The organism is Bifidobacterium callitrichos, assembly GCF_008698085.1.
Taxonomy (GTDB): domain Bacteria; phylum Actinomycetota; class Actinomycetes; order Actinomycetales; family Bifidobacteriaceae; genus Bifidobacterium; species Bifidobacterium callitrichos.
The window spans coordinates 346,028-403,698 of sequence record NZ_RZJP01000004.1; the positions used below are offsets into that span (position 1 = coordinate 346,028).

General features: G+C 64.2%; 47 protein-coding genes, 2 tRNA genes and 3 pseudogenes (1 of these 52 cut by a window edge). 40 read left to right on the forward strand and 12 right to left on the reverse strand.

Translation table 11 applies throughout. From position 1 onward, the window contains the following. Window positions 1-68 precede the first annotated feature (68 nt). The 9 genes from EMB92_RS10160 to EMB92_RS10200 all read left to right on the forward strand — a co-directional run bounded on the left by EMB92_RS10160 (window position 69) and on the right by EMB92_RS10200 (window position 8,703). Window positions 69-1,106, forward strand: a complete 1,038-nt coding sequence (locus tag EMB92_RS10160) for a homoserine O-succinyltransferase (RefSeq protein WP_150394774.1) — start codon at window positions 69-71, stop codon at window positions 1,104-1,106. A 567-nt stretch (window positions 1,107-1,673) separates the two neighbouring features. After that, the gene (gene atpB, locus EMB92_RS10165; protein ID WP_150394775.1) at window positions 1,674-2,486 is read left to right on the forward strand and encodes a F0F1 ATP synthase subunit A; all 813 of its coding nucleotides are present in this window, start codon (window positions 1,674-1,676) and stop codon (window positions 2,484-2,486) included. Window positions 2,487-2,606: 120 nt separating this feature from the next. Beyond that, on the forward strand, window positions 2,607-2,837 hold the full coding sequence (atpE, locus tag EMB92_RS10170) for an ATP synthase F0 subunit C (protein WP_043165904.1): 231 nt from the start codon (window positions 2,607-2,609) through the stop codon (window positions 2,835-2,837). A 54-nt stretch (window positions 2,838-2,891) separates the two neighbouring features. Continuing rightward, window positions 2,892-3,413 (forward strand): F0F1 ATP synthase subunit B, encoded by a 522-nt coding sequence (locus tag EMB92_RS10175; RefSeq protein ID WP_107043793.1) that lies wholly within the window; start codon window positions 2,892-2,894, stop codon window positions 3,411-3,413. 47 nt (window positions 3,414-3,460) lie between these two features. Continuing rightward, complete coding sequence (locus EMB92_RS10180; protein WP_043165901.1) at window positions 3,461-4,288, forward strand: F0F1 ATP synthase subunit delta; 828 nt, start codon at window positions 3,461-3,463, stop codon at window positions 4,286-4,288. Between the two features lie 66 nt (window positions 4,289-4,354). Further along, entirely contained in the window at window positions 4,355-5,983 is a 1,629-nt protein-coding gene (gene atpA, locus EMB92_RS10185; RefSeq protein ID WP_150394776.1) for a F0F1 ATP synthase subunit alpha, read from the forward strand. 3 nt (window positions 5,984-5,986) lie between these two features. Beyond that, on the forward strand, window positions 5,987-6,907 hold the full coding sequence (locus EMB92_RS10190; protein ID WP_150394777.1) for a F0F1 ATP synthase subunit gamma: 921 nt from the start codon (window positions 5,987-5,989) through the stop codon (window positions 6,905-6,907). 9 nt (window positions 6,908-6,916) lie between these two features. Further along, entirely contained in the window at window positions 6,917-8,404 is a 1,488-nt protein-coding gene (atpD, locus tag EMB92_RS10195; RefSeq protein WP_140445211.1) for a F0F1 ATP synthase subunit beta, read from the forward strand. After that, window positions 8,404-8,703: a F0F1 ATP synthase subunit epsilon gene (locus tag EMB92_RS10200; RefSeq protein WP_043165894.1), complete on the forward strand. Its 300-nt coding sequence runs from the start codon at window positions 8,404-8,406 to the stop codon at window positions 8,701-8,703. Before atpD ends, EMB92_RS10200 begins: the two co-directional genes overlap by 1 nt. A 107-nt stretch (window positions 8,704-8,810) precedes the next feature. Here EMB92_RS10200 and nucS read toward each other — a convergent pair whose 3' ends face one another. Next, window positions 8,811-9,542 carry an endonuclease NucS gene (nucS, locus tag EMB92_RS10205; RefSeq protein WP_043165892.1) on the reverse strand — a complete coding sequence of 244 codons (732 nt, stop codon included), beginning with the start codon at window positions 9,540-9,542 and terminating at the stop codon, window positions 8,811-8,813. An 87-nt stretch (window positions 9,543-9,629) separates the two neighbouring features. Between nucS and EMB92_RS10210 the strand changes: the two genes are divergently transcribed. The 3 genes and pseudogenes from EMB92_RS10210 (at window position 9,630) to EMB92_RS10215 (ending at window position 12,571) form a co-directional block, all read left to right on the forward strand. Continuing rightward, on the forward strand, window positions 9,630-10,880 hold the full coding sequence (locus EMB92_RS10210) for a zinc ribbon domain-containing protein (RefSeq protein ID WP_190973652.1): 1,251 nt from the start codon (window positions 9,630-9,632) through the stop codon (window positions 10,878-10,880). A gap of 80 nt (window positions 10,881-10,960) precedes the next feature. Then, a pseudogene (locus EMB92_RS11955) lies at window positions 10,961-11,026 on the forward strand (zinc-ribbon domain-containing protein); the annotation flags it as partial. Window positions 11,027-11,038: 12 nt separating this feature from the next. After that, window positions 11,039-12,571 (forward strand): DUF6574 domain-containing protein, encoded by a 1,533-nt coding sequence (locus EMB92_RS10215; RefSeq protein WP_223847704.1) that lies wholly within the window; start codon window positions 11,039-11,041, stop codon window positions 12,569-12,571. A 47-nt stretch (window positions 12,572-12,618) separates the two neighbouring features. Here EMB92_RS10215 and EMB92_RS10220 read toward each other — a convergent pair whose 3' ends face one another. Next, entirely contained in the window at window positions 12,619-13,620 is a 1,002-nt protein-coding gene (locus EMB92_RS10220; protein ID WP_150394780.1) for an FKBP-type peptidyl-prolyl cis-trans isomerase, read from the reverse strand. Window positions 13,621-13,735: 115 nt separating this feature from the next. Here EMB92_RS10220 and EMB92_RS10225 point away from each other — a divergent pair, with 115 nt between their 5' ends. The 3 genes from EMB92_RS10225 (at window position 13,736) to EMB92_RS10235 (ending at window position 17,037) form a co-directional block, all read left to right on the forward strand. Then, a complete protein-coding gene (locus tag EMB92_RS10225) occupies window positions 13,736-14,896 on the forward strand; it encodes a hypothetical protein (RefSeq protein ID WP_223847694.1) in 1,161 nt (386 codons plus the stop codon). Window positions 14,897-14,922: 26 nt separating this feature from the next. Then, window positions 14,923-15,945, forward strand: coding sequence for a DUF8094 domain-containing protein (locus tag EMB92_RS10230; protein WP_150394845.1), 1,023 nt, complete (start codon window positions 14,923-14,925; stop codon window positions 15,943-15,945). Between the two features lie 108 nt (window positions 15,946-16,053). After that, a complete protein-coding gene (locus EMB92_RS10235) occupies window positions 16,054-17,037 on the forward strand; it encodes a tetratricopeptide repeat protein (RefSeq protein WP_150394781.1) in 984 nt (327 codons plus the stop codon). Window positions 17,038-17,108: 71 nt separating this feature from the next. Here EMB92_RS10235 and EMB92_RS10240 read toward each other — a convergent pair whose 3' ends face one another. Continuing rightward, on the reverse strand, window positions 17,109-17,738 hold the full coding sequence (locus EMB92_RS10240) for a CYTH domain-containing protein (protein WP_150394782.1): 630 nt from the start codon (window positions 17,736-17,738) through the stop codon (window positions 17,109-17,111). Window positions 17,739-18,094: 356 nt separating this feature from the next. Between EMB92_RS10240 and EMB92_RS10245 the strand changes: the two genes are divergently transcribed. The 3 genes from EMB92_RS10245 (at window position 18,095) to EMB92_RS10255 (ending at window position 19,219) form a co-directional block, all read left to right on the forward strand. Continuing rightward, a tRNA-Arg gene (locus tag EMB92_RS10245) sits at window positions 18,095-18,168 on the forward strand. A gap of 283 nt (window positions 18,169-18,451) precedes the next feature. Further along, a complete protein-coding gene (locus EMB92_RS10250; RefSeq protein WP_223847695.1) occupies window positions 18,452-18,886 on the forward strand; it encodes a LysM peptidoglycan-binding domain-containing protein in 435 nt (144 codons plus the stop codon). 87 nt (window positions 18,887-18,973) lie between these two features. Further along, entirely contained in the window at window positions 18,974-19,219 is a 246-nt protein-coding gene (locus EMB92_RS10255; protein WP_317908934.1) for a hypothetical protein, read from the forward strand. Between the two features lie 586 nt (window positions 19,220-19,805). Here the strand turns inward: EMB92_RS10255 and EMB92_RS11750 are convergent. Next, window positions 19,806-20,420 carry a trypsin-like serine peptidase gene (locus EMB92_RS11750; protein WP_223847696.1) on the reverse strand — a complete coding sequence of 205 codons (615 nt, stop codon included), beginning with the start codon at window positions 20,418-20,420 and terminating at the stop codon, window positions 19,806-19,808. Between the two features lie 525 nt (window positions 20,421-20,945). Between EMB92_RS11750 and EMB92_RS10270 the strand changes: the two genes are divergently transcribed. The 8 genes from EMB92_RS10270 to EMB92_RS10305 all read left to right on the forward strand — a co-directional run bounded on the left by EMB92_RS10270 (window position 20,946) and on the right by EMB92_RS10305 (window position 30,578). Then, entirely contained in the window at window positions 20,946-21,377 is a 432-nt protein-coding gene (locus EMB92_RS10270) for a PH domain-containing protein (RefSeq protein WP_150394783.1), read from the forward strand. Between the two features lie 176 nt (window positions 21,378-21,553). Beyond that, window positions 21,554-21,629, forward strand: a tRNA-Asn gene (locus EMB92_RS10275). Between the two features lie 277 nt (window positions 21,630-21,906). Further along, window positions 21,907-23,001 carry an aldose 1-epimerase family protein gene (locus tag EMB92_RS10280; protein WP_150394784.1) on the forward strand — a complete coding sequence of 365 codons (1,095 nt, stop codon included), beginning with the start codon at window positions 21,907-21,909 and terminating at the stop codon, window positions 22,999-23,001. A gap of 394 nt (window positions 23,002-23,395) precedes the next feature. Beyond that, entirely contained in the window at window positions 23,396-24,460 is a 1,065-nt protein-coding gene (locus tag EMB92_RS10285) for a glycerophosphodiester phosphodiesterase family protein (protein WP_150394785.1), read from the forward strand. A gap of 496 nt (window positions 24,461-24,956) precedes the next feature. After that, on the forward strand, window positions 24,957-25,346 hold the full coding sequence (locus EMB92_RS10290; RefSeq protein ID WP_150394786.1) for a Rid family detoxifying hydrolase: 390 nt from the start codon (window positions 24,957-24,959) through the stop codon (window positions 25,344-25,346). Window positions 25,347-25,608: 262 nt separating this feature from the next. Continuing rightward, window positions 25,609-27,042 (forward strand): amino acid permease, encoded by a 1,434-nt coding sequence (locus tag EMB92_RS10295; protein WP_150394847.1) that lies wholly within the window; start codon window positions 25,609-25,611, stop codon window positions 27,040-27,042. Between the two features lie 64 nt (window positions 27,043-27,106). Continuing rightward, a complete protein-coding gene (gene argS / locus EMB92_RS10300) occupies window positions 27,107-28,963 on the forward strand; it encodes an arginine--tRNA ligase (protein ID WP_150394787.1) in 1,857 nt (618 codons plus the stop codon). Window positions 28,964-28,982: 19 nt separating this feature from the next. Next, window positions 28,983-30,578, forward strand: a complete 1,596-nt coding sequence (locus tag EMB92_RS10305; protein WP_150394788.1) for a diaminopimelate decarboxylase family protein — start codon at window positions 28,983-28,985, stop codon at window positions 30,576-30,578. A gap of 129 nt (window positions 30,579-30,707) precedes the next feature. Here the strand turns inward: EMB92_RS10305 and EMB92_RS10310 are convergent, their stop codons facing one another. Further along, window positions 30,708-31,226, reverse strand: coding sequence for a PTS sugar transporter subunit IIA (locus EMB92_RS10310; RefSeq protein WP_150394789.1), 519 nt, complete (start codon window positions 31,224-31,226; stop codon window positions 30,708-30,710). Between the two features lie 43 nt (window positions 31,227-31,269). Further along, window positions 31,270-32,805, reverse strand: coding sequence for an N-acetylglucosamine-specific PTS transporter subunit IIBC (gene nagE, locus EMB92_RS10315; RefSeq protein ID WP_150394790.1), 1,536 nt, complete (start codon window positions 32,803-32,805; stop codon window positions 31,270-31,272). A gap of 429 nt (window positions 32,806-33,234) precedes the next feature. Here nagE and EMB92_RS10320 point away from each other — a divergent pair, with 429 nt between their 5' ends. From EMB92_RS10320 to EMB92_RS10330, 4 genes and pseudogenes are all read left to right on the forward strand, one after another. Continuing rightward, the gene (locus EMB92_RS10320; RefSeq protein WP_150394791.1) at window positions 33,235-34,551 is read left to right on the forward strand and encodes a homoserine dehydrogenase; all 1,317 of its coding nucleotides are present in this window, start codon (window positions 33,235-33,237) and stop codon (window positions 34,549-34,551) included. A 13-nt stretch (window positions 34,552-34,564) separates the two neighbouring features. Then, window positions 34,565-35,297 (forward strand): annotated as a pseudogene (locus EMB92_RS10325) (homoserine kinase); the annotation flags it as partial. An 80-nt stretch (window positions 35,298-35,377) separates the two neighbouring features. Beyond that, a pseudogene (locus EMB92_RS11980) lies at window positions 35,378-35,668 on the forward strand (homoserine kinase); the annotation flags it as partial. Window positions 35,669-35,733: 65 nt separating this feature from the next. Beyond that, window positions 35,734-37,200 carry a Maf family protein gene (locus EMB92_RS10330; protein WP_150394793.1) on the forward strand — a complete coding sequence of 489 codons (1,467 nt, stop codon included), beginning with the start codon at window positions 35,734-35,736 and terminating at the stop codon, window positions 37,198-37,200. Between the two features lie 25 nt (window positions 37,201-37,225). Here EMB92_RS10330 and EMB92_RS10335 read toward each other — a convergent pair whose 3' ends face one another. Continuing rightward, window positions 37,226-38,284, reverse strand: coding sequence for a LacI family DNA-binding transcriptional regulator (locus EMB92_RS10335; RefSeq protein WP_150394794.1), 1,059 nt, complete (start codon window positions 38,282-38,284; stop codon window positions 37,226-37,228). Window positions 38,285-38,564: 280 nt separating this feature from the next. Here EMB92_RS10335 and EMB92_RS10340 point away from each other — a divergent pair, with 280 nt between their 5' ends. The 5 genes from EMB92_RS10340 to EMB92_RS10360 all read left to right on the forward strand — a co-directional run bounded on the left by EMB92_RS10340 (window position 38,565) and on the right by EMB92_RS10360 (window position 44,082). Next, window positions 38,565-39,848 (forward strand): enolase C-terminal domain-like protein, encoded by a 1,284-nt coding sequence (locus EMB92_RS10340; protein ID WP_150394795.1) that lies wholly within the window; start codon window positions 38,565-38,567, stop codon window positions 39,846-39,848. 189 nt (window positions 39,849-40,037) lie between these two features. Beyond that, window positions 40,038-40,829 (forward strand): SDR family oxidoreductase, encoded by a 792-nt coding sequence (locus tag EMB92_RS10345; protein ID WP_150394796.1) that lies wholly within the window; start codon window positions 40,038-40,040, stop codon window positions 40,827-40,829. A gap of 130 nt (window positions 40,830-40,959) precedes the next feature. Beyond that, window positions 40,960-42,249 carry a sugar MFS transporter gene (locus EMB92_RS10350; RefSeq protein ID WP_150394797.1) on the forward strand — a complete coding sequence of 430 codons (1,290 nt, stop codon included), beginning with the start codon at window positions 40,960-40,962 and terminating at the stop codon, window positions 42,247-42,249. 44 nt (window positions 42,250-42,293) lie between these two features. After that, window positions 42,294-43,064 carry an amidohydrolase family protein gene (locus EMB92_RS10355; RefSeq protein ID WP_150394798.1) on the forward strand — a complete coding sequence of 257 codons (771 nt, stop codon included), beginning with the start codon at window positions 42,294-42,296 and terminating at the stop codon, window positions 43,062-43,064. 121 nt (window positions 43,065-43,185) lie between these two features. Beyond that, window positions 43,186-44,082: a dihydrodipicolinate synthase family protein gene (locus EMB92_RS10360; RefSeq protein WP_150394799.1), complete on the forward strand. Its 897-nt coding sequence runs from the start codon at window positions 43,186-43,188 to the stop codon at window positions 44,080-44,082. A 154-nt stretch (window positions 44,083-44,236) separates the two neighbouring features. On the opposite strand, the gene EMB92_RS10365 is transcribed toward EMB92_RS10360, so the two are convergent. The 4 genes from EMB92_RS10365 to EMB92_RS10380 form a co-directional block, all read right to left on the reverse strand. Next, window positions 44,237-44,683 carry an RbsD/FucU family protein gene (locus EMB92_RS10365; RefSeq protein ID WP_043165789.1) on the reverse strand — a complete coding sequence of 149 codons (447 nt, stop codon included), beginning with the start codon at window positions 44,681-44,683 and terminating at the stop codon, window positions 44,237-44,239. A 223-nt stretch (window positions 44,684-44,906) separates the two neighbouring features. Next, window positions 44,907-45,275, reverse strand: a complete 369-nt coding sequence (locus EMB92_RS10370; protein WP_150394800.1) for a hypothetical protein — start codon at window positions 45,273-45,275, stop codon at window positions 44,907-44,909. A 973-nt stretch (window positions 45,276-46,248) separates the two neighbouring features. Next, window positions 46,249-47,361, reverse strand: coding sequence for an ATP-binding protein (locus EMB92_RS10375; RefSeq protein ID WP_150394801.1), 1,113 nt, complete (start codon window positions 47,359-47,361; stop codon window positions 46,249-46,251). A 144-nt stretch (window positions 47,362-47,505) separates the two neighbouring features. Then, on the reverse strand, window positions 47,506-48,396 hold the full coding sequence (locus EMB92_RS10380; RefSeq protein WP_190973653.1) for an AraC family transcriptional regulator: 891 nt from the start codon (window positions 48,394-48,396) through the stop codon (window positions 47,506-47,508). A 202-nt stretch (window positions 48,397-48,598) separates the two neighbouring features. Between EMB92_RS10380 and EMB92_RS10385 the strand changes: the two genes are divergently transcribed. The 3 genes from EMB92_RS10385 to EMB92_RS10395 all read left to right on the forward strand — a co-directional run bounded on the left by EMB92_RS10385 (window position 48,599) and on the right by EMB92_RS10395 (window position 53,067). After that, complete coding sequence (locus EMB92_RS10385; protein WP_150394803.1) at window positions 48,599-51,976, forward strand: DUF5107 domain-containing protein; 3,378 nt, start codon at window positions 48,599-48,601, stop codon at window positions 51,974-51,976. 95 nt (window positions 51,977-52,071) lie between these two features. Beyond that, complete coding sequence (locus tag EMB92_RS10390; RefSeq protein WP_190973654.1) at window positions 52,072-52,266, forward strand: hypothetical protein; 195 nt, start codon at window positions 52,072-52,074, stop codon at window positions 52,264-52,266. A 54-nt stretch (window positions 52,267-52,320) separates the two neighbouring features. Beyond that, entirely contained in the window at window positions 52,321-53,067 is a 747-nt protein-coding gene (locus EMB92_RS10395; protein ID WP_190973655.1) for an HAD family hydrolase, read from the forward strand. Here the strand turns inward: EMB92_RS10395 and EMB92_RS10400 are convergent. After that, the gene (locus tag EMB92_RS10400; RefSeq protein WP_150394806.1) at window positions 53,036-53,977 is read right to left on the reverse strand and encodes an AEC family transporter; all 942 of its coding nucleotides are present in this window, start codon (window positions 53,975-53,977) and stop codon (window positions 53,036-53,038) included. The genes EMB92_RS10395 and EMB92_RS10400 overlap by 32 nt on opposite strands. A 307-nt stretch (window positions 53,978-54,284) precedes the next feature. On the opposite strand from EMB92_RS10400, the gene dapE reads away from it, so the two are divergent. Continuing rightward, complete coding sequence (dapE, locus tag EMB92_RS10405; RefSeq protein WP_150394807.1) at window positions 54,285-55,571, forward strand: succinyl-diaminopimelate desuccinylase; 1,287 nt, start codon at window positions 54,285-54,287, stop codon at window positions 55,569-55,571. A gap of 646 nt (window positions 55,572-56,217) precedes the next feature. Further along, window positions 56,218-57,671: the 5' portion of an Rne/Rng family ribonuclease gene (locus EMB92_RS10410; protein WP_150394808.1), read on the forward strand. Its footprint extends 1,480 nt past the window's final position; only the first 1,454 of its 2,934 coding nucleotides appear in the window; its start codon is at window positions 56,218-56,220; the stop codon falls past the right edge of the window.

Here is a 57,671-nt window from a genome sequence, read left to right on the forward strand (position 1 = left end):
AGTTGGCCATAAAAAAGAAGTATGAGGGTCGCCGCGCCGCATATCCGCGTGCATACCATAATGAAGACATGCCTATCAAGATTCCCAGTGGCCTTCCGGCCAGAGCCATCCTCGACTCGGAGCGCATCTTCGCGCTCGAGAAGCCCGAAGCGGAGCGTCAGCGCGTCCGTCCGCTCAAACTGGTGATCCTGAACCTCATGCCCAAGAAGATCGAGACGGAGACCCAGCTGCTGCGTCTCATCTCGAAGTCGCCGCTGCAGGTCGAGGTTGACTTCATGAAGACCTCGACGCACGAGTCGACGCACGTGTCGGCCGACCACCTGCTCAAGTTCTACGAGAACCTCGACGCGTTCCGCGACAACTATTATGACGGCTTCGTCGTCACCGGCGCGCCGGTCGAGCATCTGCCGTTCGATCAGGTCGACTACTGGGGGGAGTTCAAGGCGATCCTCGACTGGGCGTCGACGCACGTCTTCTCGACGATGTATCTGTGCTGGGGCGCGATGGGCGCACTCAACTACCGATACGGCGTGCGCAAGGTCGATTACCCCACCAAGATCTTCGGTGTCTTCCCGCAGTATCTGCAGGACGAGTACTGCTTCCTGACCAACGGCTTCGACGAGATCGACCTGCAGCCGCACTCGCGGCTCGCCGGCGTGAACGAGGACGACGTTCGGGCGAACCCCGATCTGCAGATCCTCACGTGGGGGCCGCAGTCGGGCCCGGGTCTCATCGCCACGCGCGACTTCTCCGAGGTGTTCGCGCTCGGGCACTGGGAGTACGGCAAGTACACGCTCAAGGAGGAGTACGAGCGTGACATGGCCAAGGGGCTCGACAACGTCCCGTTCCCGACCAACTACTTCCCGCATGACGATCCGAGTCTGGAGCCGCTGTTCGCCTGGCGCGCGCACGCCAATCTGCTGTGGCGAAACTGGCTCAACTGGGTGTATCAGACCACGCCGTACGACCTGACCGAGGTGCCGGAGCTCCGGGCCGAGAAGCGGCTCGGCACCGATCGCTCGATCCGTCACGAGCCGGGTGCTCCGCGTGAGGACGATTTCGCCCCGTTCCTTCATGACGGATACGGCGTGATCCGCGGGGAGTGACGATCCTTCCCCCTGTTGTCCATCCGCGATATCCGTCCGTGTTGTGGACCTGTGCATGTCAGGGAATGGACCATTTCCTGTCCGTATCGTGGACCGTCATGTTCAAGTAAAAGCGACACAATTGCTCGCTTGTGTGCGCAAATGTGCATTGCGACCGGCTCCATCGGGGCTGATCTGCACATATATCTGCATGTATATCACGCTCGAAAGATAGACAAATCGCCGCGAAACGCCCGGGAAACAGGCGGAAATCCGCGGTTTTACAGCAAAGACCCGAACAACTTCGAGAAAACCCCGGAACCGGCTTGCAATTGTCCGAACGAAGGCAAATAATTTGCATCAGTCATTCGGAGCCGAATGCCGTAAGGATGCGTTCGGCAGGACGCATATCCAACGGCATCCGGTGCCACGACCCGCACGGAACAGAGAAGAGGACGGTTCGCCGCCCGGCGCCTGAACTCCTGCATGCAGCCGCGAACCGACCGCATGCACGGTAACGTCTCGGACATATTCCCCGCCCCGTCGGGTATAGACTGACAGCTGATTTCAAGAAGCAGGAGGCGTGGAATGGTAGGAGAGTTCGCTTCGAGCGTGCTGCTGGCGGCAGCTGAGCCCGAACTGCCGAGCGTCAACGACTTTCTCCCCCCGGAGATCCTGTTCCAAGGGACTCCGTTCGCGATCAACCGCATCATCCTCATCCGTATCATCGCCACCGTCGTGCTCCTCGTGGTGCTTGGCCTGACCGCAAGCCGTGCCAAGCTGATCCCGGGCCGCTGGCAGGGCGTCGTCGAATACGGCATCGAGTTCGTTCGAGACAAGATCGTCTACGACGTGATGGGCGAGGTCCGCGGCAAGCGATACGTGCCGATGATCGCGACGTTGTTCTTCACGATCTTCGTATTCAATCTGTGCGGCATCATCCCGGGCATGAACATGGCGGCCACCGCCACGGTCGTGATGCCTCTGGTGTTCGCCGTCTGGACGCTGATCCAGTACTGGATCGCGGCCATCCGCGAGCAGGGCCTCGGCCACTACCTGCGCCACGAGCTGTTCACGCCGGGCGTGCCGTGGCCGGTCTACATCCTGCTCGCCCCGATCAACATCCTCGAGCTGCTCATCATCCGTCCGGCGTCCCTGACGATCCGTCTGTTCGCCAACATGGTCTCCGGCCACCTCATGGTCGCGACCTGCCTCGCGTTCGCGCAGTACTGGATGGTCGATGCGGTCAACAAGATGCAGGGCATCCCGGTCGGTGCCGTGTGGTTCCTCGGCGGCGCGGCGATGACCTGCTTCGAGGCGTTCGTCGCCTTCCTGCAGGCCTACGTGTTCGCCATCCTCTCGACCGTGTACATCAACCTGAGCTACCCGGAGGCCGACTGACCGGTCGCCCGGCTGATTCCTCCGGATCGCTAGCGTCGCGGCGGCATCGCCGACAGGCGCCCCACCCGGAGGAGAACCCAAGATTTATAACGTCTACCGAACGTTAGAAAGGATACAGAAATGGATATCATCACCCTCGCAGAGGTCACCGGCAGCCTGTCCGTCATCGGTTACGGCCTCGGCACCCTGGGCCCTGGCATCGGCCTCGGCATCCTCTTCGGCAAGGCCATGGAGTCCACCGCCCGTCAGCCTGAGATGTCCGGCAAGATCCAGACCATCATGTTCATCGGCCTGGCTCTGGTCGAGGTGCTGGCCCTCATCGGCTTCGTCGCCGCCCTGATCATCAAGTAAGCGATCAGACCCACAGACGAAAACCGATATGTCCATCACTGAAAGGAGGGCTTGATGACACTCGCGGCAGACGGAATCCAGCTGTTCATTCCGCAGGTCTACGACATCGTATGGTCTCTGATCATCCTCGTCATCGTTGCGGTGTTCTTCTACAAGTTCTTCATGCCGAAGTTCAACGCGATCTTCGACGAACGTGCGGCCAGGATCGAAGGCAACATCGCCAAGGCCGAGCAGGCCAAGAAGGACGCCGACGAGGCCAAGGCCAAGTATGAGGCGCAGCTGAGCACCGCTCGCGTCGAGGCGGCCAAGATCCGCGACGACGCCCGCGCCGAGGCATCGCACATCATCGCCGACGCACGTTCCCGCGCCGAATCCGACGCGGCGCAGATCACCGCCAACGCGCAGCGCTCCATCGAGTCGCAGCACCGTCAGGCGATGGTCAGCCTCAAGGGCGAAGTCGGCACGCTTGCCGCGGCCCTCGCCGGCAAGATCCTCGGCTCCAAGCTTGAGAACGCCGACGTGCAGTCGTCGATGATCGACCAGATGATCGACGATCTGGACAGCGACAAGAAGTGACTTCGTCAATAACGTCGTCAATGACGTCAAGGAAAGGGAGGTGACCAATGCGAGGAGAGGCATCGCGCATCGCTGATCGCGTCTCACGTGACTCGCTGGCACCCAAGCTGCGTGATGCGGGCGAGGAGAACTGGCGCATCGGGAACGAACTGTTCTCGCTGACCAGCGTGCTCGACCACAACATCCAGCTTGAACGCGCGCTCACCGACCCGTCGCGCCCGGTGGCCGACAAGGTCGCCGTGCTTGAGACGCTGGTCGGCGGCAAGGCCCATCCGCTGACGATGGAGATCATGACCGACCTGGTCTCGCGCCGGTGGAGCCGCGCCAAGGACATCGCCAACGCCGTCGAGGACTTCGGCGTCGACGCGATGATGTACTACGCGGACGCCACGGACGCCACCCTCAAGGTCTCCGTCGAACTGGCCGAGCTGCATTCGGCCCTGCTGGGACTGCCGGTCGTGCGCGCCAAGCTGTACGACGATCAGGCACCGAGCGAGGCCCGTGTGAAGCTGTTCCACGAGCTGTTCGACGACAAGCATCTCAACAAGGTCACGGAGCGTCTCGCCGAGCACGCCACCTGCAACCTGCGTCGCCGCCGCTATCTGGAGACCATCCAGTGGCTGATCAACAAGTTCTCCCGTCATATGGGCGAGTCGATGGTCACTGTGACCACCGCCTCACCGCTGACGAAGGAGCAGATCGCCCGACTGACCAAGGTGTATTCCGCCAAGGCCGGACGCGCGGTCCACATCAACTCGGTGGTCGATCCGTCCGTGCTGGGCGGCATGCGCATCCAGATCGGCGACGAGGTCACGGACAACACCGTGGTCGCGCAGCTCGAGAACCTGCGCCGCACCGTCAAGGCGGAGTCCTGACGCCGCCTGACATCCAAGTTTTTCAAGACTTGACCCGAATAATAGATAAGTAATGAAGGAGTGATCATGGCAGAACTGACCATCGATCCCGCCTCGATTCGCAAGGCCCTGGACGACTTCGTGTCGTCCTACAAGCCGAGCGACAATCCCACTCAGGAAGTGGGATATGTCGCCACGGCCGGTGACGGCATTGCGCACGTGACGGGATTGCCTGGTTGCATGGCCAATGAGCTGCTGACGTTCGAAGACGGCACGCTCGGCCTGGCGTTCAACCTTGACGCCCGTGAGATCGGCGTGGTTATCCTCGGCGATTTCGCTGGAATCGAGGAAGGCCAGGAAGTGCGCCGCACGGGCGAAGTGCTCTCCGTGCCGGTCGGCGACGGCTACCTCGGTCGTGTCGTCGATCCGCTGGGCAAGCCGATCGACGGCCTCGGCGAGATCAAGAGCGAGGGACGCCGCATCCTCGAGGCTCAGGCCCCGGACGTGATGCACCGTCACCCGGTCGACGAGCCGCTGTCCACCGGCCTCAAGGCCATCGACGCGATGACGCCGATCGGCCGCGGCCAGCGTCAGCTCATCATCGGCGACCGCCAGACGGGCAAGACCGCCATCGCGATCGATACGATCATCAACCAGAAAGCCAACTGGGAATCCGGTGATCCGAAGAAGCAGGTGCGCTGCATCTACGTGGGCGTCGGCCAAAAGGGCTCGACCATCGCTTCGGTCAAGCAGAGCCTCGAGGACGCGGGCGCCATGGAGTACACGACCATCGTCGCCTCCCCGGCCTCCGATTCCGCCGGCTTCAAGTACATCGCCCCGTACACCGGCTCGGCCATCGGCCAGCACTGGATGTACAACGGCAAGCACGTCCTCATCGTCTTCGACGACCTGTCGAAGCAGGCCGAGGCGTACCGCTCGATCTCGCTGCTGCTGCGCCGCCCGCCGGGGCGCGAGGCCTACCCGGGTGATGTCTTCTACCTGCACTCCCGTCTGCTCGAACGCTGCGCGAAGGTCTCCGCCGACCTCGGCGGCGGCTCGATGACGGGTCTGCCGATCGTCGAGACGAAGGCGAACGACGTGTCCGCCTACATCCCGACCAACGTGATCTCCATCACCGACGGCCAGATCTTCCTTCAGTCCGATCTGTTCAACGCCAACCAGCGTCCCGCCGTGGACGTCGGTATCTCCGTCTCTCGAGTCGGTGGCGCGGCCCAGACCAAGGCCCTGAAGAAGGTCTCCGGTACGCTGAAGATCTCCCTGGCGCAGTACCGTTCGCTGGAATCCTTCGCGATGTTCGCGTCCGATCTGGACGCCGCGTCCAAGGCCCAGCTGACCCGTGGCGCCCACCTGACCGAGCTGTTGAAGCAGCCGCAGTTCCACCCGTACTCGATGGAGCAGGAGGTCGTGTCCGTCTGGACCGGCACCCACGGCAAGCTCGATGACCTCGAGCTGTCCGATGTGCTCCCGTTCGAGCAGGGTCTGCTCGACTACCTCGACCACAACACCGATATCCTGAAGACCATCCGTGACACCGAGGACTTCACCGCCGACACCGAAAAGGCTCTTGCCAAGGCCGTCGACGAGTTCCGCGCCATCTTCGTCACCTCCGCTGGCAAGCCGCTGGTGGAGAAGAAGCCGAACGTGGCTCAGGCCACCCCGGTCGATCAGGAAAAGATCGTGGCGGGAGAGAAATAAGCCATGGGCTCGCAACTCGCATTGAAATCACGCATCCGCTCCACGGAGTCGTTGGAGAAGATCTTCAACGCCCAGGAGATGATCGCGTCTTCGCATATCGCCAAGGCCCGTGACGTGGCCCTGAACGCGAAGCCGTACACCGATGCGATTTTCGATGCCGTGCAAGCGTTGGTGGCGCATACCCATATCACGCATCCGATTGCGGTGAAGGACGAGAAGAACCCGCGCGTGGCTGTTCTCGCCCTCACCTCGGATCGTGGCATGGCCGGCCCGTACACCTCTTCGATCATCCGCGAGACCGAGTCGCTGCTGGCTCGTCTCGAGGGTGACGGCAAAAAGCCGGAGCTGTTCGTGTACGGGCGTCGCGGTTCGACGTACTACAAGTACCGCAACCGTGACGTCGTGGCCACATGGGAGGGCGACACCGACCAGCCCGGCGTGGAAATCGCCGAGACGATCTCCAACACGCTGCTGGACGCCTACATGAAGCCGGCGGATCAGGGCGGAGTCTCGGAACTCTACATCGTCTACACCGAGTTCATCAACATGGTGGTCCAGAAGGTCCGCGTGCTGCGCATGCTGCCGGTCGAGATCGTGGAGGCCCCCGCGGCCGCGCCCGAGGTCGGCGAGGAGCCGAACAAGGACAAGATGGCTCCGCTGTACGTCTTCGAGCCCAGCCTCGAGAAGGTGCTTGACGCGATTCTGCCGAAGTACATCCAGTCGCGTATCCACGAGTGCCTGCTGACCGCGGCCGCTTCGGAGACCGCCAGCCGTCAGAACGCCATGCACACGGCGACCGACAACGCACGCAATCTGATCGACTCCCTGACCCGCAAGCTCAACGCCTCGCGTCAGGCATCGATCACTCAGGAACTTACCGAGATCATCGGCAGCGCCGATGCTCTGAATACAAAGGAAGAGTAGGAACGCACTATGGCTGTAAAGCAGACCACTGCGCCTTCCGAGACCAACGGCGAACCGATCCACGGACGCGTCACCCGAGTCCAGGGTTCGGTCATCGACGTTGAATTCCCGGCGGGCCACATGCCTGACATCTACAACGCCCTGCACGTGACCATCGTCAACACGGGCGCCAAGGAGGAAGGCGAAGCCAAGGCTACCGAGATCACCCTTGAGGTGGAGCAGCACCTCGGCGACTCGACCGTGCGCTGCGTCGCCCTGAAGCCGACCGACGGCCTCGTGCGCGGCGCCGCCGTGTACGACACCGGCGCCTCGATCTCCGTGCCGGTCGGCAACGTGACCTTGGGCCACGTCTTCGACGTCTCCGGCAACATCCTCAACAAGAAGCCGGAAGAGCAGGTCACCGTCACCGAGCGCTGGCCTATCCACCGCAACCCGCCGGCATTCGACCAGCTGGAGTCCAAGACCCAGATGTTCGAGACCGGCATCAAGGTCATCGACCTGCTGACCCCGTACGTGCAGGGCGGCAAGATCGGTCTGTTCGGTGGTGCAGGCGTCGGCAAGACGGTCCTCATCCAGGAGATGATCCAGCGCGTGGCCCAGAACCACGGCGGCGTCTCCGTGTTCGCCGGCGTCGGCGAGCGCACCCGTGAGGGCAACGATCTGATCGGCGAGATGGACGAGGCCGGCGTTCTCGAGAAGACCGCCCTGGTCTTCGGCCAGATGGATGAGCAGCCGGGCACCCGTCTGCGCGTCCCGCTGACCGCTCTGACGATGGCCGAGTACTTCCGCGACGTGCAGAACCAGGACGTGCTGCTGTTCATCGACAACATCTTCCGCTTCACGCAGGCCGGTTCCGAGGTGTCCACGCTGCTGGGCCGTATGCCTTCCGCCGTGGGTTACCAGCCGAACCTGGCCGATGAGATGGGTGCTCTGCAGGAGCGCATCACCTCGACGCGTGGTCACTCCATCACCTCGCTGCAGGCCATCTACGTGCCGGCCGATGATTACACCGACCCGGCCCCGGCCACGACCTTCGCCCACCTCGACGCGACGACCGAGCTTTCCCGTGACATCGCGTCCAAGGGCATCTACCCGGCCGTGGACCCGCTGAGCTCGACCTCGCGAATCCTTGATCCGCGTTACGTCGGCCAGGCCCACTACGAGTGCGCGAACCGCGTCAAGGCGATTCTGCAGCGTAACAAGGAGCTGCAGGACATCATCGCCCTGATCGGTATCGACGAGCTGTCCGAAGAGGACAAGACCACTGTCAACCGCGCTCGCCGCATCGAGCAGTTCCTCGGCCAGAACTTCTACGTTGCCGAGAAGTTCACCGGTCGTCCGGGCTCCTACGTGCCGGCCGACGAGACCATCGAGGCCTTCACCCGCATCTGCGACGGCGTGTACGACGACGTCCCGGAGCAGGCGTTCTCCGGCATCGGCGGTATCGACGACCTCGAGAAGAAGTGGCACGACATGCAGAAGGAACTGGGTGCGTGATGGCTGGATCGGACAAGACCACGATGCAGGTCAACATCGTCGCGGCCGACCACCCCGTGTGGCACGGCGAGGCGAGGAGCGTGACCATCCCGGCCGCCGAGGGCGGCATGGGCATCCTGCCGGATCATGAGCCGGTGCTCACGATCATCAAGCAGGGCACGGTCACCGTGGTTGAACCCGACGAGGATCGCCACATGTTCGAAGTGACCGACGGATTCATCTCCTTCGATTCGAACAAGCTCACCGTGGCCGTCGAGCGCGGCCGCGACGTGCAGTACTCCACTACGGAGGAGCAGTGACCCGGTGGCGATCGGCTGACTGATCGCCTCGCATCGCGAACAACGACAAGCGCCTCGGCGCGTTCCGTCCCGAAAGGGAAGAACGCGCCGAGGCGCTTTGTCATACGTCAGAACAGCCGCAGCGACCCGTCCTCGGTGCCCTTCATGTCCTCGTAGTCGAGGATCAGGCAGCGGAAGCCGCGGTCCTCGGCCAGAACGCGCGCCTGCGGGGTGATGGTCTGCGCGGCGAAGATGCCGTGGACCGGGGCGAGCAGCGGGTCGCGGTTGAGCAGCTCGCAGTAGCGGGTGAGCTGCTCAACGCCGTCGATACCGCCGTGGCGTTTGATTTCGATCGCCACGTGCTCGCCGTCCGCGTTGACCGCCATGATGTCGACCGGCCCGATCGCGGTCGGATATTCGCGTCGCACGAGTTTCGCGCCTTCGCCGATGCGTTCGATCTGCGCGGCGAGATACTGCTGGAGATGGTCCTCGACGCCGTCCTTGACGAGGCCCGGATCTTGGCCGAGATCGAAGGACTGGTCGGAGTAGACGTGGTACAGCGTCACTTCGAGGATGTCGGAGCTCTTCGCGGCGCTCACGCGCAGGATCTTCTCGATCGGACTGTCGTCCGGAGTCACCTCCGGAGTTCCCTCCGGGGTCTCGTCAGGCTTCTCGTCAGGCTCGATCTCCCTGATCGTGCAGGGGGCGGCCATCCAGTTGAGCGGCTTGTACGAGCCCAGTTCGGAGAAGATGAGCAGGCTGTTGTCCGCCTTGATGAGCAGGACGCGTTTGGCGGGAGGAAGGGAGGCGTTGAGCCGCCCGGAGTAGATCGCGGAGCAATCGGCAACAAGGATTCGCATAAGGCCACACTCTAGCGCATGCGTGACAACCGGGCCTCCCGGGCCTACGATGGTATCAACCGGGTTTTGGGAAGAGAGAAGGTCCCTATGAACTGTCCGAACTGCGGCGCTGCATGTGATAATGGTGACCGATTCTGCAATAAGTGCGGCCATCCGCTGATCGAACCGATGCCGACGACCCCGCAGGTGACGAAACCGTCCCCGGTGTTCTGCCTGAACTGCGGTGCCGTCATCACCCCGGGCAACCGGTTCTGCGAACAGTGCGGCGTTCCCGTCGGGAACGATACGCAGCCCCGGACGGTCCCCGCTGCGCAGCCGACTCCCGTCGCCGGGCCGGAGTCCGTTGTCGAACCGGCTCCCGCGCCGCACGTCACCCCCGTCGTCACCGGCGCGGGGCGGACCGCCGGAAGATCCCTGTCCACGCCCGTGATCGCGGCGATCGTGGCGGCAGCGGTGGTCGTGGTCGCCGTCGCCGCGTTCCTGATCATCCGGTTCGTCGGCTCGCGCGACGCGGGCGCGACGGCACCGGGCGCGTCGAACGGTGCGACCAGCTCGCAAAGCGCCCCGAAGTCGAACGGCGCAGACAAGTCCGATGCGGCGAAGACGTGCACGAGCGCGCCCGAAGGCAAGGTGGACACCATCAAGTCGACCGGTGACGGCGTGATCGCCTCCGTGAAGTTCACGTCGGGATGCGACGCGGGCACGTTCTCATCCAAGGACGTGCGCGTCACCCTCACCGAGGACGGCGCGACGGTCGCCGACGCGATCTTCGACTTCACGAAGGAGCCGATCACGAGCGGCAGGTCTGGCAGGACCATCGAACTGTCCTACCCGTTCGGCAGCTACTGGCGTCCGGTGGACCACCTGACGTCGGCCTCGAGCGGCATCGACGTGAAGGTCGCGACCGGCGCGACGCCCGCGTCCGACTCCACGTTCGGCGTCGGATCGGCGCTCGCCGCCGCGCCGGTGCCCGACGCCGATGCGAACGGCGCGGCGCAGACGGCGATCCAATGGCAGATCGCCAACGATCGCAACGCGGCGAACGGGTTCATGACGACGATCACCACGCAGCTGTCCAGCAAGCGTGACGGTCTCGACGCCGAAGGCAAGACCTGGCACTATCAGGACATCTACGAACAGTACCTGACCACGAAGGCCAAGTATCCGAACACGCTGCTCGTCGATTCCTCCGACTGGCCCACCTACCGCAACACCGGCACTACCGGATGGTACGTGCTGCTGTCGGGCGAGCGTTTCCCGGACACCGGTTCGGCGAGCTCGTGGTGCGCGGCGCAGGGCATGTCGAAGGACGATTGCATCCCGGTCGATCTGCAGTGATCGAAGGAGATGGGACGACGGTGCAGTTGCGGCCCGGTCAGAGCAAATCGAATCACAACAACAGGAAATAAGGAGTGAAGATGAAGTACTGTTCACAATGCGGAGCGCAGAATCCCCAGACGGCGCGATTCTGCAGACAATGCGGGCATCAATTCAGCATGCAGCCGGCCGCGCCGGTTCCGCCTCCGGCCTCGCCCGCGGAGAAGACGACGGTGCTGCCGCATATGCCTGAGACCGGCATCGGCACGATGGCCACGCAGCCGATCGCACGTCCGAATGACCTGTTCGAGCAGCCGTCCTCGGATCTGTCCGAGCTGGCCGCACTGGTCAACCACTCGATGGACGCGGAACCGCCGGCCACACCTGCCGGACCGGCGAACGACTCGGGAAGCGTGAAGGACGACGCGACGAGTGCCGTGGAGGATGCGGCGGGTACGGATGCCGTCGAGTCGAAGACGAAGGCGTCCACCGAATCCGAGATGGAGGCCGTCACGTCCGAGCCGGTGGAACCGGTGGTGTCCGTTGAGCCGGTGGCGTCCGAGGAAACCAGGACGTTCGACGAGTCCGCAGCATCCGATGCGTCGAAATCCCATGATGAGCCGGTGCCTGATGCCGAGGCGAATCCGCCGATGCAGGAGACACAGGCCGCGCCGGTTCAGCCGATGACGGAACAGCCGTATCAGCAGCAGCCCTACGGCCAGCCCGCCCATCCGCAGCAGCCCGGATTCCAGCAGCCCACCTATCAGCAGCCCGCTGGCCAGCAGTACGAGCCGCAGTACGGATCTCAGCCCGGTCCGCAGCCGTTCGTCCAACCGAATGCCCAGCCTCAGCCCGGTCCGCAGTACGCATCGCAGTACGGTCCGCAGTCTGGCCCGCAGTACGGTTCCGATCAGCGGAATCCCTACGGTCAGCCCGGCTACCAGCCTCAGCCTGGTTTCACGCAACCGCAGCCGGGCTATCAGCAGCCGAACTACCAGCAGCAGCCGGGTCAGGGCCCCGCGGCGCAGCCCTCGCGATTCGAAGCCGAGGCGCGCACCTTCGGCACGTGGCTGAAGACCTTCTTCTCCAAGCCCACCGATGTGGGGAAGGGGCAACCGTGGTATGCGATCGTCGTGATCCTCGCCGTCGCGCTGATCTCGGCATGGAGCTGCCTGCTGGTCATCTCCCATGGAGGCTCGTCGATACTCAACGCGATCCCGGTGTCCTCGATCTCCTCGTCGATCGGCAACGAGGCGCAAAGCGCGGCCCTGCCGGTGTTCATGCTGCTATGGATCACGTTCGCCCTGTACGACTACGGTTCGCTCGCCGTCGCGTGGCTGATGCTGCGCATCGAAGGCGATCCGACGACGTTCGGTTCCTTCCACGACCGTGTGGCGCACGCCCTCGGCCCGTGGGCGGTGCTGAACATCGTCGCGTTCCTGCTCGCGCTCGTGCAGCTTGATCCGCTCGCGATGCTCATCTGGATGCTTGCGACGTCCACGCGTATCACGTGGATGACCTCGCTGGTATGGAACGGCGAGGTGCATCGCGGTCTCGATCCGCACTGGGTCCGATTCCTGTGCGTGCTGCTGCAGGGTGTGCTGATCGGCATCCTGCTGTTCATCCTAATGACGATCACCGGCGCGGTTCTCGGATCGATCGTCGCCTCGCACGCCAGCAACTACCTCCAGCAGTTCACCGGCGGCTACTGAGCGGTTCGGTTCGGACCTGACGGATCAGCCGGGTCCGAACCGTCTGATCAGTACGCGGCGAGGATGTCGATGACGAAGACCAGCGTCGAGTTCGCCGGGATCGAACCGCTCGCCTGATTGCCGTAGCCCTTGTCCGGCGGGATGATGAGGAGCACCTGCGAGCCGACCGTCTGGCCCTTGAGGCCCTCCTTCCAGCCGGTGATGATCCCGCCCGACTCGGACAGGTCGGCGTCGAACGTCGTGTTCTTGTCCCACGAGGAGTCGAACTGCGTGCCGTTGGTGAGCCATCCGGTGTACTTGACCACCGCGTGGCTCGAATCGGTCAGCTCCTGACCGTTGCCCTTGATCAGCGTCTGCGTGACCATCTGGTTCACCGAGCCCTGACCGTTCATGTCGATCGACGGCTTGCCGTCCTTCGCGCGCGTCACCTTCGGCAGGTTCGCCGGCACGTCCGTGACCGTCGTGCCCTCGGCCTTCGTCAGGTCCTTCGACTTGGAGATCAGCGTGTAGGCGAGGATGTACGACGTGCCGGAGCTGTTCGAATCGTTGATGCCGAACGCGATCGTCGAATTGAGCTTCAGTCCCACGATCTTCGTGTACGGCGGGATCTGCTCCAGGTTGCTGTCGGTCAGGGAGATCGAGCAGTCCGGGGTGTTCTTCTCCCACGAGCTCATCAGCTCGGAGCCGTCCTTCACGTTCATCGCGATGCCCTGGGCGCACACGCGGTCGCCCTTCTCGATCGTCGCGCCGTTGCCCTCCTGCAGCACGGCGTACGTGTTGTTCTGTACGGTCATCGGCGTCTTGAACTTGATTGACGGCTTCTTGCCGAGCTCGCCGGTGGCGGTGATGCCCGCGATCTGGTCCATCTTCGTCGAGGACGACGAGGACGAGTCGGAGGAGGACGACTTGGACGAATCGGAGGACGACTTCTTGGCGGAGGAGTCGGAGGAGTTCGAGCCTCCGCAGGCCGCCAGCGTCGCGCACATGGCCAGCGAGCACACGGCCGCCAGCACGGAACGAAGAGTGGGATGAATCATGGCTTTACGCATGGCTATCACCCTAGCCGAAAACCCTGATTTTCCGCCCGTGCGCGCGGACGCTCCTCCACGCCTCCTCCACGTTGGCCTCCCCGCGCTCGGCAAAGGATTGTAGAATGGCCCTATTATGAGACTTACCAAACGCAACAGGAAACCCGAAAACGCGCAGGAGGAGGCGCTTCGGGCGAAGCGCCACGCCATGATCATGCGAGGCGTCGTCACCCCGATTTTCGGTCTGCTCGCCGTCGCGGCGATCGCGTTGGGACTGCTCAACGCCACCGTCTGGCAGCCCAGCCGTACGATCACCGCCGATGCCAAGGTGACGGGCACCCGATACATCGTCACCGATCCGGACGTGCTGGGACTGGTCGACGACCGCGTGACGATCACTGCCGACGGCGGTTCCGGCACCGTGTGCGTCGCGATCGCCTCGTCCAAGGATGCCACCGGTTGGCTCGCCGGACACCCCTACACCCGACTGACCGGCCTGTCCGACTGGACCACGCTGTCGACCGAACGCGCCTCCGCCGGCACCGGCCAGTCCGGCAGCCAGTCCGATTCGGGTGATTCGGGTGATTCGGGCGATGAGGACGTCGCCTTCGCCGACTCCGACATGTGGCGCTCCGTGCAGTGCGGCGACGGCTCCACCGAAATCAAGGCGACCTCCTCGGCCGTCACCGACGTGGCGCTCGTCGACCTGGGCGAAGGGGGCGACTCGGCCGACGTCTCGTTCACGTGGACCCGCAAGACCCTGCCCGACTACTCCACGCCGATGTACTTCCTCGGCGGACTGCTGGTCGTCCTCGCGATCCTGACCGCATCGGTCTTCGCGATGCCGCCGCACAAGCGCCGCAAGCGCGTCGTCGAAAGCGACCCGATCCCCGCACGCGAGGAGGAGGTCTCCATCGCCGAGGCGTTCACCGGAAGCCTCAACGCGATCAAGCCGAGCTTCACGCCGAAGAGCAGCGGGCGACCGCGCCGTCGCCACGCGGTCGGATCGGACACCTCGTCGTCGATTCCGGTCGTCCGGATCGAGGGGGAGAGCGGAACCGGAACGCAGCCGGTGGTCGTCGACCCGTCGTCGCGCAACCTCGTCGCCGACGCCGGTGCGAGCGCGACGCCCGCGCCGACGACGCCCGAGCCGCAGCCGGAACCGGTCGACGACAGCGCCACGTCCGTCATCTCGCAGGACGAGCTGCAGGCGTACTTCGCCCGACTCGCGCGGGAGGTCGGCGAGGAATCGACCTCCGGCGACGATAACGGCGACGACGGCAAGGGAAAGGAGTGAGATCGCCGATGAGGAATACGAGGAACATGATGACACGCTTCGGCCGCACCGCCACGAAGGCGCTTGCGATCGCACTCTCGGCGGGACTGCTGGTCTCGCTCGCCGCCTGCGAGGGGCAGGTGCCGAAGGTCGCCTCGCCCGACTCGTCCACCCACGCCCCCGACCTGACCGTCAAGCAGGAGGAGCAGATCCGTACCAAGATCCTCGACACGCTCGCCGCCTCCGACAAGGCGGTGAGCGCCGACGGACTGGCCGCACGCGTCACCGGACCGGAGCTGGAGATCCGCACCAGCCAGCTCGCCGTCGCCAAGGCCACCGGATCGCTCGACAAGCTCGCCACCATCCCGCGCGGCATGACGCAGACCGTCATCCCGACCGACGACGGCTGGCCGCGCACCGTGTACACGATCACCACCACCACCGAGGACCAGCAGTCCAAGCGACTGCTCGTCTTCACGCAGGACTCCCCGCGCCAGAACTACAAGCTGTGGGGACTCGCCCGACTCTTCCAGGGCGCCGAACTGCCGAAGTTCGAAGTCCCCAAGCTCGGCACCGAAATGGGCACCGCGAACGACGCCAAGCTCGTCGCCACCCCGGCCAAGGCGGTCGAGATGTACGCGGACCTGCTCAACAAGGATGCGCAGAGCGAATACAACGCCAAGTTCAAGGACGATCTGCTCCGCCAGGAGCTGCGCACGCTCGACCAGACCGTCCAGCAGGGCATGGAGGCGAACAAGGGCACGCAGCAGCAGACGTTCACCGTGCCCAAGGACCAGCTCAAGGTCATGCGCTCCACCGACGGCGGCGACCTCGTCGTCGCGCGCATCGACTCGGTCTGGACGCGCCAGGCCGGAGAGGGACGCGAATCGCTGCCCGCCAACAACAACGAGAAGGCGCTGTTCGGCAACGGCAAGGCCACCAGCACGATGAAGGTCACCTACGTGAACGTGATCGCGCTGTACATCCCGCCGGCGGGCGGCTCCGGAGACGCGGCCAAGATCACCGCGGTCGGAGCCGAACGCTACGCCGTCAAGGTCGAAGCGCTGTAATCGCTTTCCGTTTTTCGTGGTCGGCGATATCGGTGCGGAAGTTTCGCTGCGTCACTAAGATGAGTGACGGCGTTATTGAGATTTCGTAAGTCACAGTGGAGGCGTGGTATGGCTGATCAGCCGAAGTTCAATCCCGGGGTTTCTCTGGCGGGGGCCGTCGATCTGGAGGCTCTGGCGCATCAGGTGAAGGCGGAGCCCGGTCAGGCCGGCGGAGCGCCCGCGGCCGGCGGCTACGTCATCGACACCACCGAGAACACGTTCCAGGCGATGGTGCAGACCTCCGCCACGTTCCCGATCCTGCTGTTCCTGTGGGTGCCGACCGACGATCGTCTCTTCCCGATGGCCCGCGCGCTCGCCGATGCGGTCAACGCGCTCAAGGGTCAGGTGCAGATGTCGCGTATCGACATCGCCTCCTATCCCTCGATCGCGCAGGCGCTGCAGGTGCAGGGCGCTCCGGCGCTGTTCGCGCTGATCGCCGGCCGTCCGATGCCGCTGCTGCAGGGCGTCGCCACGGATGACGAGCTGGCGCAGATCAAGGATCAGGTGCTGCCGAAGATCGTCGCGATGGCGCAGCAGTCCGGCGTCACCGGCACCGCGCCGTACTCGGGCGACCCGTCCGCCGATGGTGCCGATGGTACGGGTGACGGCTCGAGCGCGGCCGGCGCCGGCTCGAACGTCGTGCCGCCGGAGCATCAGGAGGCGTATCAGCTGGCGCAGGCCGGCGACTACGCGGGTGCCGCCGCGGCCTACGCGCAGGTGCTTGAATCCGATCCGGGTGACGTGGTCGCCGCGCGCGAACGTGCCAAGGCGCTGCTGCTGGCCCGCTCCGCCAACGCGGACGTGCGTGAGGTGCGTGCCGCCGCGGCCGCCGCTCCGGATGATGTCGAGGCGCAGCTTGCCGTGGCCGACGTGGACATGATCGGCGGCCAGATCCAGGACGCCTTCGACCGTCTGCTCGACTTCGTGGCCGCCGGTCACAAGGCCGACATCGAGCCGGTGCGCAAGCGCCTGCTCGAATACTTCGCCATCCCCGATGCGGCCGATGCGCGTCTTCGCGCCGCCCGCCGCCGCCTCGCCACCCTCATGTACTGAATCTCAGCCCCCTCTGACGAGGGGGCTGTCAGCGAAGCTGACTGGGGGAGAGAATAGGAGGAGTTATATACCTACTCCATCCTCCGATTCTTCCCGAAATACGGCTGGAAATGCGGTCCGTTGGCGGCGAGCTCCCGTTCGAACTCGTCCCGCCACTGGCTGAACGGCCTTCCGGCCAGTCCGTCGTTGTTGAATCGTGGCTGGTCGGTGATCTCGGTGATGCAGAACCTCGGGATCGTCAGGTTCGTGACCGGGGTGGCGCGTTCCGCCTCGGCCACGACCAGCGGCGCGTTCGTTCCTCCGAACACGTCGACGCTCCAACCGTCCTCCGCGATCCACACCGAATAGCGGTTCTTGATGATGAGCGCGCCGCCGCGCTGCACCAGTTCCGTGGCGATGCGGGTGTCGATCGCATGCTCCATCTCATAGCGTGTGCCGCCCACCGATGGGCCCTTGACCGTCACGTAGGCCGACGAGAAGTGGTCGCGGTAGCGTTCGAGGACGTCCATCGGGTCGAGGTCCGGGGTCATGTCGACGCGAATGTCGTGCGATTTGAGCCTGACGCGCAGCGCGTAGTTGTCGGCGTGCACGTAATAGCTTTGCAGGATCAGCGTGGGGGTGTCGCCGTCGTCATATTCGGCGGGCATCTCGCGGCAGAAGAACCGGCGCTCGTACTCGAAATCGTTCACAGGCTCGGACATACCTCAAGTGTAGCGTCTATGACCCGGGCATGTGGCGTCGGATGCGCAAGTGGTGTACAGTAGGGGAGTTGCGTCGCATGCGGAGCGTATCCGTATGCGACGCATGGGTCCGTAGCTCAGTGGATAGAGCGTCTGTCTCCGGAACAGAAGGTTCCGGTAGCACTTCCGCTGGGATGGGGGCTCAGCCTTACTCTCGCTTAGAGAGTGGGATAATTGAAGATTAGGCAAAAATCCCGCCAGACACGATTAGACACGATGGCGGAATTCCCTCGGACTTCCGGGTTCGTCTGCCTCTCAACCGTGAGGTTGGTGAAGGTGGATTCTCGGGTGGATGTGGTGGTATAATTTGCGCGCTTGGGTTCGTAGCTCAGCTGGATAGAGCGTTCGCCTCCGGAGCGAAAGGTCGAGAGTTCGAATCTCTTCGAGCCCACAAGTAAGCCCGCTTCCTAATTTGGGAGGCGGGCTTTTTCTTATTTCAATCCATATTTGGCACGTTGTTTGAGCAGAGGAATGATTGCGCTGAGAGGTATACGTCCATCCTCATTTGGATGAATGTGCCCCCGTTGGATCGATCCATGAGCGGATAGTGCTTGCCGGAATCCGTATTCCCGCTCTGGCGCATTCATTACTCAGTTCGGTCGGAGTGCCCTCCATCGTGGAGACGGATAGCTTGGCGAGTAGTCGGTCGGCCACCATACGCCGGCCCCTTGGACTTGAACTACTTCCGTGGCACCGCCGCCCAGTGGAACAAGTACGCCAATCCCGGCAACGTCAGCGTCCCCACGCCGGCACCTCAGCCCCAGACCGCACCCCAGCCGAGCAAGCCGAACGTAGGTAATGGCTATAGCGTGGTGGTGCGGTCCGGTGACACCATCAGTGGTATCGCCGTGCGAACCGGCTTGTGGCCCGTGACCGCGTGGAGCGTGCCCAGCGGCGACATCAACCGCATCTGGCCCGGCCAGACCGTCACCTACCAGGGCAACGGCACCGCTGTCAGCGCCAATGTGACCGGCACACGGATCCACGTCGTGAAGAGCGGTGAGACATTGAGCGGGATCTTCGGAGCTTCCGGCTGGCAGCGCGTCGCCCAGTTCAACTGGTTACGGAACCCGAACCTGATCTACCCCGGTCAGCAGCTGCGCTACTGAGCAGCCGCCGAACCTTCTGTGGCCTTCGGCCACCACGCTGGAGGCCGCCATTTCTACGTCCAGACCAATTAACTTGAGGAGAACCTTATGGATATTTCCGCAGCGACCACTCTCGCCGCCGGTATCGTCGCACTTATCGCACCGGCGTTGATTCAGGCGTTCAAGAAGTATATCCCCGCCGACTACGTAGGAATGACCAGCCTCGGCATGAGCATCCTGCTCGACGTGCTCGCCATCGTCGCCACCAGTGGATTACGGCTACGGGTGCCGGGGTCGTCGGAGTGGCGCAGGCCGTCTACACGTTCGTCAACCAAGCGTTCGACGGCAAGCTGAGCAAGGACAGCGCCGCAGCGTGATACCGATATTGCCGGCATCCGTCGCCTTTTATGGTGCCGGATGCCGGTTTTTATTCATAACTTCCACCCGGGAAGCGGTCGTTAGTTGCCAGAGACGACGGAGCGTGCTCCGACGGGATCACGCGTAGTGACGAGAAGGGATGCACTCGCCGCAAGAGTAGTGCATTCGGTTGGCGCGTCGGGTAGAGCCCCCTCATAAAGGGTGATTCGCACTGTAGTGGTGTCTTCGTCAATGGCCGCCCGTACGCCGTAGCACTGCGGGTCGCTCATGTAGAAGAACACACGTATCGAGTAGTCCGAGACCACTTCGTATCGGTTCCATGAGGATACGTGCTCGTTATGGAGGTCGGTGCGCTGTTGTATATCGTTCGTGGATTGTGTTGGCGGCTTCGCCTCGGGAGCGTATCCAGGATTTGTAGTGGCGGAGCTGGGAGGGGCTTCGCCACCGCCGGTGGTGCAGCCCGTCATGGCAATAACGGCCAAGACGGCTGCCACCAGTACTGCCGGGAGCCGGCATAGGCGAATCAGATTATGATTATCCACGGCTGCGTGTTCACCAGTCCTTAATCTGGCATGAATACCCAATTGCTGTGCCATTTGTTTCCCGGGTTACCATAGACGCAGTGGCCGGCAGTGACGACGAGACGCTTAGAATCGCTGTTTATGGAAGATCCGGAGCAGACGTAATCCTTACCATTGGTCTGATTGTGGTAGAAGACCTTCCCGTTGGTCTTCGAGAAGTTCGTGACCGGAGGCGCCGCCTGCGGCGTGATCGTGGTTGACGTCGCCGCGACAGGGGAGGAGCCGATGGTAAGGGGATCGTTTGCGGAGGCATGCTGTTCTAACTCCGTGACTTGTTTGTCTACTTCGGCCATGCTTGCCGGGGTATCGGCGGGGATGGCGTTCTTGAGACGCTCGGGAGTCCAATAGGCGGTGACCACAGGATCTCCGCCCTTCGCGTTGAGCTCAGCCCTGCTTTCGATGCTAGTGGGAGTGTAAGTATGACCCGTGTCGGGGTTCGTAACCGGTGCATGAACCGCTGTAGTAGCGGACGAAAGCGGCAGGCCGCTCGGGGTCGTCGGCGTGGCCGATGCTGGTGCCGTAGCCGAGACCAACAGGAAGGCTGTCGCGGCGAGAGTTGCGAGGGTGACAGGGAGGGTTGTTCGAAGTCTCTTCATGCTGATTCCTCTTGGACCGTAGCTTTTGGTGCGATAGGGGGCTGCGTCTGGCGAAACCGGCTCAACGGACGAAGCTGTGAGGCGTTCGAGTCATGTGGCTGAGGGGATGATGGCCACTCAAACCGCAGTAAAAATATAGCTCCTTTGACTTGTATTTGGAAGAGGTGCCTCGTCAGATTGCACTCACTCTTTCGGCGTGTCGGCTACGATCTCTGCGTAACAAGTAGACCGGCGGAATGCTTCCTCGGCCCCGTTTCCAGACATAATCCAGACACGATGACCTCTCGGAACCGCTTGAACGAGCCAAGCCAACCAAGAACAGCAAAGCCTGAAAACGTTGATTTTTCAACGGTTTTGAGGTGTACAAATCTGAGGCGTTTGAGTCAATTAACCCCCGTTCTCAACAGAAGGTCGAGGGTTCGATCCCCTTTGGGCCCGCCATGTCGGGCTGCATACGATGGCGAATGCTGGTAGTGGCGGCCGGTACGATGGAGGTGTACCGGCTCGCAACGAAAGGAACCTGCGATGTCCAACAGTATGGCCGATGGCGATATCATCTGGGCGCAGCGCAAACGCAACTGGTGTCGCACGCCGTTCACCTTCACCACGTACACGTTGACCAACGATGAGATCGCGGTCAAGTCGGGAATCCTTCGCGAGACCTACGATGTGACGAAGCTGTTCCGTGTCGTGGATCTGACGCTTACCCGCACGCTGCTGCAGCGTCTGTTCGGCCTGTCGACGATCACGCTGGAGACGCGAGACCAGTCGTCCGGCGGTCAGCTGGTTCTCAAGAACATCGTCCGGGGGTTCGATGTGCGCCGCGTCATCCAGCGCGCAGTGGACGAATCGCGCAACGTGAATCGCGTCAGCGCTCGCGAGTACATGGGCGACGGTTCGTACGAGGGTGGCTATGACGATGGCTACAACGGTGGCTATGACGATGGTGGAAGGTAAGCGGCTGCGTGCGGATGAGTGAGGCGGTTGCCTGACCGCTTGGTCGAATGGCGTGGTCGAATGGCGTGGATGACGGTTGCGACACGGCGATCGCGACACGCGATTTGCATTCTGCGAAAGTTCGTATATGCTATGTGACTTGTGCGCAAGAGCAATCTTGTTCACAGAAAACATATTCCTGCGTAGCTCAGTTGGCAGAGCATCCGACTGTTAATCGGACGGTCGCTGGTTCAAGCCCAGCCGCAGGAGCCATCTCGAACCCCGGGCTAGTCCCGGGGTTCTTTTGTTTGCCGGCGATTCCAGCGGCAGGCGAGTCTACGGGCGGGCTGATGCGATGCGCGCAGTGCGTCCTTAATCGTGGGCGACTAGCCTCGCGGGGCGAGTCTGGGGGTGGTTCGTTCAGTGCGCCTCCATCTTGCGGAAAGCGCTTACCAGACACATTCCGCATCAGGTACAATGGCGTCCGGCACATGCCGGCACATGCCGGCAGACAAACGGCGATCAGGCTGATCACAAGGAGGTACGAATCATGCTGATCCATCACGACAATCCGACCCGCGCCGACATGCTCGCCCACATGGGCAGCATCCAGCAGGCGGCCTACACGCGTCCGATCGAATATCAGGAGGGACGCTCCCATGGCCTCAAGGCGATCGAGGTGAAGAACGGCCCGCTGCGCTTCATGTCGATGGCCGATCGCGCGCTTGACATCGCGCAGATCGAATACCGCGGCGAGAACCTGACGTTCCTGTCCAAGCCGGGTCTCAACGGCCGCAACCAGTTCGACACGAACGGTCTCGAGGCGCAGCGCTCGATCATGGGCGGCCTATTCTTCACCTGCGGCTTCGAGAACATCTGCGCCCCCTACGTCACTTCGGCGGGCTCGAAGTATCCGGCCGGCAGCTTCCCGATGCACGGCCGTATCCGCACCACGCCCGCCGAGCACGTCAGCTCCGATGCCTACTGGGACGCCGACGGCCGCTACGTGCTCAAGGTCTCCGGCGAGATGCGCGAGGCCGAGCTGTTCGGCGAGAACATGGTCCTGCGTCGCACGATCACCTCCGTGTACGGCACCTCCACGATCACCGTCGAGGATGAGGTGACCAACGAGAGCTTCCGCGAGGAGCCGCTGATGTGGATGTACCACTGCAACGTCGGCTGGCCGCTGCTCGACGACGGCGCCGAGGTCGTCATCCCGAGCCGCAAGGCCACGCCGCGCGACGAGACGACCGCCGCCGACGACACTCCGTGGAACGAGATCGGCGAACCCGTCGCGAACAAGCCCGAAAGCGTGTATCTGCACGATCTGGCCGCCGATGCGGATGGTCGCAGCTTCGCCGGCGTCGTCAACCGCAGGCTCGGCCTCGGCTTGAAGATCGAATTCGACGCCGCCGACTTCCCGTACTTCATGGAATGGAAGTCGATGGGTTCGGGCGATTACGTGGTCGGCCTCGAACCGTCGAACTCCAGCGTGCTCGGCCGCGGCTGGCACGAGCAGCGCGGCGACCTGCACACCCTCGCCCCGCAGGCGAGCGAACGCAAGACCATCACGTTCACCGTCATCGAGGGCGATGCGGCGATCGACGAATTCACCGCCCGCCGCGACGCGCTGCTCGGCGCGTGACGTTCCGCACGCGTGATCGTCGCATGATGCGACGCTGGACGATGTGGCGCTGGATGTGACGCCGGCGCGAGGCCTCGGACGGATCCGTTTGGTTTTCCGTCCGGGGCCTTTGTCGTTCCGTCATCATCCTGCCATCGTCCTGCCATCGTCCACGAGGATGATTCTCCTGAGTAGGGGGTGTAGGGGGTTTCCGGGACGACCCTGAAAATACCCTGATTACCCCATGAACATGCCTTGAAAACCGTGGCGATCACCAGTGACGCATCCCATAATGAGCTACAGCAAAGCTACCGCTAGCTGAACGAATGGTGAACCTGCGGGGACGAGTCCCAGCGGATTTCCAGCCGGGAATCATGGACGTCATCGTTCGGCGGGGTTCATCAGGAGGTGTGTGATGACGAATGGAATGACGCGCGGAGACGGGATGAACACCCGTACCGGAGACGACGCCGTGGTGGAGAGCCCGTCGGTTGTTCCATCGACTGTCTCGTCTGACGGAACGGCCGTCACGGCGGCATCACGCGAAAAGGGTGATCGCTCCCGAACCCGCCGCAACTGCCTCATCCAGCTCATCGTGCTGCTGATCTCCCTGTCGCTCGTCGCCGGCATCGCATTGGCGGCGAACCTGCGCCGACGCGAGCACGGGGGGAGCGTCGTCTCGCCGTCATCCTCCGACTGGTTCGTGCGCCCGCTCGCGATCGTGCACCGCGGCGACGACTCCGCGCCCGAGAACTCGTTGCGCGCCATCGCCAATGCGGGCGCGCGCGGCGCCGACTACTCCGAGATCGACGTGCGACTCGACGCCGACGGCACGCCGGTCGTCTTCCACGACAGGAGGACCGGACGACTGTCCGCCGACCATGTCGATGTGCAGGTCAAGGACCTGACCACGCGCGAGCTGCAGCATATGCCGATGCGCCAGCACGGCGAGAACTACCACATCCCGACCCTCGCGCAGGCGATCGACACCGCGCAGCACGTCAACGATCACACCGGTCTCCTCCTGGATCTGAAGACCGACGACGCTCATGCGCCCGCCCTCACCGACGCCGTGATGGCGCAAGTCGAGGAGGCGGAGTTCGCCGATCGCACGATGCTCATGTCCACCTCCGACCGTGCGATCTCCCTGATCCACAAGCGTCACCCCGACTGGTCCGTCGGCAAATGCGTGAGCCCGGTGCCCGGTTCGACGATCGAATGGCCCAAGGACTCGAGCTTCGTCGTCATGCGCGGCGATCGCATCAACCTTGCGGTCCTCGCCCGTGCCCGCAGAGACAACATCCCCGTGTTCGCCGGTGTCAGTGATGACTACCGTCGAGGAAACTCGACCCTGAGTCTCGGCGCCGACGGCATCCTCGGTGGTAACGCCCGCAAGGTCGTCAGGACCGTCACCCGCCACGAGATCCGCGTCGACGACGAGGGCCTGAAGCACCTTACCGGTCTGGTATCAAGCAACTGACGCCCATTCTTCGGTTTGATCGCCCATCATCCATTCCGACGTCCCTCGTTCCCATCCGCCCATGATCGGGGGAGTACGTCTTCGGGGACTACGGAAGCCCTGATCTCGTGGAACGTACGCTGAACCGCGGTCAGCGTACGCGGAATGGGGGATTATCCCGATGATCCCATAAAAACGTACGCTGACCGCGGCTCAGCATACGTTTTCTTGGGGTATCGGTCGGATAGCCCCCGAGAGCGTACGCCTACAGCGACTGAGCGTACGGCGTCCGTGGTCTCCGGCCGGATAGTCCCCGGGAACGTACGCCGGATGGTGGGGCGGTCGATGATCGGCGTACGCAAAACGTGGTCATCGACCCATCCGCCGCAACGAACGTACGCTACGCTGACGGGTAACGTACGGTTCGTGTGGTCCGACCGTGGATAGTCCCGGGGAGCGTACGCCGCCATGGACGATAGGACGCCATGGTCGACCAATGATATGTGAAGGAGCTCATATGAGCGAGAAGATGGAAGCGGTCGCGACCTCCGAGGCGCCGGCCGCACTGGGTGCGTACAGCCAGGCGGTCAAGGCCAACGGATTCGTGTTCGTCTCCGGCCAGCTCGGCATCGACCCGGCCACCGGCGAACTGGCCGGAGACACCGCCGGCGAGCAGGCCGCGCAGGCCCTGAAGAACATCAAGTGCATCCTCGACACCGCCGGCACCGGCATCGAGCACGTCTGCCGCGCCACGATCTACCTGAAGAACGTCGAGGACTTCAAGGAGGTCGACGCCCGCTACGCCGATGTGTTCATCGGCTCCGTCAAGCCGGCCCGCGTCGCGATTGGCGGCAACGACATCCCCAAGGGCGCGCTCGTCGAGATCGACGCGATCGCCGTCCTGTGACGATATGACGTCGTGATGTGCGATCGGCGATGCGGTCATGGATGACCGTCATCACGGGTCGGACGATATGAGGGCCGACTGCCGGACAATCCCGGTGTCGGCCCTTTCCGTATCCCCCGTACTTCCGTTCCCGTGTGTTCCCCGTCATTCGCGCCGTTGCTATCATGACGTAGTCGTGTGAACAGGCGGACGAAGGAGCGAGATGGCCGATACCGAGACCGGCGGTGGAACGAACGAGAACAAGATGACAGATGCGGCGGATATGACGGATTCGGCCCGCGATCCGATCGCATCGGACGACGACGCCGGAACCGCCGCCCCCACCGGACTCGAGCGACGGATGGAGTCTCGCCACCTGACGATGATCTCCCTGGGCGGCGTCATCGGCACAGGACTGTTCGTCTCCTCCGGCTACACGATCCACCAGGCCGGCCCGCTCGGCGCGATCCTCGCCTACGCGGTCGGCTCGCTGCTCGTCTACTGCGTGATGGTCTCGCTCGGCGAGCTGTCCGTCGCGATGCCGTATGCCGGCAGCTTCCACATGTACGCGAAGCGGTTCATCGGTCCCGGCACCGCGTTCGTGATCGCGGTCCTCTACTGGCTCAACTGGGCGGTCGCGCTCGCCAGCGAGTTCACCGCCGCGGGACTTCTGATGCAGCGATGGTTCCCCGGTTCGCCCACATGGGTGTGGTCGGCCGTGTTCATCGCCGTCGTATTCGTGTTGAACATCCTGTCCGTGCGACTCTACGGCGAGGCGGAGTTCTGGTTCGCGTCGATCAAGGTGTTCGCGATCGTCGCGTTCATCGTCATCGGCCTGTTGGCGATCTTCGGCGCGATCCCGATCGCCGGCTACGATTCGGCGCCGTTGTTCGGCAACTTCGTGGCCGACGGCTGGTTCCCGAACGGCTTCGCGCCGGTCTTCTCCACGCTGCTGACGGTCGTGTTCGCGTTCTCCGGCACCGAGGTCGTCGGCGTCGCGGCCGGCGAGACGCGCGATCCGTCCAAGGCGATCCCGAAGGCCGTCCACACGACCGTATTGCGCCTCGCGATCTTCTTCATCGGTTCGATCGCCGTGATGGCCGCCCTGATCCCGTGGCACAAGTCGGGCGTCGACACCAGCCCGTTCGTGCTCGTCTTCCAGTCGATCGGCATGCCGTTCGCCGGCGACGTGATGAACTTCGTGGTGCTGACCGCGGTGCTCTCCGCCGCGAACTCCGGCCTGTACGTGTGCTCGCGCATGGTGTGGTCGCTCGCCAAGGAGCGGCTGATCCCGGCCCGGTTCGCCAGAACCAACTTCCACGGCGTGCCCGTGTGGGCCGTCCTCTTCTCGATGGCGGGGTCATTGCTCGCGCTTCTGTCGTCGGTCGTCGCCGCCTCGACCGTCTATCTGGTATTGGTCGCGGTCTCGGGACTGGCGACTCTGGTCGTGTGGTTCTCGGTGTGCGTGTGCCACATCCGTTTCCGCCGTGAATGGCGACTCTCCGGTCATACGGTCGATGAACTCGGCTACCGCGCCCCCGGATTCCCGGTGCTGCCGTGGCTCGCGATCGCGATGTGCATCGGCGCGCTGGTCCTCGTCGCCCTCGACGACACCCAGCGCACGACGCTGTACTATATGATCCCCTTCACCGCCCTGTGCTATCTCGGTTATCACCTCCTCAACCGCCATCGTCGCCCGGATCCCGGCGATCGGTGATGCTGTCTCCGGGGGATTTCCGGATGTCTCCGGGGCTGTCAGCGCGCCCGGTACCATGGTAAGAATGAATCCTGAAGCGTTGAGCGAACTCATTTCGCGTATTGCCCACGAGCTTGTCGTTGCCGGAAAGGCCGGACAGCTCACCGAAGATCTCATCCCCCCGGTCGCCAAATTCGCCGTGATGCGTCCGAAGGACCGCGCCCACGGCGATTGGGCGTCGAACGCCGCGATGCAGCTGGCCAAGAAGGCCGGCATGAAGCCGCGCGACTTCGCCGAGCTGTTCGCCGCCGAACTGACCGCCGCCGACGGCATCGCCAAGGTCGAGGTCGCTGGCCCCGGCTTCATCAACATCACCCTCGACTCCGCGTCCGCCGCGGCCGTCGTCGACCAGATCCTCGAAGCCCCGAAGGTCGATTCCACGGTCGGCGAGGCCGTCTCCTCGTTCGGCCGCAACACCCACCTCGGCGGCGAGACCCTGAACCTCGAGTTCGTCTCCGCCAACCCGACCGGCCCGATCCACATCGGCGGCACCCGCTGGGCCGCCACCGGCGACGCGATGGCCCGCGTGCTCGAGGCCAACGGCGCCAAGGTCGTGCGCGAATACTACTTCAACGATCACGGCGAGCAGATCAACCGCTTCGCCAAGTCCCTCGTCGCCGCGTGGGCGCACGACAACGACCTCGGTGACAAGGGCTACCAGACCGAGACTCCGTTCGACGGCTACAAGGGCGCGTACATCGACGAGATCGCCCGCCGCGTCGAGGCCGAGGCCAGGGAGGACGGCGTCGACCTGACCGCCCTCGACCACGAGGATCAGGGCCTCAACGCCGACGGTGAGCCGATCGGCGAGTCCGATTCCGCGTTGCGCGAGGAGTTCCGCAAGCGCGCCGTGCCGATGATGTTCGACGAGATCAGGAAGTCGATGAAGGACTTCCGCGTCCACTTCGACGTGTGGTTCCACGAGAACAGCCTCTACCAGGACGGCGAGGTCGACAAGGCCATCGCCGTGCTGCGCGATCGCGGCGACATCTACGAGAAGGACGGCGCCACCTGGTTCGCGTCCACGAACCACGGCGACGACAAGGACCGCGTGATCATCAAGTCGAACGGCGAGTTCGCGTACTTCGCCGCCGACATCGCGTACTACTGGAACAAGCGCCACCGCCCGGAGAACCCGGCCGACGTCGCGATCTACATGCTCGGCGCCGACCACCACGGCTACATCGGCCGCATGATGGCGATGTGCGAGGCGTTCGGCGACAAACCGGGCGAAAACATGCAGATCCTCATCGGCCAGCTCGTCAACGTGATGAAGGACGGCAAGGCCGTGCGCATGTCCAAGCGCGCCGGCAACGTCGTCACCATCGACGACCTCGTCGAGGCGATCGGCGTGGACGCCTCCCGCTACTCGCTCGCACGCACCGACTACAACTCGCCGGTCGACATCGACCTGAACCTGCTCGCCTCCCACTCCAACGACAACCCGGTGTACTACGTGCAGTACGCGCATGCGCGCTCCTGCAACGTGGACCGCAACGCCGAGGCCGCGGGCGTCACCTTCGAGGGCTCCGATCTCGGCCTGCTCGACACCGAGTCCGACGGCGAGGTGCTCGCCGCGCTCGCCCAGTGGCCGGCCGTCATCAGGGAGGCCGGCGACAAGCGCGCCCCGCACCGCATCGCCCGATACCTCGAGGACCTCGCCGCCGCATACCACAAGTGGTACAACGTCGAACGCGTCGTGCCGATGGAGCTGACCGACCTCGAATCGCGCGGCGACGAGGCCACCCGTGAGGCCCTGCGCATCGCCAAGGCGCCGGAACCGGCACGCGCCGCCGCCCGCCTGAAGCTCAACGACGCCGTGCGCGACGTGATCGCCTCCGGACTCGACCTGCTCGGCGTCACCGCGCCGGAGAAGATGTAAGGGTAAGGAGAATCGCATCATGCCCATCACCCCCATCTGGCCGGCCGCCTCGAGCGTCGACCCCGTGACCGGCGCCGCCCTGTTCCACGGGCGCACCGCCGAATCGCTGCTCGACGAATTCGGCTCGCCGCTCTACCTGATCGACACCGACGAGGTCGAGAACCGCGCGAAGACCTTCGTCAAGGCCGCCGCCGACGCGTTCACCACGTCCACCACGCATGTGAGCTTCGCCGGCAAGGCGTTCCTCTCCAAGGAGATCGTGCGCATCGTCACCTCCGCCGGCATGCTCGTCGACACCTGCTCGATGGGGGAGATGCGCATCGCCCTCGCCGCCGGCGCCCCCGGCCGCCGCCTCGTGCTGCACGGCAACAACAAGTCCGACGAGGAGATCGAACTCGCCATCGAGCAGGGCTTCGCGAAGATCGTCATCGACTCGCCCGACGAGCCGGAACGCATCGCCGCGATCGCCAAGCGACTCGGCAAGCGCGCCAAGGTGATGCTGCGCGTCACCTCCGGCATCCACGCGGGCGGCCACGAGTACATCTCCACCGCGCACGAGGACCAGAAGTTCGGCGTCCCGTTCCTGCCCGCCGGTGCGGACACGTCCGCGCTCGCCGTGCTCGACGATCTGGACGACGTGACTCCCGCCGCCACCAACGCGCGACTCGCCGAGACCGAGGAGACGGCCCCCGCCGGCCACGAGCGCCAGCTGCGCTACGACGTCAGGTACCCGTACGACCTGAGCCACGAGGAGGTCTCCGAGAAGGACCGGGCGCTCGCCGCCGCGATGAGCATCGTGGCCGACGGCCCCGCGCTCGCGGTCCTGAAGGACATCCTCGCCCATGACGACACGCTCGAACTGGTCGGCATCCACTCGCACATCGGCTCGAACATCCATGACGCCGACGCGTTCATCCAGGCCGCCAAGCGCATGATGCTCCTGCGCAAGACCTTCTACGCGACCGACGCCTACACGCTGCCCGAGGTCGATCTGGGCGGCGGCTACTCCGTCGCGTACACCGACGGCGAGGATTCGATGGACGTGCGCGTTGAGCTCAAGCGTCTCGCCGATGCGGTCGCGGCCGTCAACCGTGCGCTCGGCATGCCCGCGCCCGCGATCAGCTTCGAGCCGGGCCGCTGGATCGTCGCCCCAGCCGGCGTCACCCTGTACCGCGTCGGTACGGTCAAGCCCGTCACGCTGGGCGCGCATGACGGCAAGCAGCCGACCGACAGGGACGGCAATCCGATCTCGGAGCGCGTGTACGTCTCCGTCGACGGCGGCATGAGCGACAACATCCGCCCGGCCCTGTACGGCGCCGACTACACCGCCCGACTCGCGAACCGCCGCGGATCGGACGAGACGATGCTCGCCCGCGTGGTCGGCATGCACTGCGAGTCCGGCGACATCGTCGTGCATGAGGTGCGACTGCCCGCCGACACGCATCGCGGCGACATCCTCGCCGTGCCCGTCACCGGCGCGTACGGCCGCACGATGGCCAGCAACTACAATCAGGCGCTGATCCCCGCGGTCGTGGCCGTATGCGAGGACGGCGCGCATCTGATGCTGCGCCGCCAGAGCGTCGACGACCTCCTCGCCCTCGACGTGAGCGAGTGATGTCTGAGCGAGCCGACCACGCCGCGATATGACGAATCCGTCTCGCCGGGAAGCCTCCCAGCGAGACGGATTCGTCATATCAGGCCGGAAATCTCTCGCCTACGGGCGATTCCGTCCTTGCGGCGGCCCCTACTTCACCGTCATCGAGCCGACGGGCTGGCCGGCGGCTACGGTTTCGGGGGCGTCGAGGTCGAGCGAGGCGATCGCGGCCGGGTTGGTGAACACGACGATCACGTCGGTGGGCTTGCCCGCGTCCTTGACGGCCTGGAGGTCCACGCGCTCGATCGGCTTGCCGGTGGTGATGGTCTGGCCTGCGGCGACGAGCATGTCGAACGGCTCGCCGTTGAGCTGGACCGTGTCGACGCCGATGTGCACGAGCACCTCGACGCCACCCGGCGTGGTGATGCCGACCGCGTGCTTCGCGTTGGCGACGGTCGTCACCGTGCCGGAGACCGGCGCGACGATCGTGCCCGACGTGGGCGCCACGGCGAAGCCGTCGCCGAGGATCTTCGCGGCGAACGTGTCGTCCGGCACCTCCTCGACCGGCTTGTAGGTGCCGTCGGCCGGCGAGACGATGGCGAGCGTCTTCGACTCGGCGGGCTTGGATTCGGCTTCGTCCTTGTGGAACAGTCCAGAGAACAATCCCATGGTGATCCTCCTTGATATGGGTGCGTGATGTCTCGCGGCGGCGTCACGCCTTCCGGTGGATATCGGTCATAGCATCGCACACGGCCTGCACCTGCGTGCCGACGATGACCTGGATGTTCTTCTTGTCGAGCACCTTGACGCCCGGCACCAGCTTGCGGATCGCGTCCACGTCCACCTTGGAGGTGTCGTTGACGCCCATGCGCAGACGGGTGGTGCAGTTCTCGATGTCGACCACGTTGGCCTTGCCGCCGAGCAGCTCGTAGAGCTTCGCGGCGAGCACGGAGTCCTTGTCGCCCTTCACGGCACCGGCGGCAGCGGCACCCGGCGCATCGTCGAACGCGGCGGAGGAGATGGACTCGTCGTCATCGCCACGGCCCGGGGTCTTCAGGTTGAACTTCTTGATCATGAAGTCGAACACGAAGTAGTAGATGACCGCGAACACGAGACCCTGCACGATCAGCATGAACGGCATATGGGCCCTCGGCACGTTGAGCGAGAGGAACCAGTCGATGAAGCCGGCGGAGAAGTTGAAGCCGGCGATCCACTGGAACGCCGCCGCGATGAACACCGACAGGGCGGTCAGCAGCGCGTGCACCACGTACAGCGGGAACGCGGCGAACATGAAGGAGAACTCGAGCGGCTCGGTCACGCCGGTGAGGAACGCGGCGAGACCTCCGGCGAGCATCAGGGAGCCCACGGCCTTCCTGTTCTGCGGCTTGGCGTTGCGGTAGATCGCGAACGCGCCGGCCGGCAGACCGAACATCATGATCGGGAAGAAGCCGGCCTGGTACATGCCGGTGACGTACTGACCCCACGGGTGGAAGCCGCCGGTCGCCAGAACCGCGGCGGTCTTGCCGTCGAGGCCGCCGGTGCCGCTCCAGAACTTGGTGATGTCGTCGATGCCCGCGAGGTTGAACCAGAACACGTTGTTGAGCGCGTGATGCAGACCGGTCGGGATGAGCAGACGGTTGAAGAACGCGTAGATGCCGGCGCCGACCGCACCCATGCCCATGATGGCCTCACCGAAGGCGACCAGGCCGTTGTAGATGAGCGGCCAGATGAACAGCAGCAGCAGCGAGATGACCGACATCAGGGCCGCGGTCAGAATCGGCACGCAGCGGCGGCCGGAGAAGAACGCCAGGAAGTCGGGCAGCTTGGTCTTGTGGAACTTGTTGTACAGCGAGCCGGCCACGCAGCCGACCATGATGCCGAAGAACACGTTCTTGTTGCCGATGGCGCCCGCGGCGAAGGCCGCCGGCGGGTTCTCGCCGTCGAAGCCGAGGAACATCGAGGCCGATCCCATGATCGTCGTGACGGTCATGAAGCCGACAAGACCGGAGAGGGCCGAGGCGCCGTCGCGCTCGCGGGCCATGCCGACGGCCACGCCGACCGCGAAGAGCAGACCGAGGTTGTCGAGGATCGCCGAGCCGGTCTTGCACAGGTACGCGGAGACGACGTTGTTGCCGCCCCATCCGCTCGGGTCGATCCAGTATCCGATGCCCAGGAAGAGCGCTGCCGCAGGCAGACACGCGACGGGCAGCATAAGCGCGCGGCCGAGCCGCTGAACGTATGCCTTCATTTTTCCTTATACCTCCCTCTTGAGGGTTTCGAGCGATGTGGTACTTCCTTCTGCGTCATCGCTCGCCGCGCACGTACCGTCGTTGGTCCGGCGCTGCGTTAAGTTACCGCAGCATCGCTTCAGCGACCATCGTACGCTATGCGCAACATACGTCGCAACTATTTCGTTAAGAGACTATGCGTTAATCTGCCCGAAATCCGCGATGCATACGTCTGCCTGAAATCCCGCACGGCTACGGCCGTCTCGATTCCGCTTCGCGCTCGTTCGGACGCGACCGACGGCTATATTCGTTAAGGAAGTTGTCAATCGGCGTGTCGGAAAGATTCCGTAGGATGGAGTCATCCGACATCGCCGTGATGTGAATGCGATACTGGTGTTGGTCCTGTGTCCCATGGGGCCAATTGCAGATTTTTCAGGAGGATTCGTACAGTGGCTTTCGATAACGCAACCCCCATCCGCGTCGGCCTGCTGGGCGCCGGCACCGTGGGCTCCCAGACCGCCCGCCTCATCGTCGAGCAGAAGGACGAGCTCGCCGCCCGCATCGGCCGTCCGATCGAGCTGACGGGCGTGGCCTGCCTCGATCCGAAGGAGACCGAGAGGTTCCCGTGGATCGACCAGTCGATCGTCACCACGGACACGATGGGTGTGGCCACGAGCTCCGACATCGTCATCGAGCTGATCGGCGGCACCACCGTGGCCCGCACGTTCGTGCTCGCCGCGATCGAATCCGGCGCCTCCGTCGTCACCGCGAACAAGGCCCTGCTGGCCAAGTACGGCCCGGAGATCTACGCGGCGGCCGAGGCCAAGGGCGTCGACATCTACTTCGAAGCGGCCGTGGGCGGCGCGATCCCGTTCCTGCGCCCGCTTCGCGAATCCCTCGTCGGCGACAAGGTGACGAGCATGCTCGGCATCGTCAACGGCACCACCAACTACATCCTCGACGAGATGACCACCAAGGGCCTCCAGTTCGACGACGTCCTGAAGGACGCGCAGGCCAAGGGCTACGCCGAGGCCGACCCGACCGGCGACATCGAGGGCTACGACGCGGCGAACAAGGCCGCGATCATGGCCACGCTCGGCTTCCACACGCCCGTCACCATCGACGACGTGTCGGTCGAGGGCATCACCGCGATCACCGCCGACGACATCGCCGCCGCCACCGCCGAGCACAAGGTCATCAAGCTGCTCGCCGTCGTCGAGAACGGCGAGGCCGGCGTCTCCGCACGCGTCTACCCGGCGCTCATCTCCGAAAGCCATCCGCTCGCCAGCGTGCACGGCTCCTTCAACGCGATCTTCGTCAAGGCCGAAGCCGCCGACGACCTCATGTTCTATGGCCGCGGCGCCGGCGGCGCTCCGACCGCCTCCGCCGTTGTCGGCGACGTCGTGACGGTCGCCCGCCACATCACCGCCGGATGCACCGGCCCGTCCATCCCGCTGTACAAGGACCTGAAGAAGGCCCCGATCAACGCCTCCAAGGCCGCGTTCGCCGTGCGATTCCTCATCCACGACAAGCCGGGCGTGCTCGCGGCGATCGCCGCCGAGTTCGCGAAGAACGGCGTGTCGATCAACGGCGTCAACCAGGACTTGAAGCCCTCGCTCAAGGCTCCGGGCTACGACGGCGAGGTCCAGCAGCTGCGCCTCGTCACGCACCTGACCGACGAGGTCACGCTGCGTGAGACGGTCAAGGCCGTGCAGGCCCTCGACTTCGTCACCGGTCAGCCGTCCATCCTGCGCGTGCTGGACTGAGGCGCGGCGCGCGATGAACCCCATCTGCAACAGCGTCCACGTACGCGTTCCCGCGACGAGCGCGAACCTTGGCTCCGGCTTCGACACGGTCGGCCTCGCGCTCGACTACCACGACGAGCTCACCTTCACCCTCAACGACGATCCGTCCGACGGCGTCGCGTATGTGATCATCCACGGCGAGGGCGAGGACACGCTCCCGCGCGACGAGACGCATCTGGTCGTCTCCACGTTCCGCCGTGCGTGCGCCACGCTCGGCCTCGGCCGTCTCGGCTTCACGCTCGAGGCGACGAACAACATCCCGCAGGCGCGCGGCATGGGCTCGTCCGCCGAGGCGATCGTCGCCGGCATCGCGGCGGCGGCCGCGTTCGCGCAGCCCGGCGAACTCAACCGTCCGGCCATCTTCGACATGGCCGCGGTCATCGAAGGCCACCCGGACAACGTCGCGCCGGCCGTGTTCGGCGGACTGACCGTCTCGTGGGACTTCACGACCGCCGAGGGCGTCGGCTCGGTCGCGATCCCCGGCGGCGAGCCGCTGCACGGCGGCTTCCACACGATCAACTACCCGGTCGATCCGGCGATCACCGCGGCCGTGTTCGTGCCTGACTACGAGCTGTCCACCGAGAAGGCGCGTCAGGCGCTGCCCAAGGAGATCCTGCACAAGGACGCCGTCTACAACGTCTCGCGCGTGGGGCTTCTGCCTGCCGCGATGAACCCGGTCGTGCTCGCGCAGGCCGCGGCGCAGGGCGGTGCCGAGTCGCTGGGTGGCGCTGTTGCGGGAGCCGCGGGCGTTGCTGGCACCGCGAATGCCGTCAGCCCGGCCGCGTTCGCCACGGCCGCCGCGCAGGCCAACGCGCTGCTGTTCACCGCCACGCAGGACCGTCTTCACCAGCCGTACCGCGGAGGCCTGATGCCGCCGTCGACCGAGCTGATCGAGCTGTTCCGCTCCAAGGGCTACGCGGCCGCCGTCTCCGGCGCCGGCCCGTGCGTGCTCGTGCTGCACTACGGCGACGCCCGCGCCGCGATCGACGAGGTCGCCGCCTCCCAGCTGGCCTCCGGCCACTGGAAGGCCCTGCACCTGCCGATCAACACCACCGGCGTCGAGATCGAACGCAGCTGATCATCATGTGAAATCGATGGCTCCTTCGACAGAGGGGGCCATCGGCGTATCAAAGGAGTCGTCCCATGTCCGTTCCCGTGATTCTGGCCTCCAAATCCCGCCCGCGCCGCGACGTGCTGTACTCGGCCGGCGTGTGCCCGACGATCCGCGTCTCGCACGTCGACGAGCCGGCCGCGCTCGAGGACTTCGCGCGCGAGCACGGCGTCACGGTCAATGATCTGAGCGTCGAGCAGCGTGTGACGGTCCTCGCCGGCGCGAAGGCCGACGCCGTCTACCGCGCCTACCGCGAGGTCGCCGCGACGGCCGCCGCCGCGACCGGCGAGCGCGTCATCGCCTACCCGCTGCGCGCCGAGGAGGTCATCGCCGAGGACGAGGCGCGCGAGGCGTCCGCCGCCTCCGGCAGCGCGTCCGCCGCCAAGCCCGCGGCCCCGGAGTCGATCGACTATTCGAAGGACACGATCGCCACGACGCGCGACTTCTCCGGCGTCGACATCCCGACCGTCACCGAGCCGATCTCCAACGTCGTCGCGCTGCAGCCGGGGCTGACGCGCGCCGAGGTCGGCCCGCTGATCATCGGCTGCGATTCGATGTTCCTCATGGACGGCGAATGTTACGGCAAGCCGCACAGCGCCGACGTGGCGCGCGAACGCCTGCGTCGCATGAGCGGGGCGACCGGCGAGCTGTGGACCGGTCACTGCGTCGTCGACTTCGCCTCCGGGCGCGTCGCACGCGGGGCGAGCCGGGCGATCGTCCACTTCGCCGAATTCTCCGCTCACGACATCGAACGCTACATCGCCACCGGCGAGCCGCTCGAGGTGGCCGGATCGTTCACGCTCGAGGGCTTCGGTGGCGCGTTCATCGAGTCGATCGAGGGCGATCCGCATGGCGTCATCGGCATCAGCCTGCCGTTGCTGCGTCGACTGGTCGGCGAGCTCGGCGTCGCATGGACGGACCTGTGGAACGTGGTGCGCGGCGAGAGCGAGCCCGGCGTGTTGGGCGCCGACGGCAAGGAGCTGCCGCCGAAGGAGAACGTGCATCAGCCGGGCGATGGCTGGGTCGACTGCGCATGCGGCCGCAAGCACTGGGGCACCAACGGCGCCTCCGGCATCCTGCTGGCCCGGCGCGACCCGTGTACCGGCGAGGTGACGCATGTCGTCATGCAGCATCGCGCGAAGTGGTCGGCCGAGGGCGGCACCTGGGGCATTCCGGGCGGCGCCACCGCCGACGGCGAGTCGCCGATCGAGGGCGCGCTGCGCGAAAGCTACGAGGAGGCGAACATCACCCCTGAAGACATCGAGGTGGTCGGCTCCTACCGTGAGGACCACGGTCCGTGGGCCTACACCACGGTCTTCGCGTTCGAGCGGCCGGGCCGCGCCGTCCTGCCGCACGCGAACGACGACGAAAGCATGGAGATCGCGTGGATGCCGCTGACCCGTGTGCCGGATCTGAAGCTCCTGACCGCGATGAAGACCGACTGGCCGCGTTTCGAGGCGCGTCTGAAGTCCCTGGCCGCCGCCTATCAGGGCAGGTAGAGGAGCCCCTTAAAGCCCCTTAAGCCTAGGCCTCCCGCGGCGGTACCGTGCTTTCGCGCGGCACCACGCGGGTGGGCAGGATCACGTGCATTTCGGTCGAGCGGTCCTCGCGGGTGTCGACGATCATCTGGACCGCACGCTGGGCGATCTCGCTGAACGGCTGATGGACGCTGGTCAGCGACGGCATGAGATACTCCGAGGGGAAGATGTCGTCGAAGCCCATCACCGACAGATCGTCCGGCAGGTGCAGCCCGTGCTCGCGGGCGGCGCGGTAGGCGCTCACCGCGGACAGGTCGTTGCAGCAGAAGATCGCGGTCGGGCGGGGGAGATCGTCGTCCGACGCGCCCGATCCGTCACCCATCTCGATCAACTCGCACGCCGCCTGATAGCTCGATTCGGCGGGGAAGTAGTCGCCCTGACGCACATACGCCTCCGGCAGCGGCACGTGCGCCTGTTCGAGCGCCGCCTCGAAGCCGCTGTATCGCGCCAGTCCGGTCTGCAGGCTCTTGGGGCCCCGGATCACGCCGATGCGTCGGTGTCCGAGCGAGAGCAGATGTCTGGCGGCCTGGTATCCGGCGGTCCAGTTGTCGATCGCCACGCTCATCACGTCCGTGTCGACCGTGTCGATCGGGTCGATGACGACGACCGGGATGTTGCGCGTCCTGAGCAGTGACTTCGCCAGATCGTTGAGTCCGCCCATCTGCTGGAGGATCACGCCCTGGGGGTTGCGGTCGATGATGCCGCGGAAGCACTCCTCGGTGGCGTCGCCGTTGTTGGTCTGCGTCACCGTGATGGCGAGTCCTGCCTGCTGCGCCCAGTACGAGGCGTATTTGATGAGTTCCATCGTGCCGTTGTGCGCGATGTACTCCACCACCAGTTCGATGGTGGGGGAGAGCTTCGTGCTCACCAGCGGGCGCGAGTATCCGTGCTCGTGCAGCACCTTCTCGACCTGGCGTCGCGTCTCGTCGGAGACGCCCGGGCGGCCGTTGATCACCTTCGATACGGTCGACGCGGAGACGCCGATCAACTGGGCCAGTTCGCTGACCTTGAGTTTGGGGGAGTCGTCGCGGGCATCATCGTCCATGATCCCCTCCTTTGCATTCGGTTCTGTTCTGTTATCTCGGTTATTGCCCCCGCACTTCCTGACTTCGCCCGGATACCTGTACTTCATTCAGTGTTCGAGGATAGTCCGATTGCGGTGGATGTTCGGTGGTGTATCCATTATTACGTATCAGTTCACGGTTTTTCGCGTTTTTCCTGTTTCTTCATTTTTTCTGACAAAAATTTCGTGAGTCGCATTGCACTTTTCGCGTTTCGCGATTATCCTGAAACCAACGGTCAGCAAGGCAAAGGAGCCCGAACACATGAGTACGATCACCCAGGTCAAGACCTACGATTTCCGATTCCCCACGTCGACCACGCTGTCCGGATCGGACGCGATGAACCCCGATCCCGACTACTCGTCCGCATACGTCGAGATCTCCACCTCCGCCGACGACGGCATCAAGGGCGTCGGCTTCGTGTTCACCATCGGACGCGGCAACGACGTGGTGTGCAAGGCCATCGAATCGATGTCGCAGGTGCTCATCGGCCGCAACGTCGAGGAGCTGCTCGACAACATGCGCATCGCCTGGGACCTGTTCGTCCACGACTCCCAGCTGCGCTGGCTCGGCCCCGAGAAGGGCGTCGAGCACATGGCCATCGGCGCCGTGCTCTCCGCGCTGTGGGACATCAAGGCCAAGCGCGCCGGCAAGCCGCTATGGCTGCTCCTGTCCGAAATGGAGCCCGAGGAGCTCGTCGCCACGCTCGACTTCCGCTACCTGACCGACGCCCTGACGCCCCGGGAGGCCATCGAGATCCTTGAAGAGGGCCAGAAGGGCAAGGCCGAACGCATCGCCCACCTCAAGGAGGTCGGCTACCCCGGCTACTCCACCGCCGCAGGCTGGCTCGGCTACTCCGACGAGAAGATGGTCGCGCTCGCCAAGGAGGAGACCGAAGTCAAGGGCTTCAAGCAGATCAAGCTCAAGGTCGGTCACAACATCGACGACGATCTTCGCCGTCTCGCCAAGGCCCGCGAGGCGATCGGTCCGGACGTGCGTCTCGCCGTCGACGCGAACCAGGTGTGGGACGTGCCCACCGCCATCGCATGGATCAACAAGTTCCACGATTTCGACCTCGCGTGGGTCGAGGAGCCGACCAGCCCGGACGACGTGATCGGTCACGCGACGATCGCCCGCGCCATCAACCCGATTCCGGTGGCCACCGGCGAGCAGATGCAGAGCCGCATCCTCTACAAGCAGTACCTGCAGGCCAACGCGTTCGGCATCATGCAGATCGACGCCACGCGCGTCGCCGGCCCGCAGGAGATCGTCCTCGAATACCTGATGGCACGCAAGTTCAACAAGCCCGTCTGCCCGCACGCGGGCGGCGTGGGCCTGTGCGAGGCCGTATGCCATTTCGCGATGTTCGACTACGTCGCCGTCTCCGGCACGATGGACGGTCGCATGATCGAATACGTCGACAACCAGCACGAGCATTTCGTCCACCCGACCGAGATCAGGAACGGCAACTACGTCGCGCCCCTCGCCCCGGGCAACGGCACCGAGATGACGCTCGAAACGGCGGAGAAGTACCTGTACAAGGGCTGAATCGCCGTAACCATCACACTTCCCGTCCTCGGGCGGGGCATAACTGAACATACCCATAACTGAACATAACTGAACACAACCGCAGACAACAATCCGTCCGGGGCGCCGCAGCCCCGGACGGGCGTGCACGGGGTCACATATGGTCCACATGCACGCAACCGCAGCATAAGGATGGACGAAGGAGTTCCCATGGATCTGCATCTCGAAGGCAAGGTCATCATCATCACCGGCGGCTTCAAGGGCATCGGCAAGGGCATCACCCTGCAGCTGGCCCAGGAGGGTGCGATTCCGGTGGTCATCAACCGTTCGGACGACGCGCTCGAGGAGTTCAAGAAGGACATCGAACAGTACACGACCAACTACGACGTGCACCTGCTCGACCTGAACGACACCGACAAGATCGCGCCGATCGTCGAGGAGACGTACAAGAAGTACGGCCACATCGACGGCATCGTCAACAACGCCGGCAAGAACGACAACAAGGACCTTGAGACCACCAGCTGGCAGGAGTTCGAGAAGTCGATCCACGGCAACCTCACCCACTACTACGAGCTCGTCCACGCCGCGGTGGCCTACCTGAAGGAAAGCCACGGGGCGATCGTGAACATCGCCTCGAAGACCGCCCTGACCGGCCAGGGCAAGACCAGCGCCTACGCGGCCGCCAAGGGCGCGATCCTGGGACTGACGCGCGAATGGGCCGCCGCTCTCGTCAATGACCGCGTGCGCGTCAACGCCATCGTCGTCTCCGAATGCTGGACCCCGCTGTACGCCAACTGGATCAAGACCTTCGGCGACGAGGCCGCCCAGCAGGCGCGTCTGTCCCTCATCACCGACAAGATCCCGCTGGAGCACCGCATGACCACCCCCGAGGAGATCGGCAACGAGGCCGCGTTCCTGCTCTCCGACCGTTCAAGCCACACCACCGGCCAGTGGGTCTTCGTCGACGGCGGCTACGTCCACCTCGACCGCGCCCTGAGCTGACGACACCGGCGAAACGGTTCGATGAAGACCGTTTCAAGCCCGTTATAATGGCACGGCCCCACCCGGGGCTGTGCCTCTTACCGTGTGGCATATAGAAGTCAATAAGTTAAGAAAAGAAAGGGAAAGAACCATGTCATCCCCATCCTCCTCGACATCGGCGTCGAAGACCTCGGGCGGCAAGACCTGGATCATCGCGTTCGCGCTGGTCACGCTGCTGTTCTTCATCTGGGGTCTGGCGATGAACCTCGTCAGCGCCATCCGTGATCCGTTTGCCGTCTACCTCAATCTCAACAGCACCGAGTCCTCGCTGCTCCAGGTCGCCTACTTTGGCGCCTACTTCGTGATGGCGATCCCGGCGACGATGGTCGCCAAGCGCTTCGGCTACAAGGGCGGCATGATCTGCGGCCTGATCTTCTTCGTGATCGGCGCGTTCCTGACCATCCCCGCCACCACTTCGCTCAGCTACGGCCTGTTCCTGTTCGCGATGTTCGTCATCGCCCTCGGCGCGGCCTCCCTCGAGGCGAACTGCAACCCGTACATCACCAAGCTCGGCGATGAGAAGGGCGAATCGTTCCGCCTCAACCTCGCCCAGAGCTTCAACGCGGTCGGCTCGGTCGTCAGCCCGCTGATCCTCGGCATGATCCTCGGCAACACCGCATCCGTCAAGAGGGGCGATCCCGGTTTTGACGAGGCCAAGGTCGCCTTCATGGGCCAGACCCGCATGTTCTACATCGTCATCGGCATCATTCTCGCGGTCGTGCTCGCCGTGTTCGTCTTCGCCAAGCTCCCCTCGCCTCCGGGCGACGAGGAGGAGGCCGCCGGCGGCTCGAGTCAGGACAGCTCGATCGGCGCCCTGCTCAAGAAGCCGTGGGTCGTCCTCGGCGTCATCGCCGAATTCGTGTATGTGGGTCTGCAGACCATCGGCTTCTCCACGTTCTCCACCTTCGCGCAGCAGCAGTGGGAGGGCATGAGCGCCGGTACGGCCGCCACGTTCCTCGCCATCCTCACCCTGATGTTCGCGATCGGCCGATTCGTCACCACCCCGTTCATGACCAAGTTCCACCCGGGCAAGATCCTCGGCGTCTACATGATCGGTGCCACGATCCTCGTGATCCTCACCGCCATGGGCCTGGGCAAGGTCTCGGTCATCACGTTCATCGCCCTGTACTTCTTCATGTCCATCGCCTACGGCACGATCTTCGCCCTCGCCCTGTCCCACCTCAAGGGCGCCGCGGCCAAGACCGGCTCCAGCCTGATCACGATGTCCATCGTCGGCGGCGCGATCATCCCGCTCATCTACGGCGCGATCACCGATGCCGGCGGCATGAACGTCATGCTCTGGTGCACCGTCCCGCTGTTCCTGTTCCTGGTCTGGTACGCCTTCTGGGGCTGCAAGATCGGCCTCAAGGAAGAAGCCTGATCGGCTGGACTCTGATCGCTTGATCGAAAGGTAAGGCCACCATCATGGCATTGAAGGTCATCGACTCCCACTTCCACATCTGGGATCCGGACACGCAGGATCTGCCGTGGCTCGCGGGACTGCCCGCCCTCCAGCACAAGTACACGGTCGAGGACCTCGAAGCCGAATACGCAAAGTTCGGCGTCGACTTCCTCGGCGGCGTGTACGTGGAGGTCGACGCGGCCGACCACGAGCTCGAGGATCGCCTCCTGTTCGACAACCCGTCCCCGAAGATCCTCAAGCGCATGCTCCGCAGCGACGTGAGTCCCTGGATGCGCATCCCGATCAACGCCGACGGCATCCGCGAACCGCTCCACGTCGACTCCGAACCGCGCGGCCGCTGCCTCGAAACCTCGTTCATCGAAGGACTCGAGGCGATGGCCGACAAGGGGCTGCCGTTCGAACTGTGCAATCGCGGCGCCGAACTGCCCGACATGGCCAAGGCGTTCAGCCAGGTGCCGCAGGTCACGGTGATCGTCGACCACCTCGGCAACGCGCCGGGGCTCGACGACGATACGAAGGCCGCGCTCACCGCGCTCGCGGGGCTGCCGAACTCCTACATCAAGGTCTCGGGAGACAACCCGGTCGACCCGGATATCGTGAAGTACGTGCGTGACACGTTCGGACCGAAGAAGGTGCTGTACAGCTCCAACTGGCCGGTCGTGGAACTGAACTCGACCTTCGCCGCGCATTTCCAGCTCATGCTGGACACGTTCGGCGAGGACGAGGACTTCTTCGCGAACAACGCCCGCCGCGCCTACGGCATCGAGGCGTAGCCTGTATATATAACCATGTAACCATTGCATAACCATTCGGTGCCGAGGGGCGGTTGGAACCGATGTTCCGCCGCCCCTCGGCGCATGTTGGCGCATAGTGACGCATATTGAAAGGAATCACATGACGGACAACGCCGTATTCTCGGGCATCATCTGCCCCTCCATCACCATCACCAGGGACGATGGCTCCATCGACTACGAGAACTGGGGTAGACATCTCGACCACCTCATCGAGGCGGGCGTCAACGGCGTGCTGATCTTCGGCAGCATCGGCGAGTTCTACGCCTTCCCGCTCGACGTGAAGAAGGAGGTCGTCGACTTCGTCGTGCGTCACGTGGGCGGACGCATCAAGGTGTTCGCCGGCGTGGGCGACACGAACATCGACAAGGTGCTCGACTTCTCCCGCACCGCCGAGGCCAGTGGCGTCGACGCGCTCGTCGTCGTCTCGCCGTACTACTTCGGCCCCACCGCGGGCGGCGCGAAGGCGTACTTCGGCGCGGTCGCGAGTGCTGTCGACATTCCGGTGATCCTCTACAACTTCCCGCCGCGCACCGGCTCCGACCTGACGCCGGAGCTCGTGGCAGAGCTCGCCGCCGAGTATCCGAACATCGTCGGCATCAAGGACACGGTCGACACGATCAGCCACACGCGCAAGGTGATCCGCGCGGTCAAGGCCGTCAATCCGCGATTCGCCGTGTTCTCCGGATTCGACGAGTACTATCTCGTCAACCGCGTCTCCGGAGGTGACGGCGTGATCTGCGGCATGACCAACGTCGAGCCGGAGACCTTCGCCAACCTGCACACCGCGTACGAGGCGGGCGACTACAACACCGCGATCCGCTCCGCCCAGCGCATCAGCCACCTGATGGCGCTCTACGACCAGTCCGACCTGTTCGTCTCCGCGATCAAGGGCGCCGTCAAGGCCAAGGGGTTGCCGATTTCCACGCTGATCCGTGAACCCGCCGTCCAGCTCACCGACGCCCAGTACGCCGCGATCCGGGAGATCCTCGACAGCTGACTCCTGTCTTTTCTTTCGGCTCCCCTTGTCAGGGGAGCCGGCCCGCGAAGCGGGTCTGAGGGGTAGTCAAAGATGCTGAAATCATCAAGGCCCCGTTCCCTCCGATCCAAACAATCGAACGGAACAGGGGCCTTGCCCGTATTCGTCCACCCGCCTATTCGGCGTTGAACACGACGCCCTTCTGCAGGATCAGGTTCGCGTATTGCGCCGATTCGCCGCTGGCGATCACGCAGTACGCCTTCCTTGCCTGCTCGTAGAACGCGAAGCGCTCGAGGGAGCCGATCGCGTCGGCGCCGCGTTCGTCGTGCTCTTTGATGAGGTCCGCGTACACATCCCAGATCGGGGTGGCGACGGTGTCTCCCGGCACCTTCTCCATCAGGGTGGCCGGCTTGTCCACGTAGGTGTCCAGCGGGAAGACCGTCAGGATCGCCTTGAGGATCTCGTCGCCGCCGTGGCCGTCCATGCGCACCACGATCGCGTTCTTGCCGATCGATTCGGCCGGGAAGTTGCCGTCCGCGATGACCAGCTGATCGCCGTGGCCCATCTCGCACAGCACCTTCAACAGTTCCGGCGGGATGATCTTCGGAATACCTTTGAGCATGAAGCCTCCTTGCTTGTGCCTATTCGTGTTCGCGTCCGCAGGCTGCCTCGCCCCGACGCCTCGACCCGATCTCGCCGTTCGGCGAAGCCCCAGTCGATGCTCCCATCATACCGCTCAGGAACGAAAATTTCGATACCCATCCGGCACTTTTCTGCTGATACGTGATGGCGGCAGCTGGCTGATTATTGACGGAGCGCCGCTGCATACGTCAGCTACGCCTCAACTACGCCAGGGCCTTGTCGATGAGTGCGTTCACGGCTTCAGCCTGCGTTAATCCGTGCGTCTGTGCATAGATCGCAACCTTCTGCTCGCGGGTGAGTCCTGACTGCGCAAGACTATCGCCCAAAGCCTGTCGAGTGTATTCGCTTGGCGTAACGTGCTTGGCACTGGCCGCGGCCTCTACCAGTCGCCACAGTTCGTCGGGGATTCTTATGGTGTGCGCGCGCATGTCAACGCGACTTGGCGGAAACGGGTCGGCTTCGCGTGTCAGGGTCGAATTCGTGAATCCATGTTCCGCTTCGCTGGCCCAGCGTTCCACCATATCGTCGGTAATGGGCGTTCCGTCTTTGGCGATGTACTGCTTCCTGTTCATGCCTGACTCCATTCCTTGAAGAATCCTCTGGTAAGGAAATTGGCGTGTATGACTAGTGGCCGCGGATCGGCGGTCTCGACGTACACCAGTTCGATTGATCGTCGCTGCTGGTCGAAGCCGATTCGATCTGCTCGCGCGTCAGATGGTGCGGTCTCAATGCGTGAGGGTGTATCTCGATTTCGTTATCCTCTGATTCTCCAGTATAGGAGATTGTATGACAATTGTCATACAAATATGGTGTCGAGAAATGAGGCGCTATTGCTGTTTTCGTGGGTGGCTGTTTGCCGTTGGGCTTTAGGAAGAGGGCTTTTCATTGCCGAAATGACGGCATTCCAGTGGTGGCATTCCATTACCTGATTCCGAATTCCGCTGATTTGCGCGCTGTCCTATGGTCCGTTTCGGCAGTCCGCGGGGGACTCAGCGCAGCCAGAGCCGATTCCGCATCTGAGTCCCGTAAATCAGGGGGACTCAGCGCGATTCCCCGCGATCGTCGCGCTGAGTCCCGCGACCACACCCGCCCACACCAACACAGGACCGGAAACGCCTCGTCGGCACCGCCGCAAAACGTTGGAATTCCAATGATTGCTATTCCATGCCTGACGGGCGGGCGCAGGGCAGGCGTTCAAGCCGCGGGACTCAGCGACGAAAACGCCCACAATCGTGCTGAGTCCCGCGAATCCGGGGGACTCAGCACGATTGTGGGCGTTTTCCACGCTGAATCCCACGAGACAAGCGGACAACGCGAACGAAGGCGCAACGGACACGACGGGGACGGCTCTACCGGGCCTGTCAGCTCAGGGAGCTCCTGCGCAACTCGCTCGAACAAACCCCCGTCGCACAGGCCGGGGCCGAATCGAAGCACCGAGTGTTCCGGGCATCCAACAACCGGCTACCCCACCCAGCCGACCAACCCACGAAAACAGCAGAAGCCTCAGAAATGATTCCCCGCGGCGGGTGAGCGACGGACGTCATTTCACTCATCGCCATGTCTCCGCAGAAACTCTCGCAGGAAGGGCACTGCGAAATCGACCTCGCCTCGTTCGACTTCGCGGATTACGTAGGCGTCGAGCAGCCGCTTGCGGTAGGTGGCCGCGTAATTGGGTGTCTTACCCATGCGCTCGGCCACCGCCGTTGTCGACGAAGGACCGTCGGACTGTGCCATGGCCTTGAGGTATGCGCGGTCGTTCCTCGACAGTCCGTGCAGTTCCGGAATGCAGACGGCGTTGTCGAGGTCGATTCTTGCCTCGGCGATGCCCTGCGAGACGTCATCGTCGGAGATTTCGTCGGAATTGCGCATATCCGCCGCGTCCCAGATGTGGTATCCGACCAGCTGAATCATGTACGGGTATCCGCATGTGGCGGCGGCCGCCGTCTGCAATTGCCGCTCATCGATGTGCATGCCGGAATCATGGAAGGTCGTGCGGAATGCATCCCGTACCTCATCGACGGGGATACTGGTCAGTACGTTCATCTTCGCTCGACGAAGGAACGTGATCACCTCGTCATTGAACAGGTCCGAGACCATCTGCGGCAGTCCGGCGAACACGATGGCGATGTTGCGGCGCTCCCTGATCTGATGCTGGATGGCGGTTGCAATGGCAATCATGTCGGATCGGTCGGCCGCCTGCGTTTCATCGATGGAGATGAGCAGTCCGGCGTGGTGCTTCTCCAGCAGGGTGATGCGTTCGGCCATCGCCTTACGCAAGGTCTCAGGCATGCGCTTCGGCGTGAGCTCGGCCTCGCCGAGGCTGACGCTTGCGCCGGCGAAACTCAACGACGGTTTGATGGTAAGGCGGTCAAGCAGTCCATCCCGATCCCGTAGTTCGTTGACCATGCGTTCGCATAGACCCTCTGAGGCGGTCTCCTCGATGACGTCCCACTTCCGTGCGCGCGCCTTGTCTCCGAAGACCGTGAGTATGACGGTTTTGCCCGTGCCTCGCGCTCCAGTGATGAGCATGATGCGTCCCGGTGCGCCCACGCCGTTGTCGAGACCCTTCTCGAAGTCTCGAATGACCTTGCGTCGTCCGATCAGCAGCGGGGGTTCGCCTCCGGCGGTCGGCTTGAATGGATTTGCAACGTTTCTCATGTGTCATCCCTGTCTGCCGATAGGTCTATCACATCCGAAATCAAAAATATCAAAAAAATAAAAAGTTTCAAAAGTGATTCGTCTTGCGACTCGGCGATAACGCATCGCGTCCGATTCGGGGCAGAACAGATGCGATTCTTGCGGCTAACGGACACTGATCCGGTGCTGCTCCGTCGTGGCGGGTAGCCGCGCCTGACGGCGGAATTCGATGGGGGAGACGTTGTTCCTGCGTTTGAAGGCGGCGCAGAACGAACTGGCATCGGTGAAGCCGCACTCTTCGCACAGTCGTTTCAGCGGCAGGTCCGAGTTGATGAGCATGTACTTCGCGGCGTGCATGCGTGCGTCCACGATGTAGGCGTGCGGCGTGTACCCGGTCTCCTTCTTGAAGACGCGAATGAAATGGTATTCGCTCATATGGGCGAGGGACGCGAGATCACCGATCGGCAACGGGTCGGCCAGATGGTTCGCGATGTAGGTGAGCACATCCTCGATGGCGTGCGGCTGGCGTTGCTCCGAAGCGCCGGAATCGGCCGCCGCCATCGCGAACTCGGTGAGGATGTCGGTGATGTACTTCGCCATTTGCGGTTCCGAAATGCGCTTGCCGGAATGGAACGTGCCATAGATGTTGCCGAGGCGAGTCAGTGCATAACCCGGGTCCTTCAACGCGAACACGGTGCCGAGGCGGGAGGTGATCAGTTCGTAGTAGGCGCGCGCCGTCGGGCCGTCGAAATGCATCCACAGCACGTCGCTCGGCTCGTTGGTACCGTAGGAATGCCACTCATAGCAGTCCACCAGTATGAAATCGCCCTTCGCGGCATGGGACGTGCCGCGCGGTGTGGTGACGTCGAACGAGCCTCGGCGGATCGCCATCAGCAGGAAGCTGTCGAAGGAGTTGCGCTCCTGCCGGTATCCGGCCTCGTAGTGAAACGAACCGACGCGCAGGGGGTAGAGAAAGGTCCGTATCGCGGTTTTGCTCGGCGTGTAGATGGTGAAGTCCGATCCCTCGTTAAGGATGCCGTGTTCGGCCGGTTTCATGCGGGGTCTCCTTCTCTCGTGTGCTCGCGTGTTCCTTAAGTGTACCTGCGGCCGCATGGTTTTGCGTCCGCAATTTTTCTATATTGGAAAGCAGGAAAACAGCAAATATCATTGAAAATCCGCTTTAGTCTTGTAGGCAAGTAATCAACACATTACTCATGCAAAGGCGAAAGGCCGCAGTATCCAACGAAGGAGCAACACCATGGCCGTGACCATCAGGGACACCGTCATCACGATCCCCACCTACGAGATCGGAGCGGCGGACAGGAACCCCGAATTCATCGAGAAGCGCGTCTACCAGGGCAGCTCGGGGCGCGTCTACCCGTACCCCGTCATCGAAACCATCAGCGACGAGAAGAAGGACAAGGACTACAAGGCCGTCATCCTCGAAAACGAATACCTCGAGGTGACTGTCCTGCCCGAACTCGGCGGACGCATCCAGTACGCGAAGGATAAGACCAACGACTACGACTTCGTGTACCGCAACGACGTCATCAAGCCCGCGCTTGTGGGCCTGACCGGACCGTGGATCTCCGGCGGCATCGAATTCAACTGGCCGCAGCACCACCGTCCCACCACCTACCTGCCCGTCGACTACAGGGTCGTGGATCTCGCCGACGGCGGCAAGGCCGTCCAATGCCACGACACCGACCAGATGTACGGCACGCAGGTCGTCACCACGATCGCGCTCCACCCCGGCAAGGCGTACATCGAGATCACCGCGCAACTGTACAACGGCACCGCCCTGCCGCAGACCTTCCTGTGGTGGGCGAACCCGGCCGTGCCCGTCAACGACCACACGAAGACCGTGATGCCGCCGGACGTGACCGCCGTTATGGATCACGGCAAGCGCGACGTCTCCCGCTACCCGATCGCCACCGGAACCTACTACAAGCACGACTACTCCGAAGGCGTCGACATCGGACGCTACAAGAACGTGCCGGTGCCGACCAGCTACATGGCCGCGCACTCCGACTACAACTTCGTCGGCGGCTACGACTTCGGCGTCGGTGCCGGTATCCTGCACGTGGCTGACCACCACGTCTCCCCGGGCAAGAAGCAGTGGACGTGGGGCAACGGCGACTTCGGCCGCGCATGGGACCGCAACCTGACCGACACGAACGGTCCGTACGTCGAACTCATGACCGGCGTCTTTACCGACAACCAGCCTGATTTCACCTGGCTCAAGCCGTACGAGGGCAAGACCTTCACTCAGTACTTCATGCCGTACAAGGCCGTCGGCCAGGTCAAGAACGCCTCGATCGAAGCGGCCGTCAACTTGGAGATCGGTCCGGAGGACACGTTCGGCGCGGCCGGCGAGACTGAAGGCATCGAAGCGCAGGGGCTCAAGGTCGGACAGGGCCGCGTCACCGTGTACGCGACGCAGGTGTTCGACGATGCGCACGTCACCGTGACCGACGACCGCACGGGTGTCACACTGTACGCGTGGAATGGACGTCTCAGCCCGAACGACACCGTGCGCGCCGAATTCGAGACCGGCGACGCCGCCGCAAGCGACGTGACCGCCACCGTCACCGCCGCCGACGGGCGCACGCTCATCGACTACACGCCTCAGCCCGCGAAGATCGAGAAACTGCCCGAACCGGCGAAGGCCGCCGACGAACCGGAACGCATCCTCACCAACGAGGAACTGCTCCTCGCCGGCATGCACCTCGAACAGTACCGTCACGCCACCTACATGCCCGACCCGTACTATCTCGAAGGTCTCAAACGCGATCCGGACGATGCGCGCATCAACAACGCGTACGGCCGGCTCCTGCTACGCCGTGGCGACTTCGCCGGCGCGGAGCAGCATTTCCGCACCGCCATCAAGCGCCTCACCAAGCACAACACCCAGCCGTACGATTCCGAACCGCACTACAACCTCGGACTTGCGCTCTTCCTCCAAGGCAACATGGACAAGGCGTTCGATGTGTTCTACAAGGCCACATGGGACGACACGCAGAAGGAACGCGCCTTCCTCTACATGGCCGCCATCGCCACGCGCCGCAGCGACCTCGCCGACGCGCTCGACTACGTGGAGACCGCGCTGACCCGCAACACGATGAACATCAAGGCGCGCGGCCTCAAGGCGTACCTGCTGCGCCGGCTCGGACGCTTTGACGAGGCGCGTGCGGCGCTCGACGAGAACCTCGGCGTCGACGCATTCGACTTCGTGTCCGGCTACGAGCGCGTGCTCGTCGCGCGTGCCGCCGGCGACGATGATGCGGCAGCCGAGACCGGCGCTGAACTCGCGCGACTCATGCGCGGATTCCACCAGAACCACCTGCAGACCGCCCGCGACTACGCCCTGTTCGGCGCCTACGAGGAGGCGCTGGCGCTACTCGATCTCGCCGACCAACGCCAGCCTATGGTCAATTACTACAAGGGCTACTACCTCTTCCAGCTCGACCGCGCAGACGAGGCACGCGCCGCATTCGAGGAGGCCGAAGCCTGCCCGTCCGACTACTGCTTCCCGAACAAGCTCGAGGACATCGCCCCGCTGAACCTCGCCATCGAGACCGTGAACGGCGCGAAGGCCCCGTACTACCTTGGATGCCTGTACTACGACAAGGTCCAGGCGGACAAGGCCATCGCACTGTGGGAGCGTTCGCGCGACCGCGACCCCGCATTCCCGACCGTGCATCGCAACCTCGCGCTCGCCTACTACAACAAGCGCGGCGACGCGAAGGCCGCCGAACGCGAGATCGAAGAGGCGTATCGACTCGACGAATCCGACGCCCGCGTGTTCCTCGAACTTGACCAGCTGCACCGCAAGATCGGATGGACCTACGCGCAGCGCCTTGTCGAATTCGAGCGTCACCTCGACGTGGTGGCCGAACGCGACGACCTGTACATCGAATACCTCACCGTGCTCAACCTCACCGGCAACTACGCGAAGGCCTACGAGCTCATGGGTCGGCGCCGCTTCCACCCGTGGGAGGGCGGCGAAGGCAAGATCACCGCGCAGTACCGCATCGCGCTCACGTTGCTCGCCAAGGACGCGATGGCCGCAGGCGACTGGGAGCGCGCCAAGGAGCTGCTCGTCAAGACGCTCGTCTACCCGGAGAACCTTGGCGAAGGCAAGCTCGAAGGCCAGAAGGACAACGATATCCACTACCTGCTGGGCGTCGTCGAACGCGAACTCGGCGACGAGGACACGGCCCGCGCCGAATTCCGGCAGGCCACGATCGGCCCCGACGAGGTGAAGGGTGCGATGTACTACAACGACCAGCCGGCCGAGATGATCCTCTTCCAGGGGCTCGCCCACAAGGCGCTCGGCGAGGAGGGCCCTGCCAACGCCCGCTTCTACCGTCTGCTCGACTACGGCGAGCAGCATCTGTCCGCTCAGGTCAAGATCGACTACTTCGCCGTCTCGCTGCCCGACTTCCTCATCTTCGAGAACGACTACACGAAGATGAACCGCACCCACTGCCTGTACCTGATGGCGCTCGCCAACATCGGCACCGGCGACAAGGCCGCGGCCGCACGCTTCCTCGATGAGGCACGCGGGCTTGACCCGAGCCACATCCAGGCGAACCTCTTCGCCGACGAGGTCGCCAACCGCCACACGCTGTGACGGCGCTGTGACGTCACTGCGACATCGGCTGGCTGTGGTGCGGCGGCACGCTCGTCGACGACAATTTCGCGAACGGCGACGTGTGGGAGGTGGGATTGCGCGATTGCGTGGACCTGCTCGTCTCCGAACGCGGTCGTCTCGTCCTGACGATCACGCCGATCCGCGAGGGTGCGAACGTGAACGTCGAATCCGCGATGGCTGCGCGCACGGAACGCTCCGACGGGCAGACCGCCGCGCTCGAATCGGTGGAGATCGTGCCGGTGCGCAGGTCCGTGCTGCGCCGGTCGTGAGCTGCTGCCACAAGCATGACGGGCGTGCGCCAGGCGGAACGGTATGGTGAGGATATGGGAATCGCGAATGGGATGGCCGACCGCGGGCTTTCGCGCGGGGCCGGCGGGTTCACGCCGCAGGCCGTGCTGTGGGATCTCGACGGCACGCTCGTCGACTCCGATCCGATGTGGGTGGCGGCCGAACGCCGGTGCGCCGAACGCCACGGCGTCACATGGAACGACGCGTTGAGCCGCGCGATGACCGCGGCTCCGTTGCCAGTATGCGCGCGCGTGCTGCGCGAGGCGGGCGTGCCGCTCGATGCCGATCGCATCATCCGCGAGCTCATCGACGATGTGACGGCGATGTACGAGGCCGGTGCCGTCCGCCATGCGGCTGGCGTGCCGTGGACGCCGGGCGCATGGGCGATGATGCTCGCCCTGCGCGGGGCCGGCATCCCCTCCGTCCTCGTCACCGGCTCGCCGCGATCGCTCGGCGAACGCGTCATCGCCGCCGCGCCGGACGGCGTGTTCGTGGGACTTGTCGCCGGCGACGACGGTCTCGCGCATAAACCCGACCCCGCTCCCTATCTTGCGGGCGCACGCCTCGCCGGTGTGGACCCGCGCGATTGTCTCGTCTTCGAGGATTCCGCGAGCGGACTGACGGCCGCGTTCGCCGCCGGCGCCCATGCGGTCGGCGTGGAGGCGTGCGCGCGCGTACCGCTTCCACGCGACATGGGATGTCCGGTTGTGGCGTCGTTGAACGAGGCCATTGGGCTGGTCGGTCTTCCGCTTAGCTCAGCAGGAACGCGATCACCGCGATGAACACCGGGCTCGTCAGCGTGCTCATCAGGATGCCGTCGCGCGCGAAGGTCAATCCCACGTTGTAGCGGGCCGCGTAGTTGTACACGTTCTGGCCGGTCGGCAGGGCGGCGAGCACCACGCACGCGTACAGCTCCGGTCCGCGGAAGCCCATCATGAAGTAGGCGAGCAGGAACGCGATGATCGGCATCACGATGTTCTTGAGGATCGCCACGGTGAAGATCGCCGGGCGATCGCCCTTCTGCTGCAGTGGCTTCGTGCCGTGCAGCGACATGCCGAACGCCATGAGGATCATCGGCACCGCCGACTCGCCGATCATGTTGATCGGGTCGTATAGGTAGTTCGGAATGAACCATCCGGTCTTCGCGTTGACAGCCGACAGCGCGATGCCCAGCAGCGATCCGATGAGCAACGGCTGATGCAGCGGCTGCTTCGCGATCTCCTTGACCGACACCTTGCCCTTGGTGAACACGTCCAGCGCGGTCAGGCCGATCGGCGTGAACAGCGCCTGCTGCATCACCAGGATCGGGGCGACCAGCGCGCCGTTGCCGAGGATGTACGTGGCGATCGGCAGGCCGATGTTGTTCGAGTTGAGGTACAGCGAGTTGAGCGCGCCGATCGTCGCGTCGGCCGCGTTCATGTGGAAGAACATGCGATTGAGCACGAGGAACACCACGCCGATGAGCATCGCCGACAGGAACGCCACGATGATCGACGGGTGGAAGATGTCGAAGATCGGCTCCTTGGAGAGGATCGCGAACATCAGACACGGACTCGACACGAAGAACGAGAACCGATTGAGCACCATCTGCGCGCTCGGGCCGCCGATGCGCATACGCGCCGCCACGTATCCCACGAAGATGACGATGCCGATGACGCAGAAGCCCTGCATCGCGCTTAGTAGACCTGGCATGTTCCTCCCTTATCGGCTTCCCATACTCGCACATCGCCATGCATTCGTCCGCCGTATCTCACTGACCGGTCCTCGAACCCGTTCGTGGACTCCGTCCGCGAGCCGGGCGCTCTGGATCCCCTTGTCAGGACGTTGCCGTGGAGCAAACGACAGAGTCGTTTGTAGGCAACGTGCGAGCCGACAGGTGAGTCAGCAGAACGCCGCGCGCAGCGCGTCCTTAATTTGCAGGACGAGCTGGCCCGCGAAGCGGTCTGAGGGGTAGTCGATTCGCGAACAAATTCCGGCTCGGGATACTAGAATCGCGGCTATGACGAACGATACGAACACCACGGCCGATAAGGCCGCCGACCCGAAGGCCGCCCTCGCGCGCGACACCGCCACCCCCATCACCCTCGACCCTTCGGCTCCGCGCGCCGAGGCCATCGCGACGATCCTCGCCCAGATCATGACCGCCTACTCGGTGAGCGACTACGAGACCCCGCTCGCCGACGAGATCGAACGCTTCCTGCGCCAGCAATCCCACCTCGCCGTCCGACGCCACGGCGACACCGTCGTCGCCTCCACCGACTTCGGTCTCGAGCGGCGTGTGATCCTCGCCGGACACATCGACGTCGTCCCGGTCATCGACAACTTCCCGCCGCGCTGGCTGGAACCAGGCGACCCGCTGATCCGCGAGGACATCGCAAAGGCCCATCCGGGCGAACGCGTCCTGTGGGGTCGCGGCGCCACCGATATGAAGGCGTCCGATGCGGTGATGCTCTACCTCGCCGCCACCCTTGACGGCGCCACGCCCGAAACCACGCCGAACGCCGACCTCACGTTCGTCTTCTATGACCACGAGGAGGTCGCCGCCGAGAAGAACGGCTTGAGGAAGGTCGTCGAGACCCACCCCGACTGGATCACCGGCGATTTCGCGATCATCGGCGAGCCGACCAGCTGCGGCATCGAAGGCGGCTGCAACGGCACGATCCGCTTCGACGTGATCACGCACGGCGTCGCCGCGCACTCGGCACGCGCATGGATGGGCGTCAACGCGATTCACAAGGCCGCCGATATCCTGAACCGCCTCAACGCCTATGAGCCGGCCGACGTCGAGGTGGACGGCCTGACCTATCGCGAAGGTCTCAACGCCACGCTGATCTCCGGGGGCAAGGGCACGAACGTCATCCCCGACGAATGCCGCGTCCACGTCAACTACCGGTTCGCCCCCGACAAGTCGCTCGCCGAGGCCAAGGCCCTGATGATGGGCGCCGACGCTGGCGCCGAGCTCGGCAACGGCGAGCACACCGCCACCGGTGGCGTCTTCGAGGGCTACGGCATCGAGATGAAGGACGAATCGCCGTCCGCGCGCCCCGGCATGGACGCGCCGCTGGCCGTCTCCCTGGCGAGGCTCGTCAAGGAGCGCGCCGGCCGCGACCCGCTCGCCAAGCTCGGCTGGACCGATGTCGCCCGGTTCTCCCAGCTTGGCATTCCGGCGGTCAACCTCGGCGCCGGCGACCCGCTGCTCGCCCACAAGCACGACGAGCAGATGCCCGAATCCGATCTCACGCTCCTCACCGACATCCTGGGGGAGTGGCTGTCGTCGTCCCGTTGACTGTGAACCCCCATTGCCGACCGAACGGTTCCAGGTCCTAGGTACCGGTGCCAGCCCCGGTTCCAAGTCCAGGCCCCCGGTTCCAGGTCCACAGCCCGATGCGCGGATGACACGCCGTACGCACATCGTGGGTAACCGACTCGATGCCACGGGGAACGTACGCTGACGTCGCCGTAGCGTACGCTCCCCGTGACTTCGGGGCCGATCTCACCCGTATTCGTACGCTGCCGCGACGCAGGCGTACGAATACGGGTGAGAGGCGTGCGATGGCCCCATTCCCCGTACGCTGGTGAGCCCCCGGCGTACGAGGAACGGGGTGAGGCGCGCGTTGGCCCCGTTCCCCGTACGCCGATCGGCATGGGAACGGGCGACCCTCGGACCTTGAGTACGTTGTCCGTGGTGATCCCGGGGAAAAAGTTGTGGCATACTTGAATGCGGTGGTTCTGCAAACCGCCGACGTGCCAGATGGCGTCGATCCCCTCGCAGCTGGATCCAGGGTGGCCCTATGATCCGCGCGAGCGCCGGTGTCCGCCGTCCGAGCCGCACAGACTTTGAAGGAATTGCTTCTGCGGGCGCAAGCGATGCGCGGCCATGGTGAGAGCATGGTGTGAGAGCCGTGGAGGCCTTATATATAAGGTCCGACGTGATGCAGCACGCCGGGACGAGGAGCATCGTGCCCGCTGTGAACAACAATGGGGTCGACGACGTCGACGCCCAGAATGCAACCGTATCCAATGCCAATACCGGCTCCGATGACGCCGCTGCCGATTCCAATGCCGTGAACACCCCCGCAGGCTCGGACGGCGCCCCGACCACGACCCGCCGCCGTCGCGGCCGTCGCGTCGTGCGCGGTGCCGGTGCTGCCGGCGTGTCGCTCGAACTGAAGGTCGAGGACCATTCCGCCGCGATGTTCGAGGAGCCGCGTCTGCCCGAGCCGCAGTCCGACGTCCCCGACACCCCCGACGTCCCCGCCTCCGACAACACCCCCGACGATGATGCGCCGTCGCCGCGCCGCAAGTCTCGCGTCCGCCGTGCCCCCGCCATCGTCGACGCCTCCGATGAGGACGAGCGCCCCACCCGCCGTCGCCGCGTCCGCCATGCCGACGATTTCGACGATGACGACGCGCGTCCGGCCCGTCGGTCCCGTCGCCGTGACGACGACGATCTTGATCGCGCCGAGGAGCTGCTCGATGGACTGCCGTTCCATGACCGTTATGACCGTGACGACGATCGCGACGAGTACGACGATTATGAGATCTCGCGCGATCGCGGCGGGCGCCGTTCCCGCCCGATGACCTCGCTGCTGTTCCAGGAGCCGGTCATCCCCGCGCACGGCCGCGATGACGACGATGACATCGATATCATCGACATCCACGCCGATGACGATTCGTCCGACAACGCCTCCGACAACGGCTCCGACGATGCCGACGAGACGCGCGCCTCGCGCCGTGAGACCCGTCGCCGCACGCGTTCCCGCGCCGCCCGTCAGAACGCTTCCCAGCAGGACGACAAGCAGAATGACGCCCAGGCGAGTCGTTCCAACCGTGACGACCGCCCCGACGCCGGCCGTGACGCCGCCGACCAGCAGAACACCGACGATCAGGGCGACGAGAACGCCTCCGGGCGCCGGCGCACCCGCAGTCGTCGTCTCAACGCGCAGGAGCGTCGCGCCGCCGCCGAGGTCGAACAGATCGAGGAGGACCTGGAGCTCGACGACATCTCCTACCGTCCGATCGACGACGAGGAGCCGGCCGACGAGGAGCCACGCACCCGTACGCGTCGCCGTCGTCGCCGCGGCAAGTCCGAGTCGATCGAGGATCGTCGCGCATCCCGCGAGGACCGTGAGGATCGCGACGATCGTGACCGCGACCGTGACGATCGCGATGAGGAGCCTGTCGAGGAGGAGACCGTCACCCGTACGCGTCGCCGTCGTCGCCGCGGCAAGTCGCAGGACGACGACGAGCAGATCATCTCCCGCCGCTCCCGCAAGCAGCAGTACATCGACGAGATCACCGACGTGGAGGGCTCGACCCGACTCGAGGCCAAGAAGCAGCGTCGTCGCGACAATCGCCGCGAGCGCTCCCGCCAGTCGCAGATCAT

Excerpts from the sequence above, each read along its gene's own strand:
- EMB92_RS10160 (WP_150394774.1), top strand. The coding sequence starts at position 69 with ATGCCTATCAAGATTCCCAGTGGCCTTCCGGCCAGAGCCATCCTCGAC.
- atpB (WP_150394775.1), top strand. The coding sequence starts at position 1,674 with ATGGTAGGAGAGTTCGCTTCGAGCGTGCTGCTGGCGGCAGCTGAGCCC.
- atpE (WP_043165904.1), top strand. The coding sequence starts at position 2,607 with ATGGATATCATCACCCTCGCAGAGGTCACCGGCAGCCTGTCCGTCATC.
- EMB92_RS10175 (WP_107043793.1), top strand. The coding sequence starts at position 2,892 with ATGACACTCGCGGCAGACGGAATCCAGCTGTTCATTCCGCAGGTCTAC.
- EMB92_RS10180 (WP_043165901.1), top strand. The coding sequence starts at position 3,461 with ATGCGAGGAGAGGCATCGCGCATCGCTGATCGCGTCTCACGTGACTCG.
- atpA (WP_150394776.1), top strand. The coding sequence starts at position 4,355 with ATGGCAGAACTGACCATCGATCCCGCCTCGATTCGCAAGGCCCTGGAC.
- EMB92_RS10190 (WP_150394777.1), top strand. The coding sequence starts at position 5,987 with ATGGGCTCGCAACTCGCATTGAAATCACGCATCCGCTCCACGGAGTCG.
- atpD (WP_140445211.1), top strand. The coding sequence starts at position 6,917 with ATGGCTGTAAAGCAGACCACTGCGCCTTCCGAGACCAACGGCGAACCG.
- EMB92_RS10200 (WP_043165894.1), top strand. The coding sequence starts at position 8,404 with ATGGCTGGATCGGACAAGACCACGATGCAGGTCAACATCGTCGCGGCC.
- nucS (WP_043165892.1), bottom strand. The coding sequence starts at position 9,542 with ATGCGAATCCTTGTTGCCGATTGCTCCGCGATCTACTCCGGGCGGCTC.
- EMB92_RS10210 (WP_190973652.1), top strand. The coding sequence starts at position 9,630 with ATGAACTGTCCGAACTGCGGCGCTGCATGTGATAATGGTGACCGATTC.
- EMB92_RS10215 (WP_223847704.1), top strand. The coding sequence starts at position 11,039 with ATGCAGCCGGCCGCGCCGGTTCCGCCTCCGGCCTCGCCCGCGGAGAAG.
- EMB92_RS10220 (WP_150394780.1), bottom strand. The coding sequence starts at position 13,620 with ATGCGTAAAGCCATGATTCATCCCACTCTTCGTTCCGTGCTGGCGGCC.
- EMB92_RS10225 (WP_223847694.1), top strand. The coding sequence starts at position 13,736 with ATGAGACTTACCAAACGCAACAGGAAACCCGAAAACGCGCAGGAGGAG.
- EMB92_RS10230 (WP_150394845.1), top strand. The coding sequence starts at position 14,923 with ATGATGACACGCTTCGGCCGCACCGCCACGAAGGCGCTTGCGATCGCA.
- EMB92_RS10235 (WP_150394781.1), top strand. The coding sequence starts at position 16,054 with ATGGCTGATCAGCCGAAGTTCAATCCCGGGGTTTCTCTGGCGGGGGCC.
- EMB92_RS10240 (WP_150394782.1), bottom strand. The coding sequence starts at position 17,738 with ATGTCCGAGCCTGTGAACGATTTCGAGTACGAGCGCCGGTTCTTCTGC.
- EMB92_RS10255 (WP_317908934.1), top strand. The coding sequence starts at position 18,974 with ATGGATATTTCCGCAGCGACCACTCTCGCCGCCGGTATCGTCGCACTT.
- EMB92_RS11750 (WP_223847696.1), bottom strand. The coding sequence starts at position 20,420 with ATGAAGAGACTTCGAACAACCCTCCCTGTCACCCTCGCAACTCTCGCC.
- EMB92_RS10270 (WP_150394783.1), top strand. The coding sequence starts at position 20,946 with ATGTCCAACAGTATGGCCGATGGCGATATCATCTGGGCGCAGCGCAAA.
- EMB92_RS10280 (WP_150394784.1), top strand. The coding sequence starts at position 21,907 with ATGCTGATCCATCACGACAATCCGACCCGCGCCGACATGCTCGCCCAC.
- EMB92_RS10285 (WP_150394785.1), top strand. The coding sequence starts at position 23,396 with ATGACGAATGGAATGACGCGCGGAGACGGGATGAACACCCGTACCGGA.
- EMB92_RS10290 (WP_150394786.1), top strand. The coding sequence starts at position 24,957 with ATGAGCGAGAAGATGGAAGCGGTCGCGACCTCCGAGGCGCCGGCCGCA.
- EMB92_RS10295 (WP_150394847.1), top strand. The coding sequence starts at position 25,609 with ATGACGGATTCGGCCCGCGATCCGATCGCATCGGACGACGACGCCGGA.
- argS (WP_150394787.1), top strand. The coding sequence starts at position 27,107 with ATGAATCCTGAAGCGTTGAGCGAACTCATTTCGCGTATTGCCCACGAG.
- EMB92_RS10305 (WP_150394788.1), top strand. The coding sequence starts at position 28,983 with ATGCCCATCACCCCCATCTGGCCGGCCGCCTCGAGCGTCGACCCCGTG.
- EMB92_RS10310 (WP_150394789.1), bottom strand. The coding sequence starts at position 31,226 with ATGGGATTGTTCTCTGGACTGTTCCACAAGGACGAAGCCGAATCCAAG.
- nagE (WP_150394790.1), bottom strand. The coding sequence starts at position 32,805 with ATGAAGGCATACGTTCAGCGGCTCGGCCGCGCGCTTATGCTGCCCGTC.
- EMB92_RS10330 (WP_150394793.1), top strand. The coding sequence starts at position 35,734 with ATGTCCGTTCCCGTGATTCTGGCCTCCAAATCCCGCCCGCGCCGCGAC.
- EMB92_RS10335 (WP_150394794.1), bottom strand. The coding sequence starts at position 38,284 with ATGGACGATGATGCCCGCGACGACTCCCCCAAACTCAAGGTCAGCGAA.
- EMB92_RS10340 (WP_150394795.1), top strand. The coding sequence starts at position 38,565 with ATGAGTACGATCACCCAGGTCAAGACCTACGATTTCCGATTCCCCACG.
- EMB92_RS10345 (WP_150394796.1), top strand. The coding sequence starts at position 40,038 with ATGGATCTGCATCTCGAAGGCAAGGTCATCATCATCACCGGCGGCTTC.
- EMB92_RS10350 (WP_150394797.1), top strand. The coding sequence starts at position 40,960 with ATGTCATCCCCATCCTCCTCGACATCGGCGTCGAAGACCTCGGGCGGC.
- EMB92_RS10355 (WP_150394798.1), top strand. The coding sequence starts at position 42,294 with ATGGCATTGAAGGTCATCGACTCCCACTTCCACATCTGGGATCCGGAC.
- EMB92_RS10360 (WP_150394799.1), top strand. The coding sequence starts at position 43,186 with ATGACGGACAACGCCGTATTCTCGGGCATCATCTGCCCCTCCATCACC.
- EMB92_RS10365 (WP_043165789.1), bottom strand. The coding sequence starts at position 44,683 with ATGCTCAAAGGTATTCCGAAGATCATCCCGCCGGAACTGTTGAAGGTG.
- EMB92_RS10370 (WP_150394800.1), bottom strand. The coding sequence starts at position 45,275 with ATGAACAGGAAGCAGTACATCGCCAAAGACGGAACGCCCATTACCGAC.
- EMB92_RS10375 (WP_150394801.1), bottom strand. The coding sequence starts at position 47,361 with ATGAGAAACGTTGCAAATCCATTCAAGCCGACCGCCGGAGGCGAACCC.
- EMB92_RS10380 (WP_190973653.1), bottom strand. The coding sequence starts at position 48,396 with ATGAAACCGGCCGAACACGGCATCCTTAACGAGGGATCGGACTTCACC.
- EMB92_RS10385 (WP_150394803.1), top strand. The coding sequence starts at position 48,599 with ATGGCCGTGACCATCAGGGACACCGTCATCACGATCCCCACCTACGAG.
- EMB92_RS10395 (WP_190973655.1), top strand. The coding sequence starts at position 52,321 with ATGGGAATCGCGAATGGGATGGCCGACCGCGGGCTTTCGCGCGGGGCC.
- EMB92_RS10400 (WP_150394806.1), bottom strand. The coding sequence starts at position 53,977 with ATGCCAGGTCTACTAAGCGCGATGCAGGGCTTCTGCGTCATCGGCATC.
- dapE (WP_150394807.1), top strand. The coding sequence starts at position 54,285 with ATGACGAACGATACGAACACCACGGCCGATAAGGCCGCCGACCCGAAG.